The organism is Streptomyces sp. NPDC096176 (assembly GCF_044763255.1).
GTDB lineage: Bacteria > Actinomycetota > Actinomycetes > Streptomycetales > Streptomycetaceae > Streptomyces.
Window position 1 is genome coordinate 505,597 of the sequence record NZ_JBIWFV010000005.1, and the last position, 54,481, is coordinate 560,077.

Below are 54,481 nucleotides of genomic sequence, written 5' to 3' on the forward strand. Positions count from 1 at the left end.
CGGCGCGCCACCGTGGTCTACGATTCCGTCGGCGGCGACGCCGGCCGCGCTGCCGTCGACCTCCTGGGCAGGGGCGGCCTCCACATCGTCTTCGGCTGGTCCAGCCAGGGCATCCTCTCGGACAGCCCTCTCACCTTCACCGAGGAAGAACTCTCCGAACGCGGCATCACCTCGCGGGGCGTCCTCGGCCCCGCCATGCTCGCGAAGGCCGGTGGCCTGCGCACCCTCGAAACCCGGTCCCTCGGCGAAGCCGCCGCCGGCCGGCTCCGCCCTGCCGTCCAGCGGTACGCCCTCGCCGACGCCGCGGACGCCCACCGCGCCCTCGAAACCCGCGGCACGGTCGGCAAGGTCGTCCTGATCCCGTAGGCCCCAATCCCCCGGGCTCCCGGCCCCCGGGGCTACCCCCCGAAGTCCCCTGACGCGCTACGACCCGAGGGTCGTCAACGCCTCGTCGGTCAACCGGTACACCGTCCACTCGTCCTGCGGCCCGGCTCCCAGCGACTTGTAGAAGTTGATCGACGGGGTGTTCCAGTCCAGCACCGACCACTCCAGACGCTCGTAGCCCCGCGCCACACAGATCCGCGCCAGCTCCGTCAGCAGCGCCTTGCCGTGTCCGCCGCCCCGCAGGTGCGGCCGCACGTACAGATCCTCCAGGTGGATCCCGTGCACACCGCGCCACGTCGAGAAGTTCAGGAACCACAGGGCGAATCCGGCGACCCGGCCGTCCGCCGTCTCCGCGATGTGCGCGTACGCGGCAGGGCGTTCGCCGAACAGTGCCTCCCGCAGCTGCTCCTCGGTCGCGTTCGCCTCGTGCAGGGCCTTCTCGTAATCCGCGAGCTCCCGCACCATCTCGTGGATGACGGGAACATCGGCAGGCGTAGCAGTACGAATCATGCGCACAGACTGCCCGTACGGCCGCCTACCGTGCCAGCAGCGTCCGCGCGATGAACACCTGGCTCCCGTCGAGCTCGTCCTCCCCCTCCTCCGCCTCCCAGAGCCCGTTCTGCAGCACCCGTCCGAGCGTCCATGCCCGTGCGCGCTCGCGGTCCAGCCCCAGCACCTCCGTCATCAGGTCGAACCGCCACAGCACCTCGTCCGGGTCGAACCGGTTCCACAGCGCGGGCAGCAGCTCGAAGCCGGGGTCTCCCGCGAGCGGCTTCGGGTCGATCACCAGCCACGGCTCACGCTCCGCCGCCAGCACGTTGTCGAAGTGCAGGTCCCAGTGCAGCAGCCGGTCGCCCGGCTCCCCCGCCACCTCCCGCAGCGCCGCCGCGCAGTCCGCGAGCAGCCGCCGCTCCCCCTCGTCGGCCAACTCTCCCACCACCTCCGGCAGCCTGCGCTGCATCCCCGCCGCGATGTCGCCCAGCCGCCGCATGCCCTCGGGCGCCGCCACCGACGACAACCGCTCCAGCAGCCCCGCCAGTACCCGGGTCGCCTCACGGCTGTCCGCCACCGACGACAGATGACAGCCGTGGTCCAGCCGCTCGAGCAGCAGCGTCCCCGTGCCCGGATCGTGCTCCAGCAGCCGTACGGCCCCGTCCCCGGCCCAGGTCCGCAGGGCCGAACCCTCGCCGGCGTTCTCCTCGTCGACCAGCTGCATCTTCAGCACGACCGGCGCCCTGTCCACCGCCCGTTCGACCGGAACGACCAGCGAAGCCCATCCGTGCAGGGAAGGCCCGGCCACCCGCAGCCCCCACCGCTCGGTGAACTCCTCGGCCCTGCGCGGCAGCTCCGCCAAGAAGGCCCGGCCCGCCTCCCCGTTGAACCTGACCTGCGAAGCCACGAGCTCGTCCGGAATGTCGATCACCCGGCGATCGTACGAAGCACGCATCGCGAAAGCCGCCCCGGAGCAGTAAATTCCCGCCACACAGACGCGCTCATCGACGCGACCACCGGCAGGGAAAGCAGCAACCGACATGAACACCGTCAACGGCGGCATATCGTTCTGGTACGCACAGGACGGCACGCCCGTCCCCCGCGAGCCACTGCCCGGGGACGCCACCGCCGACATCTGCATCGTCGGCGGCGGATACACCGGCCTGTGGACCGCGTACTACCTCAAGAAGGCCGTTCCCTTCCTAAACATCACCGTCCTGGAAGGCAGGTTCTGCGGCTACGGCGCCTCGGGACGCAACGGCGGCTGGCTCTACAACGGCATCGCGGGACGCGACCGCTTCGCCCGGCTCCACGGCCATGACGCCGCCGTCCGCCTCCAGCAGGCCATGAACGACACCGTCGACGAGGTCGTCGGCGTCGCCGAGGACGAGAAGATCGACGCCGACATCCACAAGGGCGGCGTCCTCGAGGTCGCCTACTCTCCCGCCCAACTCGCCCGCCTCAAGGCCTTCCACGCCGTCGAGATCGCCTTCGGCGAGAAGGACCGGGTCCTCGTCGGCGCCCGCGAGACCGCGGAACGCGTCCGCGTCACCGGCGCGGTGGCCTCCAGTTGGACCCCGCACGGCGCCCGTCTGCACCCCGTGAAACTCGTCAAGGGCCTCGCCGCGGCCGTGGAAGCGCTCGGCGTCACCATCCACGAATCCACCCCTGTGACGGAGATCCGGCCCAAACACGCCGTCACCCCGTACGGCACCGTCCGCGCCCCGTACATCCTGCGCTGCACCGAAGGCTTCACCGCGTCCCTCAAGGGTCAGCACCGCACCTGGCTCCCGATGAACTCCTCCATGATCGTCACGGAGCCCCTCCCCGAGCACGTCTGGTCCGAGATCGGCTGGTCCGGCCGCGAAGCCCTCGGCGACATGGCCCACGCCTACATGTACGCCCAGCGCACCGCCGACAACCGCATCGCCATCGGCGGCCGCGGCGTCCCGTACCGCTACGGCTCCAAGACGGACAACAACGGCCGCACCCAGCCCGCCACCATCGACGCGCTGCGGGACATCCTCGTCCGCTTCTTCCCCATCACCGCCGGCGCCCGCATCGACCACGCCTGGTCCGGCGTCCTCGGTGTCCCCCGCGACTGGTGCGCCACCGCCACCCTCGACCGCTCCACCGGCCTCGGCTGGGCCGGCGGCTACGTCGGCTCCGGCGTGGCCACCTCGAACCTGGCCGCCCGCACCCTGCGCGACCTGATCCAGCAGGACTCCGGCCAGTCGGGCCCCACCGACCTGACCGCCCTCCCCTGGGTCAACCACAAGGTCCGCAAATGGGAACCGGAACCCCTGCGCTGGCTCGGCGTCCAGACCCTCTACGCCGCCTACCGCAAGGCCGACCACCGCGAATCCACCACCCACACCCCGACGACCGACCGCATCGCCACCCTGGCCGACAAGATCTCCGGCCGCCACTGACTCCTCCCGGGCGGCCCCCGGCCACAAAGCCGGGAGCCGCCAGGCAGGGACGGGTCATGCCACCTCGATCCCGAAGTCTCCGACCAGTTCCTCCAGCCCGCCGACGTACCCCTTGCCGCCCAGCACGAAGTCCCAGTCCCCAGAAGCCCGCCGCCGGAAGGACCCCAGCACCAGGGCCGTCTCACCAGGCCGTCCGTCCGACACGACCAAGCGGTCCAGCTCCGCTCCGGAGGCGTCGCGCAATCGGATGCCGGCGTCCGTGAAGCTCTCCAGATCGGCGTCCGGATTCACCTCGGGGTCGATGGCGGCCACCAGCACAAGGCGGTCGGCCGCCGTCGGAAGCGCGTCGAACGCCACCCGGACCGCCGCCCGGTCACCGGCGAACGGCCCGAGCATCCGCACCGAGCCCTCCGGTGTCGCGTGATTGTTGAAGAAGACGAAATAGTCATCAGCGAGCACCCGCCCGCCCGAGCAGACGAGGGCGCAGACGTCCAACGCCACCCCGCCGGACCACGACATGCCGAGGACGTTGAAGTCCTCCTCGAAGGTGTCGTCGTCAGCAGGCTCCGGTTCCGTGTCCGCCGCAGGCTCCGGGCTCACCGGCGCGGGAACCGACCTGTCACCGAGCCGACCGCGCAAACCGTGGGTGTGCAGCAGTTCGACCAGTTCCGCGCCCGAGACGAGAGTCAGAGGCTTGCCGTTGGCAAACGTGTACGCCCCGGGGCCGAAACCCGACGTGGTCACCAGCACACCCTTATTGGCCCCGCTGGCCTGCACAGTGCCGAAAAGTTCTCTCACCGCAGCTACCGGAACCGTCCTGCGGTACCGCTTCACCTGCACGACGATCTTCCCGCCGCTGATGGGGTCGGGATCGACGGCGTCCACGTCCACGCCGCCGTCGTTCGATCGCTGCGTGGTCATCGCCTGGAACCCGCGGGCACGGAACAGCTCGGCCACGAGCCCTTCGAACGCGATCGGGTCCATGGCCAGAAGGTCCGGTTCCTCGCCGCCCCCATGGGACACCACCCCGGAGCCGACCTGTGTGGGGATGCGGAGCGGACTCACCGGGGTCCGCTGGTCGGGACGGCCCGACAGGTGCCCTCCGAGTCCGCCCGTCAGACATTCCACCGCGCTGACGAGGGCAAGATTCACCTGCTGGAACTGGGCACGGTCCACGGCCAAAGAGGCAACGACCACCCGACCGGCGCGGCCGGTCGCCGGGTCCACGTCGTCGACGAAGCCGTTGAGGGTGACCCCGTCCAGAACCCCTTGCTCGTCGGCTGCGAACAACTCGCACACCGCCAGCAGCACACTCTGCGCCAGGACGTCGCGGTACAGCGCACGCCGCTGCGCAGCAGGCCGCTGGACCACCTTCTCCTGGTCCGTTCCCACCAGATAGCGCACTCCCTTGGCCTCCGGCACCACCTGGTAGGCCGGCAGCTCCCAGTCGAGCACGAGGTGCCGGGCAGACCGGTCGTACGCGGCAGACACCTGGCGCGGAAACCCGTCCGGCCAAGCGGACGACGCGTAAAGGGCAGCCGAGAAGTACTCCACCACCGTGTCCGGCTCTCCCGCGCGCAGCGCCCGGGACATGTCCTCAATGCCCGCGTTGTGCGTCCTGATCTCCGCCAGGCGGGCCGACGCCCAAGCCTCGTACTGCTGCCGGTACGCCCCGAGGTCCGCCAGCCTCCGTGATTCTGCCGCCTGCGCCGCGTACCAGTCCCGCTCGAAGCGCGCCCGCGCCTGCTGCTCGGCCTGCGCCCTCCCGGCAGCGGTCCACGCGCCACCGTCCGCCCGGTACCGGGCAGGGTCCGGCATCACGACCGGCTGGGCCAGCGCCCCCGGCGCAAACGGTTCGACGCGCTCCTCCTGGCGGAGCACTTCCACCCGGAACGGAGCCGCCCCGCACCCTTCGGCAAGAAGCCCCTCCAGCACCGCGACCTGCGCGTCGATCTCCTGCGAACGGAGCAGGGCCTCCTGCTCCCGCCGACTCCGGTACGCGGCTCGCTGCTCACGGTGCATCCGGGCCATGTCCCGCGCATGCTCACGCTGCCGGCGTTCCTGCTGCCGCTGCTGACGCACCACTGCCATCTGCTGCGCTTCCCGCTGCCGCTGCTGCTGCCGCTGCACCTCCGCCCACGCCGAGATCAACCCACCCGAACGTCGCCCCATCCGACGCACCCCTCCCCAGGTACACACGAACACCCCCGCAACACCCAAGTCTCGCGGACAGAAGGGATTCTGGTCACACTTTCCGCGGAGCTGGTACCGGCTCGAATTCGCACAGGGCGCGGCCCCTGGATGGTGCGCCGACGGCCGCCCGACACCACCTGCGTCCGCCCCGTTGATGTCAGCCGCTGATGTCAAGCGCGCCGAGGGACGATGCTCACCGCGCGGTAGTCGTACCCGTCCTGTTTGAAGCCGGGAGCTTCCCAGACGAGGTCGACCTGCTGTCCGGACGACAGCGTGCGGAACCCGGCCATCTGGATGTTGGAGTAGTGACCCCAGCACCCGCCGGGGGTCTCGGGGGAGTCGAGGACGCCCCACCCCTCCTCGTCGCGCCACTCGCGGACTGTTGCAGTCACCATGAAACGGAACCCTACGGGCGTTCCGGCGTCGGCACGGGCACAAATAACGGGAACTCCGCAGTTGGGATCCAGTGGCCCACGTCGCAGGTCGCTACCCAGCAGCCACAACCGGGCAGGCCGTGACCTGAGGACGGTTGAGGAGCAGCGACGCGAGGTTGTCCCTTACGAAGTCCCCGCCCGCTTGAGGGACTCTTCGGCCCCGGATCGGTATGGATCCCAAGGTCACCTTGCGCGCAACGGCCTACCCCCACCGAGGGGTCCCTCGCTCGGGGGACGTCCGGAAGTGACCCGGATAGGCGCACCGGCCCCACGATGCCCGGCACGGTGCGCAACCACTCAAGCGGCGGCCCGGCCGTGAGTGACCACCCCGTTGAGACGTCAGACGTGGATGTCAAAGACCCCCAGCCATGATCGGCTGGGGGTCTTTCGCTGGAGCCCCCTGTCGGGTTCGAACCGACGACCCCCGCTTTACAAGAGCGGTGCTCTGGCCAGCTGAGCTAAGGAGGCAGCCAGAGCAGTGTAACCAACCATCGGGCCGGCGCGGTCGAAAATTGGTCGGACGTGAACTGCTGACAGATGCCATATGGCCGGGTAGCGTCACCGCAGGTTCACACCGTTGGACTACACCACTCCCTTACTCGGATCGTCCGGCACGTTCCTGCCGGTGAAGGAGACACATCAGCATGGCTACTGTCACGTTCGACAAGGCGACCCGGATCTACCCGGGTTCCGACAAGCCCGCCGTCGACCAGCTCGAGATCGAGACCGAGGACGGCGAATTCCTCGTACTCGTCGGGCCTTCCGGCTGTGGCAAGTCGACCTCCCTGCGCATGCTCGCGGGTCTCGAGGACGTCAACGGCGGATCCATCCGGATCGGCGACCGCGACGTCACGCACCTGCCGCCCAAGGACCGGGACATCGCCATGGTGTTCCAGAACTACGCGCTCTACCCGCACATGACCGTCGCCGACAACATGGGTTTCGCCCTCAAGATCGCCGGCGTCAACAAGAGCGAGATCCGCAAGAAGGTCGAAGAGGCCGCCAAGATCCTCGACCTCAGCGAGTACCTGGACCGCAAGCCGAAGGCGCTCTCCGGTGGTCAGCGGCAGCGTGTCGCGATGGGTCGCGCCATCGTGCGTGAGCCGCAGGTCTTCCTCATGGACGAGCCGCTGTCGAACCTCGACGCCAAGCTCCGTGTCTCGACGCGTACGCAGATCGCCTCCCTCCAGCGCCGTCTCGGCATCACGACCGTGTACGTGACGCACGACCAGGTCGAGGCCATGACCATGGGCGACCGTGTCGCCGTGCTGAAGGACGGCCTGCTTCAGCAGGTCGACTCGCCGCGCAACATGTACGACCGCCCGGCCAACCTCTTCGTCGCCGGCTTCATCGGCTCCCCCGCCATGAACCTGGTCGAGGTGCCGATCACCGACGGTGGCGTGAAGTTCGGCAACAGCGTCGTCCCGGTCTCCCGCGAGGCCCTCTCCGCCGCCGCCGACAAGGGCGACACGACCGTCACGGTCGGCGTCCGCCCCGAGCACTTCGACGTCGTCGAGCACGGCGGCGGCGACGCCAAGACGCTCTCCAAGGACGCCCCGGCCGGCCTCGCCGTGGCCGTGAACGTCGTCGAGGAGCTCGGCGCCGACGGTTACGTCTACGGCTCCGCCCAGGTCGGCGGGGAGCACAAGGACCTCGTCGTCCGCGTCGGCGGCCGCTCCGTCCCGGACAAGGGCAGCGAGCTGCACGTCGTGCCGCGCGCCGGCGAGCTCCACGTCTTCTCGACCTCGACGGGCGAGCGACTCAGCGGCTGAGCGCAGTAGTCGACCGAGCACAGCGGCCAACGAGAGGCCGGGCCCGCACTTCGGCGCGGAGCCCGGCTTTTCAGGTAAGAACAAATACCCCCGACACACAGGGGCATTTGGGACAGTGCGCCACCCGGCGTCAACACGCGATTCGAAAAGAACCCTCGAACCGTCCCTCACGTGGGTGACTAAATGTCGCCCAATCATCACTGACCGCTACGCTCGCTCGCGTGACCCACACAGCCCGCCGAATCGGCCGCACTTTCGCCCTCGTTCTGCCTGTCGTCATGGTGCTCTCCGGAACCCTGGCGGTCACCGCCGTCCCGTGGGCGGGGCAGGCCACCGAGTCGCAGATGCTCACCGCCTCCTCGGAGAACGTCTCCGTGCGCGCGAAGTCCCGTGCTCCGCAGGACATTTTGCGCGACCGGCTGCTGACCGAGCTGCAGGCGAAGGACCCGGGTGCCGCGCTCACCCAGCTCCAGCGCGAGGTCGAGGCACGGCCGTCGCTCGCCGAGCACTGCATGTCCATCGCGCGGGCCCTCGGCCGCGCCGCCGTGGACCTCTACGGGCCGACGCGCGCCCAGACCTTCTCCCGGCCCGTCTGCGACACGTCCTTCGCCACCGGCGTCTCCCAGCAGGCCCAGGGCTCGTAAGGACGGCTCCCGGCCCGGTACGGGGCTCGGAAGGCCCCTGGGGCCGCTGCCAGGCTCGCGAGAGCCGGCAGAGCCCGACCCGGGAGCGTGCGGACCGGCGCCGCTGCCGGGCTCGCGAGAGCCGTAGGAGCCGGCCCCGGAGGGTGTGGGCGCCGGCTCCCGCTCCCTACGCGCGGAGCCGGGACACGCCGCGCCCTGCGGCCCGCATATCGTTCACGGCATGCAAACGCCTACGTTTCCGACGCAGGCCGTGGTCCTGGCGGGCGGCCAGGGCTCGCGGCTGCGCCCGTACACCGACGACCGCCCCAAGCCGATGGTCGAGATCCCCGGCACCGGGACCCCGATCATCGGCCATCAGCTTGCCTGGCTGGCGGAAGAGGGCGTGACCGACGCCGTGGTGTCCTGCGGGCATCTCGCCGACGTCCTCCAGGAGTGGCTGGACAGCGCGGTGCTGCCCCTGCGCGTCACCACCGTCGTGGAGACGGAGCCCCTGGGCCGCGGCGGAGGTCTGAAGTACGCCGCCGCCGGGCTGCCGCACCAGGACCAGCCCTGGTACGCGACCAACGGCGACATCTGGACGCGTTTCTCGCTCCGCGAGATGGCCGCCTTCCACGCCGAGCGCGACGCCACCGCGACCCTCGCGCTCGCGCGGCCCCGCATCCCCTGGGGCGCCGTCGAGACGGACGCCTTCGGGCACATCACGGACTTCATCGAGTCGCCGCCTTCGCCGTACCTCATCAACGCGGGCGTGTACGTCTTCTCCTCGGAGTTCAAGAAGCTGCTGCCCGACGTGGGCGATCACGAGCGAACGACCTTTCCCCGGCTGGCCCGTGAGCGCCGGCTGGCGGGCTTCCCCTTGCCGAACGGCGCCTACTGGCGGGCCATCGACACCGCCAAGGACCTCACCGAGGCGGCCAAGGAGCTGGACGCAAAGCTGCGTTGAGGAAGCCGCCGCTGAAGCCGCAGCCAAGGGCGCGGCCACCGGCGCGGCCACCGGCGCGGCTGAAGAACAGGAGGGGCGGCCACCGGAATCCGGTGGCCGCCCCTCCTCGCGTCGTCGCGGGACCGACTGCTCAGCCCAGCAGGCCGCCGATCACACCGCCGCCCTCGGAGCCGTCGCCTCCGGTGCTGCCGCCGGAGCCTCCTGAGCCGCCCGTCGAGCCGCCGCCGGTGGTGCCGCCGGAGCTGCTGCCGCCCGTCGAGGTCGGGCCCGTGGTGCCGGACGGTGGCGGCGGGGCAGGCTGGGAGCCGGTGGGCGGCTGCTGGCCGGTGCCCTGAGTCTGGCTGGGCGTACCGGCGACCGGCCCGGTCTCCCGGACGGTCTCCTCCGCGGGCTCGGACGCCGCCTCCTTCGGCTTCTGCGAGGCGCGGCTGGCGGACGGGGAGGGCTTGTCCTTCCGCGCACCCGAGGAACCGCGTTCGCCGCCGGCCTCCTTGGGCAGCGGGGCACCCGGCAGGTGGTTCGTCGGATTCCCGTTCGGTCCCGGCACGGTGACCATCTCGGTGGAGCGGACGGCGCCGCCGAGAATCGAGCCCACGAGCATGGCGAGTCCGACGACGACGGCGGCGACGAGACCGCCGCGCCGCAGGACGCGCCTGCGCAGGTCCCACAGGGCGGACCGGGGCCCGAGCGTGCGCCAGGCCTCACCGGCGAGCCGTCCGTCGATCGAGTAGACGGGCGCGCCCGCGATGATCAGCGGGGACCAGGCGGCGAGATAGATGACGTCCGGCGTGTCGTAGACGGGGACGCTCTTCCAGCTCACGGTCAGGATCAGCGCGGCGGACAGCAACGCGCCGACGGCCGCGCCGACGCGCTGCCACAGGCCGAGAACGGTCAGGACACCGACGATGACCTGGAGGAAGGCGACGGTGAGACCCGCGCCGACGGGGTGACCGACCGCGAAGTCGCGCAGCGGCTCCCCGAGGGCCCATGGGTTCAGGGAGTTGAGCCACTTGACCATGGAGCCCCGGTCGCCGCCGTCGAAGTAGACGGGGTCGCAGAGCTTGCCCATGCCGGCGTAGATGGAGGTGAAGCCGAGGAGCAGGCGCAGCGGCAGGAGCACCACGCCGAGGTTCATGCGGCGGCCGGGGTAGTAGGCGTGCCGTACGGAGTCCGCGCCGTGACGCTGCGGTGCGCGCAGCTCCTCACGGGACCGGCCTGGGGTCTCGTCGTCGTACGGCTCCCCGTAGGGGTCCACGTCGTACGTGCCGGCGTCGTACGCCGCCGTGTCGTAGGGCGGGTGGCCGGAGGACGGCCGGCCTGCGGACGGCTGGTCGTACGGCGGACAGGAGTCGTAGGCGCCGACCGCCTGGCGCATGGGCGGCAGCAGCGGCCGGTCCCGGTGGCCGGGGCCGCCCGGTGCGGTGACCGCGGCCCCCTCCACCGTCTCGTCGAGCTCGATGCGCGGGATGACTTGGGTGGCGCCCGCGCTGTAGGTGTCGTGTTCCAGGGTGGAGTTGCGTACGGCCTGGAGCAGTCCGGTCGCGCCCGAGTCCCCGGGGGCCGACCTGCCGCTCCACACGACGGGCGCCCTGCGCCGGCCCGCCGGGCCGGAGTCGGCGAGCGGGGCGAGACGTGCGGAGTTCGCCAGGGCACGTGCGGGGCGCGGGCTCTGGGCGAGCTGCACCCGGAAGCTGGCGTGGCTGACGATGACCTGCGCGGGATCGCAGTCCACCTTGACCATGCTCAGCGCAGGCTGATCATCGAACCCGGACCGGGGCGTTCTGGTGTCCACACTCATCTAACCGAGTGACGTGTGTTTAGGGCACGGCCGTGACGGGCCCGATCTGTCCGAGACCCGTCAAGCGCTCCTTATCGACCGTTTTGCACCCCATGGCCGTCCGAAACGTCCACCAGAAACGGCCGAAATCACGCACCTCGGCCCGGCGCTCGCCGACCGGTCCGGCTGCGCCGTCAGGCGCGCCGCTTGGCCGCCTCGTAGAGCACCACACCCGCCGCGACACCGGCGTTCAGGGACTCCGCGCCGCCCGGCATCGGGATGCGGACGAGGTAGTCGCAGGTCTCGCCGACAAGGCGCGACAGGCCCTTGCCCTCGCTGCCGACCACGATCACCAGCGGCCCGCCGAGCGCCTCGAGGTCACCGACCTCGTGCTCGCCGTCGGCGGCGAGACCCACGACGGTCAGCCCGGCCTTCTGGTACGACTCCAGGGCGCGGGTCAGGTTCGTGGCGCGAGCGACGGGCGTGCGGGCGGCGGTGCCAGCCGATGTCTTCCAGGCGCCGGCCGTCATGCCGGCGGCGCGGCGCTCGGGGACGACAACACCGTGGCCGCCGAAGGCGGAGACGGAACGGACGACCGCACCCAGGTTGCGCGGGTCGGTGACGCCGTCGAGGGCGACGATCAGGGGGTCCTCGCCGTCGTCGAAGGCGGCGGCCGCCAGGTCCTCGGGGTGCGCGTACTCGTACGGCGGGACCTGGAGCACCAGGCCCTGGTGGTTGAGCCCGTTCGTCAGCCGGTCGAGCTCGGGGCGCGGCGCCTCCATGATGTTGATGTTGCCGCGGCCGGTGGCGAGCTGGAGCGCCTCGCGCACCCTCTCGTCGTTGTCGATGAACTGCTGGACGTACAGGGTCGAAGCGGGCACACCGTCACGCAGCGCCTCGAAGACGGGGTTGCGTCCGACGACCATCTCGGACGTCCCCTTGCCGCCGCGGCGGGCGACGGGCCTGCGGGCCGAGTGCTTCGCCTTGGCGTTGGCGACGCGGTTCTTGACGTGCCCCTTGCGCGCGGACGCGGGCGGCGTGGGGCCCTTGCCCTCGAGGCCGCGGCGTCGCTTGCCACCGCTGCCGACCTGCGCGCCCTTCTTGTTGGACGTGCGGCGGTTCCTGCGCTGGCTGTTCCCGGCCATGACTTAGACCTACCTGTTTCCGTGAAGCTCGTTCACTCGATCAAAAGTATGTACGTAGTTACGTCTACGTATGGAAGTGTGCCGCCCGGTCGCCCGGGCGGCACATCGCGCGTGGTGCTCAGCGGGGGCCGAGTGTCCAGCGGGGACCGTCGGGGCTGTCTTCGATGACGAGCCCGGACTGGCCGAGCTGGTCGCGGATGGCGTCCGCGGTCGCCCAGTCCTTGCGGGACCTTGCCGTCTCGCGCTGCTGGAGCACAAGCCGTACGAGTGTGTCGACGACGCCGTGCAGATCCTCGCCGCGGTCGTTCTCGCCCCCCCAGTGTGCATCGAGCGGGTCGAGTCCGAGAACGCCGAGCATGGCGCGCAGCTCGGCGAGGCGGGCGACGGCGGCTTCCTTGTCGTCGGCTGCCAGTGCGCTGTTGCCCTGCCGCACCGTGGTGTGGACGATGGCAAGGGCCTGCGGCACCCCGAAGTCGTCGTCCATGGCCTCGGCGAAGGCGAGCGGCACCTCGGCGGCCGGGGCGACGGGGCCCGCCTTCTCCACGACCCGCTGGATGAAGCCCTCGATACGCGCGAACGCCGACTCGGCCTCGCGCAGCGCGTCCGCGCTGTACTCGATCATCGAGCGGTAGTGCGGGGTGCCGAGGTAGTAGCGCAGGACGATGGGCCGCCAGTTCTTGACCATCTCGCTCACGAGCACCGAGTTGCCGAGCGACTTGGACATCTTCTCGCCGCTCATGGTGACCCAGGCGTTGTGCACCCAGTACGAGGCGAAGTCGTCGCCGTAGGCCTTGGCCTGGGCGATCTCGTTTTCGTGGTGCGGGAAGATCAGGTCGAGGCCGCCGCCGTGGATGTCGAAGGCCGCACCGAGGTACTTGTGCGCCATGGCCGAGCACTCGAGGTGCCAGCCGGGACGGCCGCGGCCCCACGGGGTCTCCCAGGCGGGCTCGCCGGGCTTGGTCGCCTTCCACATGGCGAAGTCGCGCGGGTCGCGCTTGCCGGTGATGCCCTCCTCGGCGGGCTGGCGCAGATCGTCGATGTCCTGGTTGGACAGCGCCAGATAGTCGGGGAAGGAGCGGACGTCGAAGTACACGCTGCCGTCGGCCTCGTAGGCGTGACCACGTTCGATGAGGCCGCGCATCATCTCGACCATCTCGGTGACATGACCGGTCGCGCGCGGTTCGTAGGTGGGCGGGAGGCAGCCGAGGGCCTCGTAGCCGTCGTTGAACGCGCGCTCGTTCTCGTAACCGATCGACCACCAGGGGCGGTTCTGCTCAGCCGACTTGGCGATGATCTTGTCGTCGATGTCCGTCACGTTGCGGATGAACGTGACGTCGTAGCCGCGGTATTCGAACCAGCGGCGCATGATGTCGAAGTTCAGGCCGGACCGGATGTGCCCGATGTGCGGGGCTGCCTGCACGGTCGCACCGCACAGGTAGATCGAGACACAACCCGGCACGAGAGGGGCGAAGTCACGGATCTGCCGGGCGCTGGTGTCGTACAGGCGAATAGTCACGCAACAAGGGTAGTGGGCGCGTGGTAGTGCCCCGCGACCGTTTCCTGCCAGGGCCTGGCACGAAGGTGACGAAGGCCACGGGGGGACGCGACACCGGCCGCTGTCAGTGAGGCCACTGTCAGTGAGGCCGCTGTCAGTCGGTCCTGACGACAAGCGCCGTCGCGAGGGCGGCAAGTCCTTCTGCCCGTCCGGTCAGGCCGAGGCCGTCCGTCGTCGTGCCGGAAACGGCCACCGGCGCGCCGACAGCGGCGGAGAGGGTCTTCTGCGCCTCCTCGCGGCGTTTGCCGATCTTCGGGCGGACACCGATCACCTGAATGGAGACATTGCCGATCTCGAAACCGGCGGCCCGTACGATCCGCGCGGCCTCGGCGAGCAGGGTGACGCCGGACGCGCCGGACCACTCGGGCCGCGACGTCCCGAAGTGGGCGCCGAGGTCACCGACACCGGCGGCGGAGAAGAGCGCGTCGCAGGCCGCGTGCGCGGCGACGTCACCGTCGGAGTGGCCGGCGAGGCCGTACCCGTCGCTGTCGGGGCCGTCCCACAGCAGCCCGGCGCACCACAGCTCGCGCCCCTCCTCGAAGGCGTGGACGTCGGTACCGATGCCGACCAGCGGCAGGCGGAACTGCTCAGAAGCCATCGTTGGCCCTCCTCCGGGCGAGTACCGCCTCGGCCAGTACGAGATCCAGCGGCCGGGTCACCTTGAAGGCCTCCTCGTGGCCTGGGACGAGGACGACCGGCAGCCCGAGCTGCTCGACCATGCTCGCGTCGTCGGTGACATTCTCGGTGACCGTCTCATGAGCCCGTACGAGGGTGTCGCGGTCGAAGCCCTGTGGTGTCTGCACGGCCCGCAGCGTGGCGCGCTCGGGGGTGGCGACGACGGGCTCGGGCGCGCCCTTCGCCGCCGCTTCGACCTGCTTGACGGTGTCCGCGAGGGGCAGCCCGGGCACCACGGCTACCGCTCCGTCCCGTACGGCCTCGATGACGGCGTCCACCGTGTCGACGGGCACCAGCGGGCGCGCCGCGTCGTGGACGAGGACGGTGTCGATGCCCTCGGGCAGCGCCCCGAGTCCGAGCCGTACGGACTCCTGGCGCGAGTGGCCCCCGGGCACCACGAGGTAGTCGGTCCTCTCCGGCAGGGCGTGCGCGTCGAGCAGCCGCTTCACCTCGGGCGCACCGTCGGGCGGGGCGACCACAACGACGAGCGAGACCGCGCGGGAGGCCGCCATGGCGCGCACGGCATGGACGAGCATGGGCGTGCCGTTCAGCGCGCGGAGCGCCTTGGGGGCGCCGGGGCCGAGCCGTACTCCCCGGCCGGCTGCCGGGATCACGACGGCGGTGCGGTGGTGGCGCGATTCGTCTGACATCGGTTGCACTCCGGCAGGTTTGTTTCCTCGGCCGACTTGGGTATGGCCACAGCGTGCCGGGCGCGACGCCTTGACCGGACCCTTCCGTGAGACTGGTCTGCGCCAGCCGCCCGGGCCCGGCACAGCAAAGCATCAGCAGCAGGTTTCGGACACACCCGCCCGGGCAGGCACGACCAAGCAGGGGCGACACACAACGCCAGCAGCCACGGCGACGAACATGCCGCAGCGCCCGGCGACAGGCTGGACCTCACGCGAGTGAATTCACAGCATGCCAGCGGGCACCGCGGCATTAATCATGATCAATCGTGGTGATCAATCGCGCGTCAGGACGCGAGGACCTCGTCGAGCAGAGCCTCGGCCTTGTCCTCGTTGGTGTTCTCCGCGAGGGCGAGCTCGCTGACGAGGATCTGGCGCGCCTTTGCGAGCATCCGCTTCTCACCGGCGGACAGCCCGCGCTCTCGCTCACGACGCCACAGGTCACGCACCACTTCGGCGACCTTGATGACATCGCCGGAGGCGAGCTTCTCGAGATTTGCCTTGTAGCGACGGGACCAGTTCGTCGGCTCTTCGGCATACGGTGCACGAAGCACCTCGAAGACCCGGTCCAGTCCGTCCTGGCCGACCACATCGCGTACGCCGACGAACTCCGCATTGTCCGCTGGCACGCGAACCGTCAGGTCGCCCTGGGCGACCTTGAGCACCAAGTAGGTCTTGTCCACGCCTTTGATCTGGCGAGTTTCGATGGCCTCGATCAGCGCGGCCCCGTGATGGGGATAGACCACGGTGTCGCCAACCTTGAACGTCATGTGACAGGTACCCCTTCCGTGGCTATCCAGGGTAACACGGATACAGCGTGTTCTGAATGGCGTTTTCGCAGGTCAGGGCATATCTCGGGGCTTGACAACAGCAACAGGAACGTGCTGCGAAAGGCGTGCGGAGTGCGGTATTCGCAGGTCGGAGCGGCTGCGCGGGCGGACGGAAACGCGTACGTTACGCCCCGCACAACGCCCTCCAGGGAGGGTGAAAGTCCCGATTTGCCGGATTCCCGACGGTGAACTTCCCGTACTCCGTTCGGCCGCCGATCACCCGTACGGACGGACACGGCCACGAATCCCGAATTGATCACCGCCGGGTATTCGCAAGGAATGTCTGGCCACCCCGGAAATTGATCACTGCGGTTATGTGAACGGCGCGCGCTGAAGGCGGAGCAGAAGACCCGAGCGGAGGCGCGAACGGTCCGGCCGCAGAGTTCGCACCAGCCGCACGGGCAAAGGGGCGGGTCGGGTGCGGGGCGTGATCGACGGCTCGGTAACCTGAGCGCGGGCCGTCAGGCCCTTGGCCGACGACAGCCGCCGGCCCGCCCCTCCCGTACCAGTCCGTACACAGAAGGAGAAGCCGCCGCCGTGAGCAGCAGCCTTCGACGCGGTGCCCTCGCGGGCTCTGCCGTCGTCTTCTCGATCGCCTCGCTCTCCGCCTGCGGTGCGGGCAACGACGCGCAGACACTCGGCGTGAAGCCGGACAACGCCGCGACGTCGGTGGACAGCCTCAAGCTGCAGAACGTCAACGTCGTCACCCAGCCCGAGGCGAACGCCAAGGGTCCGGCGGCAGTCGTGCTGACGATCTTCAACGACGGCGCGAAGGCCCAGACCCTCGAGTCGATCACGCTGCCGGACTACGACGCCAAGGTGAAGCTCAGCCCCGCCAAGGGCTCCGGGGCCGTCACCGTCCCCGCGCAGGGCCGGCTGATCATCGGCGGGAAGGGCAACGCGTCCGCCGTCGTCGAGGGCGGCAACCAGAGTCTGAGCAACGGCGCTGTGCGCGAGGTCGTCTTCCGCTTCAGCGAGACCGGCGACGTGAAGGTGCAGGCGCTGGTCGTCCCGGCGACGAACTACTTCAAGGACTTCGGCCCGAGCGCGCTGCCGACGCCGTCCGCGACGGCGACGCCGTCGGGCTCTGCGACCGGCACGCCCGCCGGCACCCCGTCGGGCAGCCCGGCCGGCGAGGCGACCGGGCCTGGCGACACGGAGGCGGCAGGCAGTGAGGCCGACGAACCGTCCGACGAGGCCTCCGCCTCGCACGAGGCGGATCACTGACCTCTCCCAAGCAGCGAAAAGGGCGCCCGCCGGTATCCGGCGGGCGCCCTCTTGTTTCTCGCGCTTATCGTGCGTGGCAGGCCTACGGCTCGAACTTGTAGCCCAGGCCGCGAACCGTCACCAGGTAACGCGGCGCACCCGGGTCGGGCTCGATCTTGGCGCGCAGGCGCTTCACGTGGACGTCAAGGGTCTTGGTGTCGCCCACGTAGTCGGCGCCCCAGACCCGGTCGATCAACTGCATACGGGTCAGGACCCGGCCCGCATTGCGCAGCAGCATCTCCAGCAGGTCGAACTCCTTCAACGGAAGGTCGACCTTGCCACCGGAGACGGTGACGACATGGCGGTCCACGTCCATCCGCACCGGCCCGGCCTCCAGGGCCGCCGGCGTGACCTCCTCCGGTTCGCCGCGGCGGCGCAGGACCGCACGGATGCGGGCAACCAGCTCCCGCGAGGAGAACGGCTTGGTGACGTAGTCGTCGGCTCCTATCTCCAACCCGACGACCTTGTCGATCTCGCTGTCCTTCGCGGTCACCATGATGACCGGCACGTTCGAGCGGCCCCGCAGCTGGCGGCACACCTCGGTGCCGGGCAGGCCCGGCAGCATCAGGTCCAGGAGAACGAGGTCGGCGCCGTTGCGCTCGAACTCGTCGAGTCCGTCGGGGCCGGTGGTCGCGATCGCGACCTCGAAGCCCTCCTTGCGGAGCATGTATGACAGGGCGTCGCTGAAGGATTCCTCATCCTCGACGACGAGCACTCGGGTCACGGAAGGACCTCCGGGGCAGGAATTTCGATGTTCGGATCGGTGTCGTAAGGCCGGTCGTCGTCCTCGTCGACGCGATCCGGACCGGTGGTGGCGCGTTCTTTCGCGGCGCCCGCTTCGGGCAGCCGCAGCGTGAAGGTGGAGCCCTGGCCCTCTGAGCTCCACACCGTGACCTCCCCGCCGTGCGAAGCGGCCACGTGTTTGACGATGGCGAGTCCCAGGCCGGTGCCGCCGGTGGCGCGGGAGCGGGCGGGGTCGACCCGGTAGAAGCGTTCGAAGATGCGCTCGCGGTCCCTCTCGGAGATGCCGATGCCCTGGTCGGTCACGGCGATCTCGATCAGGTCCCCGCCCGGGGCGTTGACGCGGCGGGCGGAGATGCCGACGCGGGTGCGGGCCGGGGAGTAGTTGACGGCGTTCTCGACGAGATTGCCGAGTGCGGCGGCGAGCTTGCCGCGGTTGCCCCAGATGTTCAGATCGGAGGCGGCTCCGGCCGCCATGGTGATCTGCTTTGCGGACGCGGTCTGGCGGGAGCGGTCGATGGCCTCTGCGACCAGCTCCTCCACTTTCACGGGCTCGGAGTCCTCCAGCGGGTCGTCGTTCTGCACCCGGGAGAGGTCGATGAGCTCCTGTACGAGGTTGGTGAGCCGGGTCGCCTCGATCTGCATACGGCCGGCGAAGCGGGTGACCGCCTCAGGGTCGTCGGAGGCGTCCATGACCGCCTCCGACAGCAGGGAGAGCGCGCCCACCGGGGTCTTGAGCTCGTGGCTGACGTTGGCGACGAAGTCGCGCCGCACCGCCTCTATGCGGCGCGCCTCTGTCAGGTCCTCGACGAGGAGCAGGACGAGGCGAGAGCCGAGCGGGGCGACCCGGGCGGAGACGGCGAGGGCTTCGCCACGCCCGGTGCCGCGGCGCGGGAGGTCCAGTTCGACCTGCCGTATCTCGCCGTCGCGCCGGGTGTCGCGGGCCATGTGCAGCATCGGTTCGACGGCGAGCTTGCCGCCCCGGACCAGGCCGAGGGCGTACGCCGCGGAGCTGGCCTTGACGACGGAATCGGACTCGTCGAGGACCACCGCGGAGGAGCGGAGCACGGACAGGACCGTGTCGACTCCCGGCGGGAGCACGGCGTCGGTGTGGAGCGATGTCCTGGTGGGTCGTTTCTGTTCGCGCTCGCTCCAGCGGAACGCCAGCACGGCGATGACACCGGTACAGAGTCCGGCGATCGCTGCCGCTGCGGCAACCGCCGCGTTCACGTCCATGCATTCAGGTTATGCGTCGCCCAGGGCACTCTCCCAGCCAAACGGGTGGCACCTCGAACAGTCGTCGCTCAGAGTTCACCAAGGGGAAAGTGCCGGTTCATTTGGGATGGAGCCGACGGACTTCTGCTGACCTGAACGTGGGAGCGTGGGGTTCGAGCCCCACCCGGACTCGGTCGCATCAAGAGAGGGACACCCATGCGTGACGCGTACCACGAGGAACTGGACTCGATCGGCGAGGGCCTGGTCGAGATGGCCCGGCTGGTCGGGTCGGCAATCGGGCGCGCCACCACGGCCATGCTCGACGCGGACCTCAAGCTCGCCGAGAACGTGATCGCCGGCGACCAGAAGGTCGATGATCTGCAGCACGACCTGGAGGCCAGGGCGATCGCCCTGCTGGCCCGGCAGCAGCCGGTCGCCACGGATCTGCGGATCGTGGTCACCTCGCTGCGAATGAGCGCCGACCTGGAGCGCTCGGGAGACCTGGCCCAGCACGTGGCCAAGCTGGCCCGGCTGCGCTTCCCCGACCGCGCCGTCCCGAACGACCTGCACGCCACGATCCTGCAGATGGGGCAGCTGGCGCAGCGGCTGATGGCCAAGGCCGCGGAGGTCATCATCACCAAGGACGTCGACCTGGCGCTCCAGCTGGAGCAGGACGACGACGAGATGGACCTGCTGCACCGGACGCTCTTCCAGCACCTGATGGACGACCGCTGGAAGCACGGCATCGAGACGGCCGTCGACGTGACGCTGCTCGGCCGCTACTACGAGCGGTTCGCGGACCACGCGGTATCGGTCGCGAAGCGCGTGGTGTACCTGGTGACGGGTGAGCACGCGGACGAGCTCCAGCAGCAGACCGCGGTGGAGGGCGCATAGAGGCGCCCAGGCGCGTACAGGGGGCGCTTGCGCGTGTGCGCCGTTGATGCGCCCGGCCGGGTGGGCATGCAATGGGCGAGGCGGCACTCCCGTACTCCCTTGAGGAGGGACCCATGGCCGAATCCCCCACGACCGAGCCTCGACAGGAAACCTCACCCGAAGTGGTCTTCCTGCCCGTCCTCGGCGCCTGCGGCTGCGGCTCCGGCTGCGGCTGCGGCTGCCAGTCCGGCGCACCCTGCCAGTGCGGGGGCTGCTGCGGCTGACGTCCCACCCTCCCGCCGAAGACCCCGTCTTTGCAGGACGGGGCCCTCGCTGCGTGCGGTTCCCGGGGATCGGGCTCTAGACCGTCTCGCCCGTGGCGGGATTCAGCGGTGCACGGGCGCTGGACCGCACGAAGGCCCCTGACCTGCACCGTATGTGCAGATCAGGGGCCTGATCGCTGCTCTTACTTCCTCTTGCCCTGGGTCTTGCCGAGGATCTTGGCGACCTACGTTTTCGCTGGTGCGGGGCTGGCGCGACGACCCATGACCGGTCGTCATTGGTCATCGTTGACTGGTCTCGATCGGCCTCGGACGGCCCAGAGACGGCCCTGCCAGGATCCTGGGCCCCGGATCAGGTCGAGGTGAGGGTTCCGCACTCATAGGCGATCTTCGAGGCGGGTTGCCGAAGCTGAGTTGTCGGTCAGCCGCCCTGGTAGATCGTGGTGCACAGCAGCGTGGCGCCGTCGTCCACCAGGTAGGCCCAGTAGCGCGTCTGGTCGCCTGCCACCCGGCGGCAGTTGTTCGCGTCGGCGCCCGCCGGGGCGCGGTAGACGCCTGTGATGTGCATGATCTGGTTGTACGGGGCGGGCACCGGCTCGCGTCGGCAGTCCACGGCCGTCATCATGCCGAGGGAGATCGAGGAGCCGGACTGCCGGCCGAGCATGCAGTAGCCGGCGTGGTGGATGCGGGTGAGGCAGAGCTTCGTGGTGGTGCCGGTGGTGGCGGACTGGTAGCTCCAGTACGACTTCCCGTGGCTGGTGGGGCAGGCCGTGTCGGTGGCGGTCACCTGGACCTGCGCCTGCGCGCCGGCGCAGGACACGGGGTCCGGCGGAACATCGACGCTCCAGTCGATGCTGGTGGTGCCCCCGCGGCCCGTGTCGTAGACCGCCAGGCAGTCGCCGGCCGAGATGGCTTTGAACGCCTCTTCGGTGGGATCCGGAGTGGGTGTCGACGGCTCGGGGTCGGCCTCCTCGGCGTCCCCCTCACTGATGTCAGGGTCATCGGGGATGTCGACGGTCGGCGAAGGCGTGTACGGGGCTGGGCTGGAACTGGATGGGGGCGAGTCGGCCAACAGGCCCTTCAGCTCCGTCGCGTTGCTCACGCCCAGCCAGGTCAGGATCGACAGGACGGATGCGATTCCGCCGATAAGCGCCCATAACTTGGCAGTGGAATGATCATCGGATGCGCCAGCCACAATGCCCTCCCCCGCCGAAGCTCAGGCGATATTAACTTTTCCGGCGCCGCTGAGAGTGGAACTCCCGTTGTCCCGCCCCTGTTGGCCACCCCCGCACAGATCCAGCACCCCGCGGATCGTCGCCCGGCCAGATCATCCATTCCTCTGCGTCGGTCATGTGCGGAGGATCGGTCTCGCCGCGCGGCGAGCGGAGCGAGCCACTCACCATGGGCCTCCGGCGGGGTGAGATAGTCGGTCTCCGCCGGGTCGACGTCGACCTGGACAAGCGCGTGCTCTACGTCCGCCGGCAGATCACACGCTGCACGTGGTCCAGCAGCTCGAGCTGAGCCGGAGCAAGCCAGTGTTCGCTCCGCCCAAGGGCGGCAAGCTGCGGGACGTCCCGCTGCCCGGCCCTGTTGCCGACGCCTTCCGCGTCCACATCAAGCGGTTCCCGCCCGTCGAGATCACCCTGCCCTGGAAGGCGGCGGGCGGGCCGATGGTCACCACACTGTGAGGCCCCAGGCCACGGTTCACGCTGAGCTCCGTCTCGGCGTGAGGCGACCGCAACCGCCGTCTCCTGCCCCGTAGAGCGTTACGGCCCAGCGACGGCACAGAAGCAGCAATAAGCCCCCTCCCGGCGGAGGACCCGCAGGCAGGGGGCTTGTGCAGGTGGTGCTACTTCTTCTTGCCCTGGTTCTTGACCGCCTCGATCGCCGCGGCGGCCGCTGCCGGGTCGAGGTAGGTGCCGCCCGGCTTGACCGGGTGGAAGTCGGCGTCGAGCTCGTAGACGAGCGGGATGCCGGTGGGGATGTTCAGGCCGGCGATGTCCGCGTCGGAGATGCCGTCCAGGTGCTTGACCAGGGCGCGCAGGCTGTTGCCGTGGGCGGCGATCAGGACCGTGCGGCCGGCGAGCAGGTCGGGGACGATGCCGTCGTACCAGTACGGCATCATGCGCTCGACGACGTCCTTGAGGCACTCGGTGCGCGGGCGCAGCTCGCTGGGGATGGTCTGGTAGCGCGCGTCGTCGGACTGGGAGAATTCCGAGCCGTCCTCGAGGGGCGGCGGCGGGGTGTCGTACGAGCGGCGCCAGAGCATGAACTGCTCCTCGCCGAACTCGGCCAGCGTCTGGGCCTTGTCCTTGCCCTGCAGCGCGCCGTAGTGGCGCTCGTTCAGCCGCCACGAGCGGTGGACCGGGATCCAGTGGCGGTCCGCCGCCTCCAGGGCGAGCTGCGCCGTGCGGATGGCGCGCTTCTGGAGCGAGGTGTGGAGCACGTCGGGGAGCAGGCCGGCGTCCTTGAGCAGCTCACCGCCGCGGACTGCCTCCTTCTCGCCCTTCTCCGTGAGGTTGACGTCCACCCAGCCGGTGAACAGGTTCTTTGCGTTCCATTCGCTCTCGCCGTGGCGGAGGAGGATCAGCTTGTACGGTGCGTCGGCCATGCGGACGAGCCTAATCGACGCCTCCCGGGCGCCGCGCGACTGCCCGAGGAGCGGAATCGGTTGACGGTCCCCGTCAATTCAGTGGCGGTCGGGAGACCCGGTTAAGTAAGTTGCGGTTGCCGATAAGGGTCGTTACATCCGTGGGGGCTCCCGTATGTCCATCGCTTCGCTCAGACGCGCAGCCCTCCAGACCGTCTCGGGGCTGCCCAAGGGCTTCTGGTGGTTGTGGACATCGACGCTGGTGAACCGTACCGGCGCGTTCGTCCTCACCTTCCTGTCGCTCTATCTCACGCAGGAGCTCGGATACTCGGCCTGGTACGCGGGCCTTGTCATCGCGCTCCACGGGCTCGGCGGCGTGGCCGGCTCGCCGCTGGGCGGGATGCTCACCGACCGGTGGGGGCGGCGACCGACGATGATCTCGATGCACCTGGCCGGAGCGGCGTGCGCCGCCGCCCTGGCCGTGGTGAGCAGCGCCTGGGGGATCGCGGTCGTCGTCCTGCTGATGGGTGTCGCGATGCAGGCCGTGCGACCGGCGATCAGCGCGATGATCGCGGACATGGTGCCCGAGGCGGAGCACGGCCGGGCCTACGCGCTGAACTACTGGGCGCTCAATCTCGGCTTCGCTGTCGCCGCTCTGGGCGGTGGTGCGGCGATCTTCCTCGGTTACCGGACGCTGTTCGTCGTCGACGCGCTGGCGACGGCGCTCTGTGCGCTGATCGTCTTCCTTCGGCTGGCCGAGACCCGGCCGAAGGCACGGGTGGACGCCGCCACGGGGGCGCTGGCCGACCAGCAGGTGACCGTGCTCGACGTGTTGAAGGACGCTCCGTTCCGGACCCTGGTCCTGCTCAACCTGCTGGTGTGCCTCATCTTCACCGCTCCCTGGGTGGGGCTGCCGCTGACCATGGCCGGTGAGGGGCTGTCGGCCGACTCGTACGGCATGGTCATCGCCGTGAACGGCGTGGTGATCGTCGCGCTGCAGCTCCTGGTCAACCGGATCACGGACAAGCGCTCGCCGGCCGCTCTACTCACCGTGTCCTCGCTGCTCTTCGCCGTCGGCACCGGCGCGACGGCGCTGGCGGGCACCCCTCTGGTGTTCGCGGCGACGGTGGTCGTCTGGACGCTCGGCGAGATGGTGCACGTGCCGACGAACGCCGCGGCCACCGCTCGTCTCGCTCCGGCACACGCACGTGGCCGGTACCAGGGCGTCATGGGCATGTCCTGGGCCGTCGCCGGCTTCGTCGCCCCGATCCTGGCCGGCTGGGTGGTGGACGGCCCCGGCCCGGACGTCCTGTGGATGGGCTGCGCGGTGATCGGCGGCGTGGCGGCGGCGGGGTACGCCTTCCTGCTACGGCGCGCACTGGCCGAGCACGGCGGACAGGCGGAGGCGGAGGCTGTCACGGACGCCGCGGAGGCTGCCGCCAAGGCCATGCCGGAGAGCACACAGACCACGGCACCGACCACGGCACCCGCGAACACCTGACGGGCGGCCGGACGGGCGGCGTCACACGCGTCCCGTCCGTTCGTCACCCGCCTCCGCCCCGTCGTCCGTCACCCGCGTCCCCGGGTGGCGCAGCGCGCACAGGTAGGCGACGGCCAAGGCGATGGCCATCCCGTAGAAGACCCACTGGTTGGCCTCCGCGAAGTCCATCCGGATCGCGTCCATCGAGTCGCGCATGATGTTCGCGACGGGACCGTCACCGGTGGGCGCCTTGTCGTCCGGGTGACCGCTGACGGCCTCCGCGATCGAGCGGCCCGCCTCCCGTGCGGCGTCGTCAGGGACTCCCCTGCCGGCCAGGGTCTCCGCGACCCTTTCGGTGGTGATGTGCGTGAGGACCGTGCCGAACACCGCCATGCCGACCGCCGCGGCGAAGTTGCGCACGGTCTGGGTGATGCCGGTGACCTCGCCGTAGGAGGCGTCGATGGCGCGGTTGGCCGCGTCCGTCGACGCGGGGGCGAGCAGGAAACCGATGCCGGCGCCGGCGAGGGCCGCGTACGGCCACTGGTCGTGCATCGACAGGTCCGTCAGCTTCCCCGCCCACAGGGCGAATCCCACCGCACCGAGCGCTGTGCCGATTTTGATCGCGGGCCGCGCGCCGCGTTTGTCGAGTATCCGGCCGCCCCACTGGGCCGCGATGGCGAACCCGATGAAGAAGTACAGCAGGAACAGCGCGGCCTGGTTCGGCGACGCACTCAGCGAGACCTGTGCGTAGACCGAGACGAAGAAGAACAGCGGGACGAACGCCAGCATCGCGAAGAACAGCACCAGGTTGTCGACGGCGAACGCCTTGTCCTTGAACACCTGGAGCTTGATGAGCGGCTCCGCCACGGTCAGTTCGTAGCGGCAGAAGAGGGCCAGCACCGCGACGCCTCCCACGATGCACCCCCAGGTGGCGGCGCTGCTCCAGCCCCACGCCGACGCCTGCTGGAGCCCCAGCACGCACAGCCCCATACCGACGGCGACCAGCGCCGCGCCTGGGAGATCGAGCTTCTCGGCCCGCCGCTGGTCCGGGACGCGGGCCACGGCGATGAGCACGAGCGCGATGACGGCGACGGGGACGTTGACCCAGAAGATGGCGCGCCAGGTCCAGGCGGTCAGCCAGCCGCCGAGCAGCGGCCCGACGGCCGTCAGCGCGCCCGAGATCCCGAAGAACAGTGCCAGAGCACGTCCGCGTTTCTCCACAGGGAAGACGGCGATGACAACGGCGAGCGCGGCCGGGAACATCAGCGCGGCGCCGATGCCTTGGGTGGCGCGGAAGACGATCAGCCAGGTCTGCGCGAAGTCGCCCGCAGGCACGCAGCCGCACAGCACGGAGGAGACGACGAAGGTCAGGGTGCCGATCACCACGACGCGGCGGTGTCCGACGATGTCGGACAGCCGCCCGCCCAAGGCGAAGAACGCCGCCAGCGTGAGCAGGTAGGCGTTGACCACCCACTGCATCCCGGATGCGGAGAGGCCGAGCTGGTCGGTGATGCTTGGCGCCGCGATCGAAACGATCGTCTGGTCGATGAAGGTCATCGACACCGCGAAGAGCATCGCGGCGAGAGCGAGCGTCTGGTTCGGCGCACCCCGTGCGGTGACAGGGGCGCCTGCGGCAGTGCTGGAGCCCGAAGGGGCCCTTCTGATGCCCATGATCCGAGTCTGAACCCGGCGGCCACGGTGCGCACATCCGGCTGGACGCGCGCACCGCGCCGCAGGTCACACACGCAGGGCGCGCTGGGCCTCGTACAGGTTGGCAGGGCGGACGGCGCCCGGGGAGCCGTACGCCTCCAGCCGGGAGTTGAGGGCGCCGGTGAAGTCCGGCACGTCGGTCTGGTCGAATTCGCGGACCGTGCTGATGGCGACGGTCGCGCTGTACGGCGCGACCTCGTCGATCCTGATCAGGCCGGCGCGTTCGTTGGTGACGGTGACGTTCCAGTGGGTGAAGCGGGCTCCGTAGAGCGGACCGGCGCTCGCGTCGCCGCCGTGGCGGCCGTTGTTGTTCACGGTGATCTGTGTACGGACGCATGCGAACGGCATTCCGCGGTGGGTGTCGAAGGTGCCCATCTCCATCACGCCGCGCGACCAGACGTTGTAGCTGGACAGACCCTCGACGTTGATGCCGTGGAGCTGGGTCCCTTCGGGCGCGGGCCGGGTCCGCTCCGCGACGGTGAAGTCCTCGACGAGGTTGTCGTGCGACCCCTCGCGGCAGAAGTACGGGTGGTGGGAGCCGCGTCCCTCGACACGGGTTCGGCGCAGCGTGCAGGCGGATGCGGCGACGAGGCCGAAGCCGTTGTCGACGTGGCGCACGGTGATGTCGTCGGCCCAGCAGTCGTACGAGCACTGGAAGATGACGCCGTTGTAGCCCTTGTCGAGCAGGTGTTTCGACTGGGGTGTCTCGACGGCTTCCAGGGTGAGGCCTTCGACGCCGGAGCCGGTGAGCGGGGTGACGAGGGTGGTGATCCGGGGGTCCCAGGCGGGGCGCACGTCGAGCGGGAGCGGCCGTTCGAGGGTGACCCGGTCTCGTTTGACGGCCGTGACGCGCACGGGCCATTCGTAGGGAACGTAGGACGTCAGCTTGGTCTTGTCGTCCCAGACGTACGAGATCGTGCCCTCGCCGTCACCCGCCATGTACGCGAGCAGGGTGTGGTCGGCGTCGTCGGCGAGGCGGAGCATGACGAGCTGTCCGCGGCGCAGCTTCGAGGTGTCGGACACGGTGACGGACCAGTCGCCGCGGCGGGCGGGTCCGACGGTGGCGATAGTGGTCCATTCGTCACGCTTGTTGCCGGTCCAGCCCTCGAAGGGCCACGCCCTGTTCCTGATGGCGTCGGTGAGCGAGGCATAACGGTCCTTGGGGCAGAGCCAGATGAGGCCGCCGGCCCAGGACCAGGAGGACTTGTCGCCGCCGTAGCGGGAGCCGTAGGCGCCGATGAGTTCGGTGAGGTTCCTGGTGGCGAGCAGGGTGGTGCGGCCACTGCCGGCGCCGCGCAGGACGACGTTGCTGTGTCCGATGCGGATCACGTCGTCGACGCGGTACGTACCGGCGGGGATGAGGACCGTGCCGCCGCCGCGTTCTCCGACAGCGGCGACGGCACGGTTGATCGCCGGCGCGGAGTCGGCTGAGCCGTCGCTTCTGGCCCCGTACGCAAGGACGTTGGCCTTGACGGGCCGGCGCGGAAAGCTGCGCGCTCCGGCGCGTTGCCCGGCTCTTCCCACGTACGGGATCTGGGCGTGACTGCGGGGAGCGCGGCGGTACTCGTCCCAGAGCGCGGGCGTGGTGGCGCCGGTGCGGTGGGCCGCGCGCGGGGCAGCTGCCGCGGGTACTGCGGGGCCGCCCGTCGCCAGGGCCGCCGCGACGACCGTGGCGCTGCCGAGCAGGGTGCGTCTGCTGATGGCACGGTAATCGGTCCCCATGAGCCCACCTTCCACGGATGTGAATGACGTTCATGTCGGCGTCGGCGGTGAGCATGCCACGCCACCCCGGCCCACGGAAGGGGTCGCGTGGCACTGGTGCAGGGAGAAACGGAGTTTGTCAGACGGTCACTTGGCGGGCCGCTGGGTCAGATGCGTGAACGCATCCAGATTGCGCGTCGATTCGCCGCGCGACACCCGCCACTCGTACTCCCTGCGGATCGCGCTTGCGAAACCGAGCTCCAGCAGGGTGTTGAAGGAACCGTCCGCCGCCTCGAGGATCGTGCCGAGCAGCCGGTCCAGCTCATCCGGCGTGACCACGGAGAGCGGAAGCTTGCCGACGAGGTAGATGTCGCCGAGACGGTCGATCGCGTAACTGACGCCGTACAGCTTGAGGTTGCGCTCCAGCAACCAGCGGTGGACGGCGGCGTCGTTCTCGTCGGGATGGCGGATGACGAAGGCGTTGATCGAGAGCGAGTGCCGGCCCACGAGCAGCGAACATGTCGTGGACAGCTTGCGCGTGCCGGGGAGTTTGACGACGAACGAGCCCGCGGCAGGGCTCTCCCACTCGAGGTCCGCGTCCTTGAGGGCCTGTTCGACGACCCGCGTCACCTGCTGCACGTCAGCCATGGGGCGAGCGTACGTCAGGCGGCACCGCGGGCCGCGTGCGGCACCGTCGCCCGACAGCCTGCGGCACCGTCCCCGTTGGTACGGGTGGCCCGTCAGTGGTGGGTGGCCCGCACACGGCGGCGGTGGTCGTGCATGGCGGCCTGGTAGACGTCCGCCGTCGCGGACGCCGACGCGTCCCAGCCGAACGACTGCGCGTGCCGGGCGGCGGCCGCGCCCATCCGGTCCGTCAGCGACGCGTCCCGTACGAAGCTGCCCAGCACGTCCGCGTAGTGCGCCGGATCGTGTCCCGGAACGAGGAAACCGGTCCGCTCGTCGCGGACCGCGACCGGCAGCCCGCCCACCGCAGCCGCCACCACCGGCGTACCCGCGGCCTGCGCCTCTATGGCGACGAGCCCGAAGGACTCGCTGTAGGAGGGCATGACCAGCACGGAGGCGGCACGGAACCAGTCGGCGAGCTGATCCTGGCCCACCGGCGGCCTGAAGTGGACGACGTCGGCGATACCGAGCTTGGCGGCCAGCTTCTGCAGGCCTTCAGGCTTGGCGAGCCCGCTGCCGCTGGGGCCCCCGACGACGGGGACGAAGATACGGCTGCGCAGGGACGGGTCCCGCTCCAGCAGGACCGCGACGGAGCGCAGCAGGATGTCGGGCGCCTTCAGGGGCTGTATCCGGCCCGCGAAGAGGGGGATGAACGCCTCCTGCGGCAGCCCGAGGCGGGCGCGCGCGGCAGCCCGGCCGTCGGCGGGACGGAAGAGATCCAGATTCACGCCCGGGTGGACGACGGCGACCTTCGCCGGGTCGGCCTCGTAGAAGCGGACGAGCTCGTCGGCCTCCTCCGCGGTGTTGGCGATCAGCCGGTCCGCGGCGTTCACGATCTGGGTCTCGCCGATCACGCGCGTGGCCGGCTCCGGGGTGTCGCCCTCCGCCAGCGCGGCGTTCTTGACCTTGGCCATGGTGTGCATGGCGTGCACGAGTGGGACACCCCATCGTTCGGCCGCGAGCCAGCCGACGTGGCCGGAGAGCCAGTAGTGGGAGTGGACGAGGTCGTAGTGGCCGGGGCGGCGGGCGGCCCACGCCTGCATCACGCCGTGGGTGAAGGCACACAGCTGGGGCGGCAGGTCCTCCTTGGCGAGGCCCTCGTAGGGTCCGGCGTCGACGTGCCGCACCAGGACGCCAGGGGCCAGCTCGACGGCGGGCGGCAGCCCGCCGGAGGACGACCGGGTGAATATCTCGACCTCGACGTTGATGGCGGCGAGGCGCTTGGCGAGTTCGACGATGTAGACGTTCATGCCGCCCGCGTCACCCGTCCCCGGCTGATGCAGCGGGGAGGTGTGGACGCTGAGCATCGCGACCCGGCGCGGTTTGCGGTTGCCGCCGGGAAACCGGATACGCGGTGCCATCCGACTGCTGCCGAGGCGGGACACGTACTGGCTCACGTCGGCGGTCCTCTCGCTGCGGGCACGACGAAGTGCGGGGCAAGCGTTCCCGCACAGCCTCACAACAGCGGATTGCGCGCTTCCATTTCCCTGTCGGAGCCACTTTGCCAAATCATTGCCGTCCATCGCCGCCGCGACGCTTGCGCCCGCCGCGCACCCGGGCGATCAGCACCCGATACACCACGGTCCGTGACGCCCCGGCCCACCGCATACCCTCACTCCCATGAACCGCCCCGTCGGGACCGCGACCCGCGGGACGACCAACCCCAACCGGCTGCGCCGCATGGACCGCTGGATCGCCGCGACGCACGGCCCCGCCCTGCGCAGCAGCGCCACCGCCCCCGTCGCCGTCGACCTCGGGTACGGGGCGGCCCCCTGGACCGCCGTGGAGCTGCTGGAGCGGCTGCGCACCGCCGACCCCCGGTGCGAGGTCGTGGGCATCGAGATCGACCCCGCACGGGTCACCGCCGCGACGCCGTACGAACGTGAGGGCCTCACCTTCCGCCACGGCGGCTTCGAGGTGCCGACGCCGGACCGGCCGGCAATCATCCGGGCCGCCAATGTGCTGCGCCAGTACGACGAGGTCGAGGTCGCCGCCGTGTGGCGGAGACTGTGCGGCCGGCTTGCTCCCGGCGGGCTGCTGGTGGAGGGGACCTGCGACGAGATCGGGCGGCGCCATGTGTGGGTGGCGCTCGGACCCGACGGCCCCCGGACGGTGACGTTCGCGACCCGGCTCGGGTCGCTGGAGCGCCCGTCCGACCTGGCCGAGCGGCTGCCCAAGGCGCTGATCCACCGCAATGTGCCCGGTGAGCCGGTGCACGCCTTCCTGCGGGACTTCGACCGGGCGTGGGCGGCAGCCGCGCCGTACGCCTCGCTGGGCGCCCGGCAGCGCTGGATCAAGGCCGTGGGGGACCTGAAGGCCGACTGGCCGCTGACCGACGACCGGAGGCGGTGGCGGCAGGGCGAGGTCACGCTGAAGTGGGCGGCACTCGACCCCAATTCGGGATGAACGTCACCACGAACGAGTGAACGAAACGAACACGGGAACGCACGGGGCGTGTTGCTCGTCAGTTCAGTGGAATGGGGATGAGCGGCAGGCGCGCTGCGGGGCGGGGTGAGCTACGGGGGTGATCTGCGCGCCGATCTGCCGGTCGACACTGTCGTTTTCGCGTGTGCCATGGCACCATCACGACGTCACACACAAGTTACTGACGGTTAATCACATTCAGGTGCTCCAGGCGCCCTGTATGCCAGGCGTTATGCCATGCGTTCGTCCGAAGGGGGAGTCGTGAACCGACGCCACTGTGCCACTGCCGCGATCACATTGGTCTGCGCTCTGACTCTGCTGGCGTTTCCCGGACCCGCCTTCGCGGCCCCGGAGCCGGCCCCGACGACCCCGGCGTCCGTCACCAAGCCGGGCGCGCCCGCCCCGCCGGCCCCGGGCCAGTCGCTCGAGCAGGTGCGCATGGAGATAGACGCCCTCTACCGCAAGGCCGCGTCCGCCACCGATGCGTACAACCTCGCGGAGGAGCGGACGGAGAAGCAGTCCGCCGAGATCGTGAAGCTGGCGCAGGAGATGGCCAAGGGCCGGGCCCGGATCGAAGAGCTGAAGAACCGCGCGGGCGCCGCCGCCCGTGCCCAGTACCGCGGGGGCGGCCTGCCGCCCGAGGCACAGCTGGCGCTCGTCGACGACCCGCAGCTCTTCCTGGACGGAGTGGGCCGCATCGAGCAGGGTCAGAAGGCCACCAAGGACCTCCTCACCGAACTGACACGGGCACAGGCCGACTTGGCGACGTACACCAAGGACGCCAGCGCCCAGTGGGAGAAGCTCGAGGCCAACCGCCTCAAGAAGGAAAAGGCCAAGAAGGAGCTCAAGGAGCGGATCGCCGCGGCCCAGAAGCTCGAGGACCGGCTCGAGGAGCAGGAGCTGGCGAGACTGCTGGAGCTGGAGAAGCAGGCGCAGTACCAGGCGCAGACGGCCTGGCTGAACTCCGGCGCGCTGAAGGGCATCAGCGGCAAGGCGAGCGAACAGGGGCTGAAGGCGGTCCGGTTCGCGACGCAGCAGCTCGGCAAGCCGTACGTGTGGGGAGCGGAAGGTCCGGGTTCGTACGACTGCTCGGGGCTCACCTCGCAGGCCTGGGCGGCTGCGGGGCGCGGTATCCCCCGCACCTCACAGGAGCAGTGGCGACTGCTGCCCCGCATCGACATCAAGAACATGCGGCCCGGCGACCTGATCATCTACCACTCGGACGCCAGCCACGTGGGCATGTACATCGGCGACGGGGCGATCATCCACGCCCCCCGCCCTGGGCGGAACGTGACCATCGCGGGCGCGGGCTCGATGTCGATCCTCGGGGTCGTACGACCGGACAAGTGAGGCCTTTCGACATGTCGGCCGGGCCACAGGGCGGCCTGGCCGGCATCCCCGGGGGCGCCGCGCGAGGCCCGTGAAGGCGACACCCGTGCTCGGCGCGCACCCTTGCACGCGCGTGTTACGCGCGCGTGGCGCGGGCGCCTTCGCAAGTGACGTGCGCCACGCAGTGGCAAGTGACGTGTGCCACGCAGGGAAGGGGACGAAACGGTCGGTCGGGGTGACGTTCGTCATGGGCCAGGTGCCAACTACGCCCCTATGCGCGGCATATGCCAGCCGCTCTTCCCTGATCGCCATTCCGTTCGGCCGCCGCATACCGCTATGGTCCCCGTCTGGTGGGACGTCGATCGTCGTCCTGCCGTGCCCTCGGGGGGAGGGAAGGAACAACACCGATGCCCGTACCCGTACCGCGACAGAGGAACGTCCCCGTCGCGGAGACCGCCCCCGGCGGAGCCGGCGGCGGCGACCTCACCCTGCTGGTCATCGAGGACGACCCGACGGGCACTTTCAGCGTCCCCGAAATGCTCGACGCCTCCGGAACACGCGTCCGTATCCGCACCGCCCGGAATCTCACCGAGGCGGAGCGGCTGCTCACGGACGACGTCCACTGCGTCCTCGTCGACCTCGCGCTGCCCGGCCGCGCCCAGGACGACGCCCTGGGACCGCTCGAGCACGTCCTGCGCCTGGCGCCCCGCCACGCCGTGCTGGCGCTGACCGCGTCCGGCGACGCGGAGCTGGCCGCGGAGGCGGTACGCGTCGGCGCCCAGGACCACCTCGTGCGCGAGGAGCTCGACGGACGCCTGCTGACCCGCGCCGTGCGCTACGCCGTGGAGCGCAAGCGGGCCGACACCGCCCAGGTGAAGCTCGCCGAGTCCCGGCTGCGCGCGCAGGAGAACGCACGGCTGGAGCGCGGCCTGCTGCCCACGCCCCTGCTGGAGGGCTCGGATCTCCGCTTCGCGGCGCGCTACCGTCCCGGGCGCTCGCGCGCGCTGCTCGGCGGCGACTTCTACGACACCGTCCGCACCCCGGACGGCACGGTCCACGCGATGATCGGCGACGTCTGCGGCCACGGGCCGGACGAGGCAGCGCTCGGCGTGGAACTGCGTATCGCCTGGCGAGCGTTGACCTTCGCCGGCCTGTGCGGCGACGACCTGCTCTCCACCCTGCAGCAGGTACTGGAGCACGAGCGGGAGAGCGAGGAGATCTTCGCGACGCTCTGCACCGTCGACATAGCGCCCGACGGGCGGCGGGCGGGGCTGTGCCTGGCGGGCCACCCCACCCCGCTGATCACCCGGCACGGCCGGGCGGCGCAGCTGCTCCCCTACGACGATGGCGGTCCGGCGCTGGGCCTGCTGCCGCGCGCTCGCTGGCCGCGCCGGCAGGTGGAGCTCGGCGGCTCCTGGAGCCTGATGATGTACACGGACGGGCTCATCGAGGGCCGCCAGGGCCCCGGCACCAAGCAGCGACTGGGCCAGGACGGCATGGTCTCCATGATCAACCGGCAGCTCGCCAGCGGCCTGGACGGCGAGGACCTGCTGGAGGCGGCTGTCGGCGAGGTGCGCGAGCTGAACGGCGGGGAGCTGACGGACGACGTGGCAGTGCTGCTGCTGAGCCGGGACGGCACCCGCCCCTGAGTTGCGGCGGGTGCCAAGTCCCTAGCGGGTCACCAAGCCGGTCGCAAAACCGGTCGCGACCGCTCCGACGGGCGTCACCGGCCGCCGTTGTAGGGCCCGTACGGTCCGTCGCTGCTCGAGCCGCCGCGGCGGCCGCCACCCCCCGAGACCTGCTGGAGCGCGGGGCGGACGTCGACGAAGAACACGATCGAGGCGATCAGGCCGGCGATCGACAGGAACAGCATCGGGACGAAGAGGTTCACCGCCACGGCGACACCGAGGATGACCAGCCAGAACGGCTTGGTCTTCTTGTCGGCGGCACGGTAGGCGTCCTCACGGGCCATGGCTGCCATGACCAGGGCGGCCACCGACGTGACGAGGAAGACCAGGTTGACGATCATCCAGAGCCCGAAGTCGAACTTGTCAGCCAGCATCCTCAGCACCGCCTAGTGAGTGGTTTGTGTCGCCTCGCGGTCAAGGTACCTCCGAGTCCGCCCCCGGCGCGATGAACGTGCGGGGCGCCGCGTCTCCGCGGCGCCCGCGCATTCGCTCACTTCGAGGCAGGCGGAGTGCTCTTCTTGGGGGCCGGCTTACGCGCGGTGGTCCTGCGCGCGGACGACTTCTCGTCCTTCGGCTCTGCGGCGACCGCAGCCGCGGGCTGCGCCTTCTTGTCCGCCGCTGCCTTGTCGGACGCCGGCTCGGGCTCGACGGCGACGGCGATCTCGGTGAGCTCCTCCGCCGCCTCGCCGCGCCAGCCACGCACGGTCTGCTCGCCGTGCTCGGCGACCTTCTCGTACGTCTCACGGGCCTTGACGGCGTACTCAGCGGCCACGCCGACGCCGCGCAGCGCGAAGTCCTGGGCGGTCTCGCCGAACTTCTTCAGGTCGGTGTCCAGGCTCCCGAACACCTCGGCCACCTTGGCCTGCACGGTGGCCTGCGCCTCCTTGGCCTGCGTGGTCACCTTCTCCTGCACGGCCTTGGGGTCGGTCTTGCGCACGGCCTCGATACGGCTCGGCGCCTCGGCTGCCAACTGCTCGATCAGCGCGGGCACCTTGCGGGCCTGCTGCACGGCGAGATCGGCGGTGCCGGCAGCGAAGTAGAGGGGGGTCGGGTCGGTGAGGGTCTTACGCAGGTCATCGGTGATGGCCATGACTGTGGTCCTCCCGGAACGCAGATCAGTTCGTCTATCGGTCGGCATCGCCCGAGTCGGCCGTGCGGGGGCCGTCAGCGGCGATGTCCTTCGAGTCGGTCTCGTTCGACGTGGTGTCCGTCGAGGCGGTGTCCTTCGACACGTCGTCGTCGGCGACACCCGCGGCAGCGGCGGTCTCGAGCCCGTTCTCCTTGCGGAAGGACTCGTAGATCTGCAGAAGCACCTGCTTCTGCCGCTCGTTGATGGAGGGGTCGGCGAGTATGACGGCACGCGTCTCCAGCTCGTCCCGTTCCTGCTCGTCGAGAATCCCGGCCCGCACGTACAGCGTCTCCGCGGAGATCCGCAGGGCTTTGGCGACCTGCTGGAGAACATCCGCGCTCGGCTTGCGCAGCCCGCGCTCGATCTGGCTCAGATACGGGTTGGACACCCCGGCGGCGTCGGCGAGCTGCCTCAGCGACAGCTGCGCGTTGCGCCGCTGCTCGCGGAGGTACTCGCCGAGATTGCCGACGTTGAGCGATGCCATATGTCGATGGTGCACCGCGAGCGCTAACTTTTGCAAGCACCTGCTTGCAAAAGTGTCGCAGGCAACAGACCGCCGCATTGTGACTTCTCAGCGGCTTTGGTGAAGTTGGCTGCTGATCCCTTGATGTGTGCGCGTTGTCGATTCAGGGCTTGATCGACTGCGGTGCCGACCGCTTCGGCGGTGGTGTGGACGCGCTCTGGGCAGTCTTCGTACTTCGCCGAGCGCCACACCCGCTCGATGTCGTTCAGCTCGGGGCTGCGAGGGGGAGGTAGAAGAGTTCGACGCCGATGGCGGCCAGTGCCTCGCGGCGCCCGTTGAAGACCCGGGCCACGTGCGCGGAGGCGTTGTCCAGAACGACGGTGCACGGCCGGACCCGGGTGAAGCCCGCGGGAGGTGCCCTGCCTCATACCCGGACCACAGCCCCCATCACCGAGACCGCTGAGCTGGGGCGCGGGGGAGCTGCTGGCGGCTCGGATCAGCCCTGCGGGCACCTCTGCTGTATCTCTCCGGGGCTGTCGCTACGCGGCGCCCGCCACTGTCAGGACCGCGACCGGCATGAGCAGAATCCACTGCGGCAGCCGGAGCAGTGGATTCGGCCAGCCGACCGACAGCGTGACGACCAGGAAAGCGACTGCGTACGCGACGAAGTGCGCAGCCACGAACCACGCCACCAGGCCGGTCGCTGACGTATCGTCCGCCAGCGCGAGGTAGACCAAGGCGGCTGCGGAGAGCACCAGGTCGACGCTCACCATGTGCCACACGGCATGAAGGACGCGTTTGGGTTCGTCTGCGAGTCCGCAGGACAGCAGCGGGCGGACCACATCCCGGTGTCCGCCGACGATGTGTACTGCGGCCACACCGAACGCCGTGATGCCCGCTGCGAGAAGCCAGCCGTTCATCGGGTCTCGATTCCTTTGGCTATGACAGCAGCCAGCCGGCCGGCCAGCTGAGGGTCGGGGTGTACCCCGACGAGGCCGACGTGGAAGAACACGGCTCCGGCCAGCGTGTCCAGGACCAGATCCACGGGCGTGTCGGCCGCGATCTCTCCGCGCGTCACGGCGCGCTCGAAGACGATCAGCAGCCGCTCCTTCGACCGGGCCAGGAAGTCGCTGCGGATGCGCGCCTTCAGTACCGGATCGGCGGCGAAGTCGGCGAGCAGCCCCGGGAGCGCCGCCGCGGCGGCAGGTGCGCGGAACTCGTCGACCAGGCTCTGCAGCAGTGCGGTCAGGTCCCCGGCCAGCGTTCCGGTGTCTGGGACCGCAGCATTGTCGGTGGTCGCGAACACGGCCTCGAAGACCAACTCCGGCTTGCCCCGCCACCGCCGGTAGACCGTGTCCTTGCCGACGCCGGCACGGGCAGCCACCGCCCCGATCGATGTCGCGGCGTAGCCGACCTCGATCACCAGCTCTGAGGCCGCGCTGACGATCGCCTCGTGCGAGCGGGGATCCCTGGGACGTCCCCTGGAGGACGGAAAGGAACTCATGATAATTTACCATACGGGTCGACCCGTTTGATAAGCAACCCCCGTCAGCATGCCGAGGGACATCACCGCTGCAGAGCTTGCACACGCGCCATGAGACGAACCGCGGCAGTAGCGCCAACCACAACGCACTTGCTCAAGACCGCTTGAGCGATAGGTGCCACCTTCCAGGGCTTGTTGTCACCGGCGGCCGCATGGGCGGCATGGGTTCGACATAGGTGATGGCCTGTCTGGCTGGAGGCCGCCGGAGGCAAGAACCTCGAGGTCTTCTCACCCACAGTCGGCCGACAGCTCCTCGCGGCCGGACTGATCGACGAGGTCGGCCTGCACATCGCGCCGGTGCTGCTCGCGACGGGATCCGGCTGTTCGACAACCCCGGCGGCTCCCCCGTCCGACGCGAACTTCTCAACGGCGACGACCGTACCGCCACAGTGAACGCGCGGTACCGCCCGGTCGCGGCTGGGTGATCGATCCCGAGGTCGGCGTTGGGTCCGGCGTCACGTGCTTCGGTCGGCTTCCTTGGCCGCGCGCTCCAGGCGGCTGCGGTGGTTCTCCCACCATGCCGCGTCGCCCGGCGGGACGCTGGTGTTGTCCTTGCTCATCCCGACGGCGCCGTCCACGAGTTCCCGGACGATGTCGGCGTGGCCGGCGTGCCGGTGCGTGTCGGCGATCACGCGCACGACGGCATGGTGCAGCGTCACCTCGTCCCTGCCGCTCGGCCACCAGGGCACCCTGCCGACCGTGTCCAGCGGCAGCGCGTCGATCGTCGTGTCCGCGTGCGCCCATGCCCGGCGGTACAGATCCACGATGAACGCGCGTGACTCGTCGGCGGTGGCCCACATGTCCGCGTTGGGCTCGGCGCCGTCCTCGACCCAGGGCAGCGGCTCGCCGGACGGCCGGCCGAACGTGTCACCGAGGTAGCCCAACTCCACACTGGCCGCGTGTTTCACCAGACCCAGGAGGTTCGTGCCGGTCGGCGTCAGCGGGCGGCGGGCGTCGTACTCCGAGAGCCCTTCGAGCTTCCACAACAGGGCATCGCGGGCGGACTGGAGGTAGAAGTGCAGGTCGGTCTTCGGATCCGTTGCGTTCATGCGGACAGTCTGCCGCTCGCGCGATCTTCCCGGCGCGGGAACGCTTGACCTCAAGTCCGGTTGAGTTTCTACGGTCGTGTGCGTCGAACCATCCGCAGCGCGAACAAAGGAACCCGCCATGGAGTACTCGCACAACGACGCGGAGCTGCTCCGGCAGCCCATCGGTTACTGGAGCTGGGCCGCCTCCAAGGCGGTGGTCACCCGGATACGGGCAGCCCTCGCCGGAATCGGCACCACACAGCCCCAGTTCTGGATCCTCGGGCAGGTCGCAGGGGCCGGTCGCACGAAGACCCGCGACGAAGTCATCGCCGTGCTCAGCGGCTACCTCGACGCGGGCGACCGTGCGATCGACGAGGAGATCGACACCGTCGTGGCCCGCGGCTGGATCGCGGAGGATGCCGGCAGCAGGCTCGAACTGACGTCGGACGGCGAGGAGTTCTTCGCCAAGGGATCGGCCCTTCAGAAGGAGCTGTGGGACGAGCGTCACGCCGGGATATCCGACGAGGAGTACCTGACCACCCTCAAGGTGCTGCAGCGGTTCATCCACAACACCGGCGGCCGGGCCTGGCACCACTAGGGGGCCGGCGGCGGCCGGGCCGAACCACCACGGCAGGCACGGCGAGATCGATAGCGTGTACGGCATGGACGGGGACACGGGCAAAGGGCAGGAGCAACAGGACAGGGACGAGGGACAGGACTGGGCGGCGACACGCGCCTGGGTCGAGAAGCAGCTGGGTGCGGGTGAGCGGATCGAGGCCGTCGAGCGGCTTCGCGGCGGATGGACCTCGTCGATGCGGCGGCTGCGTGTCGCCGGTCCCGGCGGCAACGGACGTGACCTGGTGCTGCGTTCGTTCGCCAAACCCTTCTACGTCCGGCACGCCCCCGCGATGCTCGCCCGCGAGGCGGACATCCTGACGATGCTCGGCCCGACCGGCGTACCGGCGGCGGAGTTCCACGCCCTCGACGCGAGCGGGGAGCACTGCGATCACCCCTCCCTGCTGATGACCCTGCTGCCCGGCAGCGTCCGGCTCGGCGAAGACGGCGCCGATCGTCGGGCGGGTCTTCTCGCCCGCCAGCTCGTCCGCATCCACCAGGTGCAGGTGCCGGAAGGGGGCCGGCCGCGCGCCTACCAGGCGTGGGCGTCACCCGACCACGTCCGGCTGCCCGCAGACACGGATCGTCCGGAGGTCTGGCGACGCGCCGTCGACGTCATCCGCCGGGATCCGCCCGGCCACCAGGGGTGCTTCCTGCACCGGGACTTCCACCCGGGGAACGTGCTCTTCACCAACGACGCCGACGCGACACGGATCAGCGGCGTCGTCGACTGGGTGGAAACCTCCTGGGGGCCGGCGGACCTGGACGTGGCCCACTGCTGCACGGCGCTGGCGTTGCTGCACGGCCCCGAGGCGGGCATGCGCTTCGCCGACCGCTACACCGCCGCGGGCGGCCGGTTGTCACAGGACCCGGCCGCCCATCTGTACTGGCGGATGCTCGACGCCCTCGCGTTCGCCCCCGACGCGGAGAAGGTCGGGGTGCCGTGGCGGGAGCTGGGGCGTACGGACCTCACCGGCGCCGTGCTCGCCCGGCGGCTGGAGGTCTATCTGCTGGCGCTCCTGCACCGCTACGGCTGAGGGGCCGGGTCCGGTCCCACCGCGTTCAGCCGGGCCATCTCGTCGTCGGAGAGCCGCAGCGCGCCCGCGGCCACGTTGTCGGCCAGGTGGTCCGGGTTGCCGGTGCCCGGGATCGCCAGCACATGCGACCCCTGCCGCAGCGTCCAGGCGAGCCGGATCTGCGCGGGGCTCACGCCGTGGGCGCGGGCCACGGCGAGCACCTCGGCGTTGTCCGTGCCGCTCACCCCCGACTCCCGCCCGTCGCCGGCGATCGCGAAGAACGGCACGAACGCCACCCCCTGCTCTCCGCAGGCGTCCAGGAACGCCCGGTCTTCGGGTGAGGCGCCGCCGACTCCGTACGGGTTCTGCACGCACACCACCGGCGCGACGGCCTGGGCCTCTGCAAGATGTTCGGGCCTGACGTTGGAGACGCCGAGGTGCCGGATGAGCCCGGCGTCCCGCAGCTCGGCCAGCACACCGAAGTGCTCGGCGAGGGATTCCGTCTGAGCGCTGCGCGGAATGCGCAGGTTCACGACGTCCAGGTGGTCACGGCCGAGCTGCCGCAGGTTCTCCTCGACCTGGCCCCGTAGCTGCGCCGGTTCCGCCCACCACCACTCCCCCGACGGATCACGGCCGGGCCAGACCTTGGTGGTGATGACGAGGTCGTCCGGATACGGCGAAAGGGCCCGGTTGATCAGCTCGTTGGCGGAGCGTGTCGGGGAGAAGTAGAACGCCGCGGTGTCGATGTGGTTCACCCCGAGCTCCACGGCCTTGCGCAGCACGGCGATCGCCCGGTTTCGGTCACTGGGCCTGCCGTCCGCGTCGGCCGTCAGCCGCATGGCCCCGAACCCGACCCGGTTGACTGTCAGGTCGCCCAGCTTCCAACTCCCGGCGGCCGCCGCGGTGATCGTCTGTGAAGTCATGCGCGGAGTCTGACACGCGACGACCCGGCGGTCGCCGGGGCCGAGGGGGGTGGGCGCGCCTGCCGTGAAAGGTCAGGCAGGTACGCCCAGTTCCGGCGGAAGCGGACGGCTGTGCAGGATGTCGAGGCGGGAGACGGCCCGGGTGAGCGCCACGTAGAGCCGGTGCAGTCCGCGAGCCTCCGCCTCGACGATCGCCGCCGGCTCCACGACGACGACATGGTCGTACTCGAGGCCCTTGGCGAGCGTCGCCGGCAGGACGCTGACCCGTGCGCGCTCCTTCTCGGACAGATGGGGTGCGAGCACGTCGCGCAGGTGTTCCGTGGCCTCGCCGGCCGCCGCGATGACACCGACCGAACCCTCGCGCGCCAGGGCGTCGCGTACGGCGGGGACCACGGCGGCGCCCGTGTCGTCGACGCCGTGGACCGCGAGTTCGCCGTCCCGGCGCAGCGACCGGGCCTGCGGCACGTCGACGTCCAAGGCGCCGACGAGACGGTTGGCGAGGTCGACGATCGCCGCCGGCACACGGAAGCCCACGGTCAGGGCGACCACGGTGGCACGTTCCTTGCCCAGGTGGGCGAGCTGCCGCGGCCAGTCGCGGGCGGCCCATGGCGTGGTGCCCTGGGCGAGGTCGCCGAGCACGGTGAGGGAGCCGAACCCCGCCCGGCGGGCGACGGCTCGGCACTGCATCGGCGACAGGTCCTGTGCCTCGTCGACGACGATGTGCCCGTAGCCTTCGGGGCGTTCGATGAGACCGGCGAGTTCGTCGAGCAGGACGAGATCGGCGGCGGACCACTGCGCGGACCGGTAAGAGCGCGGGGGTTTCGCCCACCGGAGGGCATCACGCTCGGCCGCCGTCAGGAGCGGGTCGCGGGGATCGGTGAGCACCTCGGCCAGCACCTCCTCGGGCAGCGTCTTCGGCCAGACCGCGTCCACGAACGCGCCGACCGCCGGCGCCCTGGCGATCTTGCGCACCCATGCGGCACTCATGGGCCCCGCCCGCCGCTCCGCCTGGAGCTGTACGGCACGTACGACGCGGCTGCGCACCCGTTCACGGCCCACGGCGTACGGCGGCGCCTCCTCGCGGACATCCGCGACGATGCGCTCCAGCGCGCCGAGCGGCACCCGCCAGCGGTGCGAGCCGTCGGGAATGGCGAGCGGCTCGACCGGCGGTACGACCCGTGCGTACAGGGCGCGACGCAGTACGGCCGCCATCCGGATGTCGTGTTTGACGGCCGCGGCGGCGTGCGGGTCCTCCCGCCGCGCCTCGTGCCGTGCGATCTCGTCGTCGACGGTCGACTGGCGGATGTCGATCTCGCCGAGCGCGGGCAGCACCTCGGAGATGTAGGACAGGAAGGTCCGGTTGGGGCCGAGGAACAGCAGGCCGCTGCGCTTGATGCGCTGCGGATACGTGTAGAGCAGATACGCGGCGCGGTGCAGGCCGACCGCGGTCTTGCCGGTGCCGGGGGCGCCCTGGACGCAGACGGTGCCGGCCAGTTCGGCGCGCACGAGATCGTCCTGTTCGGGCTGGATGGTGGCGGCGATGTCGCGCATCGGACCGACGCGCGGCCGTTCGATCTCGTCGGCGACGATCGCGCTCGCGCGTGCGGACGCACTGGTGACGTCCGGCCCGCCGAGGTGCTCGTCCTCCAGGCCGGTCAGAGCGGCGGAGTCGCCGTCGCTGCCCGGCGCCCAGCCGAACCGGCGTCGCACGGCGACGCCCTGGGGGTCGCCGGCGCTCGCCTGGTAGAAGGCGCGCGAGACGGGAGCGCGCCAGTCGATGACAAGCGGCGGGTCGGCGGGGCGGCGGCTGATGCGGCGGCGGCCGATGTGGTGGCTCCGGCCGTCCTCGTGGTCGAGACGGCCGAAGAACAGCGGCCCCGGCGGCTGTTCACGCAGTTCCCGTGCGTGACCGCGGAACTGGCGGCCGAGAACTTCGGCGTCGGTGCCGGACGCGGACACGTCGGCGCCGGTGGCGACCCGGTGATCCGCCCCGTCGACCATGGCGGTCATGGCGGTGCGGCAGGTGTCGTGGAAGGCCCGCTCCCGGGCCAGGTCATGATCGAGTGACGTCATTCCCACGAGAATAACGCAACCGAGTAACATTTTTAACTGAAACTCATTCCAGACCGTCGCGCAGCAATGCAAACGCCAGGTCCACCGCCGCCACCGCGTCCGGAGCGACCTCCTCCGCACGCTCGCCCGCCGCGATCCGCCGCCAGTTCTCCAGCGCGAGGATGCGCTGCACGGCCGCGATCTGCCCCGCCGCAAGCCGGGCGCCGAGCTCCTCCGCACCGGCCGCCCGCAACGCGTCCGCCAAGGCCGCCTCGGACCTGGCCTGGTAAGCAGGCAGCCGCGCGACCAGGCTGGGAGTCCCGTAGAGCAGGCGGTGAAAGGCGAGCACCCGCTCGTCGTCGTTCAGCCCGGTCACGGGGTCGCGCCGCTCCAGGCCGTCGAGGAAGTGCCGATGGAGCGCCGCGAGCGGCGAGAGTCCGGCGGGCCGTGCCGCCACCACGCGCGCCGCCTCGTCCTCGTGGTCGGCGAACCGGTGCAGTACCAGATCCTCCTTGGCCGGGAAGTACCGGAAAAGGGTCGGCTTGGAGACGTCCGCCGCGGCCGCCACCTCGGCGACGGACACGGCATCGAAGCCCCGCTCGAGGAACAGCGCGATCGCGGCCTCCGAAATCGCGCGATACGTCAGCAGCTTCTTGCGCTCCCGCAGCCCCATCTCACCGTTCACGCCTCGACGCCCCCTTCGCACGGGCCGGCGCCCCCGCCGTTCCTGCTGGCGCTCCCCCGGCCGCTCGCCCGGCCGCGCCTGTCGACCAGCACCTGAACCCCGTCCATCAAGCGCTCCAGACCGAAGACGAACTCGAAGTCCGCGCTGTCGGGTTCGTACAGCACCCTCGACTCCAGCAGTTTGGCGAGCGCCGGATAGCGCTCGGGGTCGGCGAAACGCTCCAGGGTCTCGGCGTAACGGCCCATGACCACCTCGGCGGATTCCCCGCTCGCCGCGATCGCGGCGCCCAGGTCCGCCATGAGCAGGGCCTCGTTGCGCACGAAGCCGGCGATCAGCAGGATGACCGAGATCTTCTCGCCTTCGTCGAGACCCGTGTCCGCGAGGGCGGCGAGCCCCCGGTCCCACCAGGCGACCGAGTGGGGCGTGGCCGGCGGGCCGGAGATGGGGATGCGCAGCATCCACAGGTTCCGGTGGAACACCTCGCGCTGCGCCCATGCCCAGGCCTCCAGCGCCTCGCGCCAGCCGGTGCCGGGCGGTGGGGGCGCGGGCGGCAGGCCGACGGCAGCCTCCTGCATCAGGATGTAGAGCTCGTCCTTGGCGGCCACGTACCGGTACAGGGACATCGTCGAGACCCCGAGCTCCTTGGCGACCCGCCCCATGGAGACGGCCGCAAGCCCCTCGGACGACGCCACGGTGACGGCCGCCGCGACGATCCGCTCGACGCCGATGCCCGGCTTGGGTCCCTTGCCGGGGCGCTCCCGCAGGCCCCACGCGGCCTCGATGCTCGCGGGCAGCCCGGTGCTGGTTCGCGCACCGCCCGGTCCGCGCCTACGTCCGTCGCCCGCCATCGCTCCGCCGCCTCCGCCGCTTCCGCCACCGGGTTCGGGTCCCGCCCCGGACTTTCTCGCGCTTGACGCCCATCCTAGTAATGCGTAACCCTTACGCAGTAACGCGTATGGCATACGCAGAAGCATGCCGAAGCGTGCGCAGGCGCATGCGACGAAGGGGGTTCGCAGAGATGAGCACAGACCGACCACCGGCCACCACCTTTGGGCCGGCCATCGAGGCCACAGGGCTGCGCAAGGCGTACGGGAAACTGACGGTGCTCGACGGCGTCGACCTCCAGGTCGAACAGGGCACCGTCTTCTCCCTGCTCGGGCCCAACGGCGCCGGCAAGACGACAACCGTGCGGATCCTCGCCACGCTCACCACGCCGGACGCGGGGCGCGCCCGCGTGGCCGGCCACGACGTGATGAACGAGCGGAGCCGCGTACGGCGGGCCATCAGCCTCACCGGCCAGTTCGCGGCGGTGGACGAGAAGCAGACCGGCGAGGAGAACCTCCGCATGATGGCCCGCCTCAGCGGCCGGTCCCGCACCGCGGCCCGCCGCCGGGCCGCCGAGCTGCTGGAACGCTTCGACCTCACCGGCGCCGCCCACCGCCTCGCGGCGACCTACTCGGGAGGCATGCGCCGCCGACTCGACCTCGCCGCCGGGCTCGTCGGCGACCCCGGCATCGTCTTCCTGGACGAGCCGACGACCGGCCTCGACCCGCGCAGCCGACAGGAGCTCTGGCAGGTGGTGCGCGACCTCTCCGACCGGGGCACCACCGTCTTCCTCACCACCCAGTACCTGGAGGAGGCCGACCGGCTGGCCGACCGCATCGCCGTCATGGACGGCGGCCGCGTGATCGCCGAAGGCACCGCCGCAGAGCTGAAGGCCCGGGTCGGCGGCCATCGCCTGGACCTGGTCTTCACCGACTCGGCGGCGTACCGGCGGCACGAGCCGCGTGCCGTGCACCGCTCCCCCGAAACCCTGACGCTCGGCCTGCCGACCAGCGGCACAGCGGCCGAGGTGCGGGCCCTCCTCGACGAGATCGACCCGGCCCGGAGCGACGTGACCCGCTTCTCGCTGCACACGACGACGCTCGACGACGTGTTCCTGTCCCTCACCCGGCCCGGCGCCCTCACCGAAGAGGAGCCCGCCCATGTCTGAAGCACCCGGCACCACCGGCCTGCTGACCCCGGCCCTGACCATGACCGGCCGCTGCATCCGCCTCAGCCGCAGGGACGTCGACGCGGTCATCACCTCGATGGTGCTGCCGCTCATGCTGATGCTCGTCTTCGTCTACTTCTTCGGCGGCGCCATCAACACCGGTACGCAGTACGTCAACTACGTCGCGCCCGGCATCCTCGTCCTGTGCGCCGCGTTCGGCTCTTCCGGCACGGCGGTGCGCGTCAGCGAGGACATGAAGGGCGGCATCATCGACCGCTTCCGCTCCCTCGACGTCGGCGGCACGTCGATCCTCGCCGGCCATGTGGTGGCCAGCACCGTGCGCAATCTCTTCTCGACCGCACTCGTCCTCGCCGTCGGCATACTGATCGGTTTCCGTCCCTCGGCCACCCCGATGGGCTGGCTCGCCGCCGCGGGCATCCTGATCGTGTTCCTGGTGGCCCTGTCCTGGCTCTCGGCGGCGGTCGGCCTGCTCGCGAAAACGCCGGAGGCGGCGGCGGGCTTCACCTTCTTCATGATGTTCCTGCCCTACCCGAGCAGCGCATTCGTCCCCATCCACACGATGCCGACCTGGCTCCACGGCTTCGCCGACCACCAGCCCGTGACCCCGCTCATCGAGTCCCTCCGCGGCCTCCTCCACGCCCAACCGGTCGGCTCGGCACCATGGTTGGCCCTGGCTTGGTGCGGCGGGATCCTGGCCTTGGCGGTGGGGGTGTCGGGAATGCTGTTCAAGGCGCGGACGTCATGAAGTGGCGGAGAGCCCTAGGCGGCGGGAGCGGCGTGTGCCAGCGCCTGCGCTATCCGCCGCCGGCTCGGCACACGACGCATACCGAGCGGCCTGCGCGCCGCCCGCAGTACGGCCTCGATGCCGGCGACGCATTGCTCACGACCGGCCGGGTCCGGGCAGGTCGCGAAGCCGAGCGCCAGCCTGATCACATCGATGTGCACCGACTGCAGCCGCTCGAAGTCCAGGTAGATCCTCAGCGCCCTGCGGTGGCCCGCCAGCGCCGCGGGGTGGCTGTGACGCAGTGCCGCCCGCCAGATCCCGCCCACCGCCCGTCGCTCTGCCGGCTTCGCGTACCTCATACGGGAGAGATGCGAGGCGATCTCGTACACCGGGTCGCCGAAGAGTGCGAGCTCCCAGTCGATCAGTGACAGCCGCCCGTCGGGACCGACGATGAGATTGCCGCGATGGATGTCCGTGTGCAGGAGCACGAACGGACGCTCCCCGAGCGAGCCGGCGCGTTCCAGCAGCCGTGCGAAGGCGTCGTCGGGCACCTGGAGCGCCGAGAACAGGGCCTTGTGGTCCTTGCCGTGCCGCCTTTTCACCTCGGTCTCGGTGAAATCGACAAGGGTGCGCAGAAAGCCGGCGCAGTCGCCGTCGCGTGGCCAGTCGTCCGGGCACGCCGGGAGCAGCGCGGGGGGCACCGCGGCCATCTGCCGGAACAGTTCTCCCAGGGACTCGATGTACGCACCGCCCACCGCACCGCTGTCTCCCACCAGGTCCGCCAGCGTCCGCCCCGCGGCGAAGGAATGAACGGTGAAGCCGGGCCGGTCGGCGAGCACCCGGGGAGCGTCCGCCACCCGGCCCTTGATGGCGCCCAGCACCTCATCCTCCGGCCATATCCGCAGATTGAGCTGGACGGCGTCCGTGATCGGGGCCCTCAGCTTCACGATCGCGCCGGACGGCAAGGCGACGGACCGAGCCAGCGCGGGAGGAAGCCGCGCGCAGTAGTTGCGGTGGTAGTAGCCGGTGAGCGGGGTGCCCTCGGCTGCCGTCCGGTACAGCGACTCCCAACTGTCCACGACACGGCCGGAGTCGCTGCGCGCTACATCGGGCATGCGGCTCCTGCGCTCTCGAGGCCGAAGTCACGGACGGGTCGTCACCTACCGCCGATCGACTTCATACCCAAGTGCAGCCGGAGCCTCAAACCCCTTGCGATGCAACAAAGTCGGGGAGCAGTGCCTCGATGTCGGGGACGGCGTGCACCACGTCGCCCGGCTCCGTGTCCTGCCATCTGCCCGGATCGGCGTGCACTCCGACGAAGTGGACACCTGCCACACGCGCCGCTCGCGCGTCGGCCCGCGAGTCACCGATCATCACGGCGTCCGCGGCCCGCGTCCGGCTCGCTCGGAGCACCCGGAGCAGCCCGTCGGGGTGCGGTTTCATCAAGGACGGATCCTCGGGCCGGCCGACGAGCCCGGCGGTGAAGAACCCGGAGAGCTCATGTCGGTCGAGATAGGCGCGCACGGCCGCCTCGCAGTTGTTGGAGACGATGGCCATCCGCGCGCCACCACGCCTGAGCCGGACCATGGCCTCCCGCGCGCCCGGGGTCGGGGTGGCTGTCTCCGCCGCCTCTGTCTCTTCCTCGTCCAGCCGTTTGCGTACGGCCCTGATCACGTCGGGGGCATGGCACTGATGGGTGGCGTCCACCCGCCGCAGCACTTCCAGCGGGTCGCGCTCACCGGTGATTCCGGCTGTGGCGCAGGCGTCCGCTCCTACCAGCGCGCACAGCCTCTCGGCGATGGCCGAGGCTGCGTTGCCGGCGAACAGATCGCACACGGGGCCGTCGAAGTCCCACACGACGAGGGACGCACTGGACAGCAGACCCCATGGCGGGGTGGAGGTGGAGGTTTCTGTGGTCACGGTTGGTTGACGAAGTCCGCATCCTGGGCCAGCAGGTCCCAATAGGAGTCGAAGAAGGACTGCGCTGTCTCCACCTTCAGTGCCTGGTCAGGCTTGGAGTACGGAAAAAGCGTGGCGCCGAGTCCGAGCGAGTTGAGGGTTGTGCCCTCCTGCTCCTCGCCCTCGACCTGATCCGGATCCGTGCCCTCCAGGGTGTAGTAGCCCTCGAGCAGCAGGTCCTTGTTCAGCAGGTACATCTTGTCGGTCGGCGTCAGGGGCACGGTCCTGATCCGCACCGACACCTCCGCGACGAGCCGCTGTCGCTTGAGACTACGCAACTCGTTCCGCAACGACCGGGAACACTGGATCAACGTGTCACGGTGTCGCTGGCGCGGCCGCTCGTCCTCGGGATCGTCCAGGGACGTGGGGAACGCCAGCCTGATCTTCGGGTCGGGAAGCATCAGGCGCAGCGAGATGCTCTGTGGCTGGATTTCGCCGTCGTGGATTCGGGTGATCTGCGCCCCCAGGTGCCGATTCATCGTCTCCGACGTCAGGGAGAACACATCCATAGTGATGTGCTCGGCCTCGAAAGCGGCTTGAAGGTGGGGGTGGAGCGTCTCCAGCGCCGGACGTGCGATCGCGGGCAGGCCCGGCGCCGAGGCGCCGGCGGAGCCCGTCCGAGCAGGTAGCACGCGGGCGCCACTGCCCTGGCGGGACTCGATCAGACCCTCGTCCCGCAGGAGCCGCAGAGCGGTGGTGACCGTCGCGCGTGACACGTCGAAGTCGTCCACCAACTCCCGTTGTGTGGGCAGCAGCTTGCCGACTCCGTACGCGCCGTTCCGGATGCGGGTCCTCAACTGCTCCGCGACGTACTCGTACTTCCTGCCGTCGTCACCTGCTTGTCCGCGTGTTGGCACCGCTACACCGTACAACTAGGGCGAGGCCAGGCGTAATTGCCTTGTCGAATCAGCCAGGACCGGCCCACTTCGGCAAGACCGGGCAATTTCCAGTCAACCGCCCCAGACAATAGTCATACAAGTTTACCGGCATACATCCAGCGGGAAGACAAATGCTAGGTCAACCGGCCTTATTTGTCCGGTACTTGACTGCTCGAGCGACCATCCACGGGGCGCCCTGGCCGGTTACAACGGCGTGCGGGCAGGGGGCGCTCCCCGCCGTTTGAAGGAGGGGACCCCCATGCCCTTGCTCGCCCTTGTACTCGCAACCTTCGCCCTCGGCTTCGAGCAGCTCGTCCAGTGGCAGTTCGGCGCCATGGGCGTGGTGGGTCTGGCCATGCTGACCATCGGGGTGAAGGCCAGGAGCGCGACCTGCACCGCCATCGGCTCCATCATTCTTGTCCTGCTGCTGACCCAGCCGGGCCAGTGACCTCTCACTGGCCTGCATCGTTTGACCACACCCTGGGCCGTGCCCGCAAAGGCCCGGTCCAGGGCGCCCTCAGAACACGTCCGGGCACCAGGGCCGCCGCCCCGTACGGAAGAGGCCGTCCGCGCGTACCGCCGCCCCGGCGTGGTGCTCGTCCATTCGGCCGAGGGCCGACAGGCGCGTCGCGGACTCGTCCCCCAGGTAGAGCGTGGCCAGCTCACCGACACCCAGGGTGAGGTCCGGGGACTCGGCGGAGGGCGTGCAGGTCGCGCCGTCCGGGGAGGCGTCCAGGCGGAAGCGGCCGCCGGCCAGGCCGGCCGCGTCGGGGACCTCGAGAACGAGCGTGGCCGACGTCGGGTAGGTGCGGGCCTCGAGCGCACGCGGCACGTCGAGGAGACGCAGCCACAGGAAGTCCGCGTGCGTGAGGACGCGCGCCGCGCGCGGGTCGGGCAGGAGGTGGGGCAGCAGATCGTCGGCGGCGCGGTAGCCGGAGCGGACCGTGGTGATCCAGTCGATCGAGCAGACGAAACGCCACAGCGCGCGCTCGGCGGCCGGGGTGAAGGCGATCAGATCACGCACGGTGGCCGTGTTGAGGGGTTGCTTGGCGTCTCCCCACTCGTCGTCCGCGGCGTACGTCAGCAGCCCCTCGACCGTGCCGTCCGCCAAGCGGTAGACGGCGTGGAACGGCTCCGTCCACGGGTGCGAGGCGAGCCGCGTCAGGCCCGTGGCCTGGTGCCACCAGCGCTCGTCCCGGTCGACCAGGCCGTGCTGCGCGGCCTCGAGCCGCCCGTGGAGCTCCGGGCCGAGCTTGCGGACGTCCATGCCGTCGACCAGGTCGATCCGGCCGCCGTCGTCGGGGCCCGACCAGCGCGGGTCCAGACCGGCACGGGGGACGTCGACGGACCACTGGGTGGTCGTGGTGGCCGGGCCGTAGCCGTACCGGCCGTAGATCGGGTACTCGGCGGCGATCAGCGTCGAGACCGTCTCGCCGCGCTCCTTGGCCTCGGACAGCTCGGCGTCCATCATCCGGCTGAGCAGGCCGCGCCGACGGTGGGTCGGGGAGACGGTGACGTTCGAGACGGCGCTCGCGGCGAGCCGGGCTCCGCCCACCGTGGTGAGCTGCTGGGCGAAGGACCGGAGCGTCGCCACGCACCGGCCCTCGTCGAACGCGCCCCTGACCCGGCCCAGATCCGTACCGGCCCGGCGCTCGGCGGCCTCCTCGTCCGTGATCACCGGCGGCCGGAGGAAACCGGTGGCCAGTGCCCTCAGCCAGTCGGGGTACTCGGACTCGGCGATCAGGCGCGTTTCGACGGTCATGGCGACACGCTAGGCGCACCCGCCCAGGCCCCGCACCCGGATTTCTCCCGGCCCCGCCCATCGGCCCCGGGGAGCGTCAGAACGCCGCCCGGATCGATCCCACCTCGACGCCCCCACCGAGCAGCGGCATGCTTCCGATCCGGTCCAGCTCGGGCGCCTCGACGCCCATCAGCCGCAGCGTCCGCGCCAGCACCGGCCCCAGCGCCCGCGTCGCCCCGTCCTCGACCTTGAAGGCGAGCGCCCTGCCGTCCGCCAGCGCCACCGCCTGCACCGCCTCCGCGCCCATCTTGGAGAGCACACCTGGCACCCCGCGCATCAGCCAGGTGTCGGGGCGGCGCATACCGGCCACGTACTCGGGGTGCGCGCGCATCGCGTCGGCGACACGGCGCTCCGCCGAGCCGGGGGCGGCGAGCACGAAGTGCCGGAAGGCGCGGGCCAGGCCGGTCAGGCTGATCGCCATGAGCGGCGCGCCGCAGCCGTCCGTGCCGACGGCCGTCACCGCTTCGCCGGCCGCCTCCTCGACCACCGTGTGGACCAGCTGCTGCAGCGGGTGCGCCGGGTCGAGGTAGCTCGCGCGGTCCCAGCCGTTGGCAGCGCAGGCGGCGAGCATCGCGGCGTGCTTGCCCGAGCAGTTCATGGCGACCTTGTCGCGTACGTGCCCCGACGCCAGGTACGTCTCCGCCTCGGCCGGGTCCAGCGGCAGGTCGGGCGGGGTCTGCAGCTCGTCCGCGGAAAGCCGGTGCTCGGCGAGCATCTTGCGCACAAGATCGAGGTGGAAGCTCTCGCCGGAGTGGCTGGCCGCGGCCAGCGCGAGGCGCTCCCCGTCCAGGTCGAGCCCGGCACGCAGCACTGCCGCGGCCTGCATGGGCTTGTTGGAGGAGCGGGGGAACACGGGCAGGGACGGGTCGCCGAGCGCCAGCTCCACACTGCCGTCCGCCGCCAGGACGACGAGCGAGCCCCGGTGGCGGCCCTCCACAAAACCGGAGCGGACGACCTCCGCGAGAACCGGGGGTATCGCGGGGGTGCTGGAGGAGGACGAGGCGGACATGGGCGGCCTTCCGGGGCAGGGGACCCGCGCCGGAAGGATCGCTTCACGTGAGCAGGTCGTCTACTTGTGCTTCGCCTTCACGGTACCTGCGGGCGATCTCCGCGCTGCAATCGTCGGCGGTCCGCTGGAGCAGCCGGCGGCGGTGCGAGACCTGCTGCTCATAGCCGAGCAGCCGTCCCATCGCCGCGTGGAGCTCCTCGTCCGTGCGGGCGTCGAGGTCGGACAGCTCCACCTCGTCGAGCATGTCGGAGGCGAGCCGCCGGTACTCCTCGCCGTGTGGCGTGGAGAGCGTGACGTGGCGGGCGGAGGAGCCCCGCCGGGAGGGCGCGTCGGCGAGGATCTCCGACAGCCGGTCGACGAGCTGCCGGTCGACCGTCGGTTCGTCCGCGACCGGCGTGCCGGGGGTCGTACGGCGGGCCAGCTCGGCGCGGAGGATGTCGATGCGGCCCTGGACGAGCCGCCGCACATAGCTGAGATCGGCCTCGTCGCGCTGGGAGTCGCGGCGGAGCGTGCGCAGCTCGGGCAGGCGCAGCGCGCCGAGGTCGTGCTCCGGGTGCTCCGGCAACTCGGCGCCGCTGCGCTGCCGCGGTGGCCGGTTCGCCGGAACGGGTCGCTGCTGCTGGATCGGTACGGGACCGAGCGACTGCCCGGCGCCAGAAGTGCTCATCTGCGTAGTCCGTCCCCTCGACCGGTGCATGGGCCTCCCCAGGCCCGGAGGGCCGAGGGGTTGCACCGCCTTGGTGCATGGTGCCACTCCGATACGTCCCGTCGCAGGCGCTCTGCACCCGTTCGGCCCTGAATGGCGGTGCGGACGGCCCCGATAGGTTGGCCTGTATGCGTGCAGTGGTGCAGAGGGTGGACGGCGCGAGCGTCGTGGTGCCCGGTGAATCGGGACCGGAGACCGTCGGCGAGATCGTCGGGGAAGGGCTGTGTGTGCTGGTGGGGGTGACCCACGAGGACACCACGGAGAAAGCGGCCCAACTGGCCAGGAAACTATGGTCGGTTCGTATGCTCGAGGACGAGAAGTCCTGCTCGGACGTGGGCGCGCCCCTGCTGGTGATCTCGCAGTTCACCCTCTACGGGGACGCCCGCAAGGGCCGCCGCCCCACCTGGAACGCGGCGGCGCCCGGCCCGGTGGCCGAGCCGCTCGTGGACGAGGTGGTGGCGCAGCTGCGGGCACTCGGCGCGAATGTGGAGACGGGCCGGTTCGGAGCGCGGATGAGCGTCTCGCTCACGAACAACGGCCCGTTCACCGTGCTGATCGAGATCTGATCACCGTGCTGATCGAGATCTGAGCCGGGGACCAGGACCTCGAGCCCGCCGGGGCCGAGGTCCGGGCCCTTTCGCTCGCGGCCCTACGGCTCGACGATCGTCTCCTGGGCGGCCGGAGTCGAGCCCGCCAGCAGCTCGGCGTCCACCGGCACATTGCGCTTCACCAGCGCGAGTGCGATCGGACCCAGCTCGTAGTGGCGGGCGGACGTCGTGACGAAGCCCAGCTGACGGCCCTCGTCCCCGTCGGACGCGAGCCGCACCGGTGTTCCGGGCGGCGGCAGGTGCACCTCGCTGCCGTCCAGGTGGAGGAAGACGAGACGGCGCGGCGGCTTCCCCAGGTTGTGGACACGGGCGACGGTCTCCTGGCCGCGGTAGCAGCCCTTCTGGAGGTGGACCGCGCTGCCGATCCAGCCCAGCTCGTGCGGGATGGTGCGGTGGTCGGTCTCGAAGCCCAGCCGCGGACGCCTGTTCTCCACCCGCAGCGCCTCGTACGCGAGGATGCCCACGGCCGGACCGGCCTTCTCCGCGTACGACTCGAGGTCGGACCGCGGCAGGAACAGGTCCCGGCCGTGCGCCGTCTCCCGTACGACGACGCCCTCCGGCACCTCCGCGATGGACCCGGCCGGCAGATGGACGACCGCGAACTCGTCGGTGCGGTCGGCGACTTCGGCCCTGTAGAAGAACTTCATCGACTCGAGATAGCCGACCAGCGCCTCGCGCGTGCCCGGCTCGACGTGCGCCCAGACCGTCTTACCGTCGTCGACGAGATACAGGGCGTGCTCGATGTGGCCGTTGGCGGAGAGGATCAGCGCCTCCGTGGCCTGGCCGGCGGGGAGGTCGCTCACATGCTGGGTGAGCAGCAGATGCAGCCAGACAAGCCGTTCCTCGCCGGTCACGGTGACGACGCCGCGGTTCGAGAGGTCGACGAATCCCTTGCCGTCGGCGAGGGCACGCTGCTCGCGGAACAGGTCGCCGTAGTGCGCGGCGACTCCTTCGTCACGCCCCTCGGCGGGGACCGCGCCGGGCAGGGACAACAGAGGGCTGGTCGATGACATGGCCCCAGCCTACGACTCGGCTTCCGCTGCCTTCACTGTGCAGTCCCGGCAGCGGCCGAAGATCGCGAAGTGCTTCATGTCGGTCTCGAAGCCGAAAGTGTCGCGCAGATTCGCGGTGAAGTCGGCGGCGATCGTGACGTCCGCCTCGATCACGTCCGTGCAGTCCCGGCACACCAGGTGGAGATGGTGGTGCCGGTCGGCCAGATGGTAGGTCGGTGCGCCGTGCCCGAGATGGGCGTGGGAGACCAGTCCCAACTCCTCGAGCAACTCCAGCGTCCGGTAGACGGTGGAGATGTTCACCCCCGACGCGGTCTTGCGCACCTCGACGAGGATGTCGTCCGGGGTGGCGTGCTCGAGGGTGTCGACGGCTT

53 protein-coding genes, 1 tRNA gene and 1 pseudogene (2 of these 55 running past the window's edge) are annotated in these 54,481 nt (G+C 70.4%); 18 read left to right on the plus strand and 37 right to left on the minus strand.

Annotated elements, in window-relative coordinates; genetic code table 11:
* Positions 1-366, plus strand: the end of a protein-coding gene (locus ACIQ7Q_RS17090) for a zinc-binding dehydrogenase (protein ID WP_403861819.1). 630 nt of this gene lie to the left of the window's left edge; only the last 366 of its 996 coding nucleotides appear in the window; the start codon falls outside the window, past its left edge; it ends in the stop codon at positions 364-366.
* Positions 367-423: 57 nt separating this feature from the next.
* Here ACIQ7Q_RS17090 and ACIQ7Q_RS17095 read toward each other — a convergent pair whose 3' ends face one another.
* Both ACIQ7Q_RS17095 and ACIQ7Q_RS17100 read right to left on the minus strand, forming a co-directional pair.
* Entirely contained in the window at positions 424-894 is a 471-nt protein-coding gene (locus tag ACIQ7Q_RS17095) for a GNAT family N-acetyltransferase (RefSeq protein ID WP_403861822.1), read from the minus strand.
* Positions 895-919: 25 nt separating this feature from the next.
* Positions 920-1,831 (minus strand): aminoglycoside phosphotransferase family protein, encoded by a 912-nt coding sequence (locus tag ACIQ7Q_RS17100; protein ID WP_403861825.1) that lies wholly within the window; start codon positions 1,829-1,831, stop codon positions 920-922.
* An 85-nt stretch (positions 1,832-1,916) separates the two neighbouring features.
* Between ACIQ7Q_RS17100 and ACIQ7Q_RS17105 the strand changes: the two genes are divergently transcribed.
* On the plus strand, positions 1,917-3,308 hold the full coding sequence (locus tag ACIQ7Q_RS17105) for an NAD(P)/FAD-dependent oxidoreductase (protein WP_403861827.1): 1,392 nt from the start codon (positions 1,917-1,919) through the stop codon (positions 3,306-3,308).
* 54 nt (positions 3,309-3,362) lie between these two features.
* On the opposite strand, the gene ACIQ7Q_RS17110 is transcribed toward ACIQ7Q_RS17105, so the two are convergent.
* The 3 genes from ACIQ7Q_RS17110 to ACIQ7Q_RS17120 all read right to left on the minus strand — a co-directional run bounded on the left by ACIQ7Q_RS17110 (position 3,363) and on the right by ACIQ7Q_RS17120 (position 6,403).
* Positions 3,363-5,480 carry a restriction endonuclease gene (locus tag ACIQ7Q_RS17110; protein ID WP_403861830.1) on the minus strand — a complete coding sequence of 706 codons (2,118 nt, stop codon included), beginning with the start codon at positions 5,478-5,480 and terminating at the stop codon, positions 3,363-3,365.
* Between the two features lie 191 nt (positions 5,481-5,671).
* Entirely contained in the window at positions 5,672-5,896 is a 225-nt protein-coding gene (locus tag ACIQ7Q_RS17115) for a cold-shock protein (protein ID WP_403861833.1), read from the minus strand.
* 430 nt (positions 5,897-6,326) lie between these two features.
* Positions 6,327-6,403: transfer RNA gene (locus ACIQ7Q_RS17120), tRNA-Thr, on the minus strand.
* A gap of 176 nt (positions 6,404-6,579) precedes the next feature.
* Here ACIQ7Q_RS17120 and ACIQ7Q_RS17125 point away from each other — a divergent pair.
* The 3 genes from ACIQ7Q_RS17125 to ACIQ7Q_RS17135 all read left to right on the plus strand — a co-directional run bounded on the left by ACIQ7Q_RS17125 (position 6,580) and on the right by ACIQ7Q_RS17135 (position 9,294).
* Entirely contained in the window at positions 6,580-7,707 is a 1,128-nt protein-coding gene (locus ACIQ7Q_RS17125) for an ABC transporter ATP-binding protein (RefSeq protein ID WP_403861836.1), read from the plus strand.
* A gap of 221 nt (positions 7,708-7,928) precedes the next feature.
* The gene (locus tag ACIQ7Q_RS17130) at positions 7,929-8,351 is read left to right on the plus strand and encodes a hypothetical protein (RefSeq protein ID WP_403861839.1); all 423 of its coding nucleotides are present in this window, start codon (positions 7,929-7,931) and stop codon (positions 8,349-8,351) included.
* A gap of 220 nt (positions 8,352-8,571) precedes the next feature.
* Positions 8,572-9,294: an NDP-sugar synthase gene (locus ACIQ7Q_RS17135; RefSeq protein ID WP_403861842.1), complete on the plus strand. Its 723-nt coding sequence runs from the start codon at positions 8,572-8,574 to the stop codon at positions 9,292-9,294.
* Positions 9,295-9,424: 130 nt separating this feature from the next.
* On the opposite strand, the gene ACIQ7Q_RS17140 is transcribed toward ACIQ7Q_RS17135, so the two are convergent.
* From ACIQ7Q_RS17140 to ACIQ7Q_RS17165, 6 genes are all read right to left on the minus strand, one after another.
* Positions 9,425-11,092 (minus strand): DoxX family protein, encoded by a 1,668-nt coding sequence (locus ACIQ7Q_RS17140; protein WP_403861845.1) that lies wholly within the window; start codon positions 11,090-11,092, stop codon positions 9,425-9,427.
* 173 nt (positions 11,093-11,265) lie between these two features.
* Positions 11,266-12,216, minus strand: a complete 951-nt coding sequence (gene rlmB, locus ACIQ7Q_RS17145) for a 23S rRNA (guanosine(2251)-2'-O)-methyltransferase RlmB (RefSeq protein ID WP_356631530.1) — start codon at positions 12,214-12,216, stop codon at positions 11,266-11,268.
* A 118-nt stretch (positions 12,217-12,334) separates the two neighbouring features.
* A complete protein-coding gene (gene cysS / locus ACIQ7Q_RS17150; RefSeq protein ID WP_403861848.1) occupies positions 12,335-13,732 on the minus strand; it encodes a cysteine--tRNA ligase in 1,398 nt (465 codons plus the stop codon).
* Positions 13,733-13,865: 133 nt separating this feature from the next.
* Positions 13,866-14,369: a 2-C-methyl-D-erythritol 2,4-cyclodiphosphate synthase gene (ispF, locus tag ACIQ7Q_RS17155; RefSeq protein WP_403861851.1), complete on the minus strand. Its 504-nt coding sequence runs from the start codon at positions 14,367-14,369 to the stop codon at positions 13,866-13,868.
* Positions 14,359-15,096, minus strand: coding sequence for a 2-C-methyl-D-erythritol 4-phosphate cytidylyltransferase (gene ispD, locus ACIQ7Q_RS17160; RefSeq protein ID WP_403861853.1), 738 nt, complete (start codon positions 15,094-15,096; stop codon positions 14,359-14,361). The genes ispF and ispD overlap by 11 nt, the downstream gene beginning before the upstream one ends.
* Positions 15,097-15,419: 323 nt before the next feature.
* The gene (locus ACIQ7Q_RS17165; RefSeq protein WP_003953493.1) at positions 15,420-15,902 is read right to left on the minus strand and encodes a CarD family transcriptional regulator; all 483 of its coding nucleotides are present in this window, start codon (positions 15,900-15,902) and stop codon (positions 15,420-15,422) included.
* 597 nt (positions 15,903-16,499) lie between these two features.
* On the opposite strand from ACIQ7Q_RS17165, the gene ACIQ7Q_RS17170 reads away from it, so the two are divergent.
* Entirely contained in the window at positions 16,500-17,189 is a 690-nt protein-coding gene (locus ACIQ7Q_RS17170; RefSeq protein ID WP_403861856.1) for a DUF461 domain-containing protein, read from the plus strand.
* A gap of 82 nt (positions 17,190-17,271) precedes the next feature.
* Here ACIQ7Q_RS17170 and ACIQ7Q_RS17175 read toward each other — a convergent pair whose 3' ends face one another.
* Positions 17,272-17,952 (minus strand): response regulator transcription factor, encoded by a 681-nt coding sequence (locus ACIQ7Q_RS17175; protein ID WP_071965810.1) that lies wholly within the window; start codon positions 17,950-17,952, stop codon positions 17,272-17,274.
* A complete protein-coding gene (locus ACIQ7Q_RS17180) occupies positions 17,949-19,205 on the minus strand; it encodes a sensor histidine kinase (protein ID WP_403861860.1) in 1,257 nt (418 codons plus the stop codon). The genes ACIQ7Q_RS17175 and ACIQ7Q_RS17180 overlap by 4 nt, the downstream gene beginning before the upstream one ends.
* A gap of 195 nt (positions 19,206-19,400) precedes the next feature.
* On the opposite strand from ACIQ7Q_RS17180, the gene phoU reads away from it, so the two are divergent.
* On the plus strand, positions 19,401-20,078 hold the full coding sequence (gene phoU, locus ACIQ7Q_RS17185; RefSeq protein ID WP_403861863.1) for a phosphate signaling complex protein PhoU: 678 nt from the start codon (positions 19,401-19,403) through the stop codon (positions 20,076-20,078).
* Positions 20,079-20,759: 681 nt separating this feature from the next.
* Here phoU and ACIQ7Q_RS17190 read toward each other — a convergent pair.
* The gene (locus ACIQ7Q_RS17190) at positions 20,760-21,440 is read right to left on the minus strand and encodes a hypothetical protein (protein ID WP_403861866.1); all 681 of its coding nucleotides are present in this window, start codon (positions 21,438-21,440) and stop codon (positions 20,760-20,762) included.
* Positions 21,441-21,742: 302 nt separating this feature from the next.
* Here ACIQ7Q_RS17190 and ACIQ7Q_RS17195 point away from each other — a divergent pair.
* Positions 21,743-22,017, plus strand: a pseudogene (locus ACIQ7Q_RS17195) (site-specific integrase); the annotation flags it as partial.
* A gap of 170 nt (positions 22,018-22,187) precedes the next feature.
* Here the strand turns inward: ACIQ7Q_RS17195 and ACIQ7Q_RS17200 are convergent.
* Positions 22,188-22,949: a phosphoglyceromutase gene (locus ACIQ7Q_RS17200; RefSeq protein WP_403861869.1), complete on the minus strand. Its 762-nt coding sequence runs from the start codon at positions 22,947-22,949 to the stop codon at positions 22,188-22,190.
* 154 nt (positions 22,950-23,103) lie between these two features.
* On the opposite strand from ACIQ7Q_RS17200, the gene ACIQ7Q_RS17205 reads away from it, so the two are divergent.
* Entirely contained in the window at positions 23,104-24,429 is a 1,326-nt protein-coding gene (locus tag ACIQ7Q_RS17205) for an MDR family MFS transporter (RefSeq protein WP_403861872.1), read from the plus strand.
* A 21-nt stretch (positions 24,430-24,450) separates the two neighbouring features.
* Here the strand turns inward: ACIQ7Q_RS17205 and ACIQ7Q_RS17210 are convergent, their stop codons facing one another.
* The 4 genes from ACIQ7Q_RS17210 to mshA form a co-directional block, all read right to left on the minus strand.
* Positions 24,451-25,983 (minus strand): MFS transporter, encoded by a 1,533-nt coding sequence (locus tag ACIQ7Q_RS17210; protein WP_403862183.1) that lies wholly within the window; start codon positions 25,981-25,983, stop codon positions 24,451-24,453.
* Positions 25,984-26,145: 162 nt separating this feature from the next.
* Complete coding sequence (locus ACIQ7Q_RS17215) at positions 26,146-27,840, minus strand: glycosyl hydrolase family 28-related protein (RefSeq protein ID WP_403861875.1); 1,695 nt, start codon at positions 27,838-27,840, stop codon at positions 26,146-26,148.
* A 126-nt stretch (positions 27,841-27,966) separates the two neighbouring features.
* Positions 27,967-28,467, minus strand: coding sequence for a YbjN domain-containing protein (locus ACIQ7Q_RS17220; protein ID WP_403861878.1), 501 nt, complete (start codon positions 28,465-28,467; stop codon positions 27,967-27,969).
* A gap of 92 nt (positions 28,468-28,559) precedes the next feature.
* Complete coding sequence (mshA, locus tag ACIQ7Q_RS17225; protein WP_403861881.1) at positions 28,560-29,900, minus strand: D-inositol-3-phosphate glycosyltransferase; 1,341 nt, start codon at positions 29,898-29,900, stop codon at positions 28,560-28,562.
* A gap of 223 nt (positions 29,901-30,123) precedes the next feature.
* Here mshA and ACIQ7Q_RS17230 point away from each other — a divergent pair, with 223 nt between their 5' ends.
* The 3 genes from ACIQ7Q_RS17230 (at position 30,124) to ACIQ7Q_RS17240 (ending at position 33,905) form a co-directional block, all read left to right on the plus strand.
* Positions 30,124-30,909, plus strand: a complete 786-nt coding sequence (locus ACIQ7Q_RS17230) for a class I SAM-dependent methyltransferase (RefSeq protein WP_403861884.1) — start codon at positions 30,124-30,126, stop codon at positions 30,907-30,909.
* Positions 30,910-31,188: 279 nt separating this feature from the next.
* Positions 31,189-32,277: an NlpC/P60 family protein gene (locus ACIQ7Q_RS17235; RefSeq protein ID WP_403861886.1), complete on the plus strand. Its 1,089-nt coding sequence runs from the start codon at positions 31,189-31,191 to the stop codon at positions 32,275-32,277.
* A 386-nt stretch (positions 32,278-32,663) separates the two neighbouring features.
* Positions 32,664-33,905, plus strand: a complete 1,242-nt coding sequence (locus ACIQ7Q_RS17240; protein ID WP_403861889.1) for a PP2C family protein-serine/threonine phosphatase — start codon at positions 32,664-32,666, stop codon at positions 33,903-33,905.
* 74 nt (positions 33,906-33,979) lie between these two features.
* Here ACIQ7Q_RS17240 and ACIQ7Q_RS17245 read toward each other — a convergent pair whose 3' ends face one another.
* From ACIQ7Q_RS17245 to ACIQ7Q_RS17270, 6 genes are all read right to left on the minus strand, one after another.
* A complete protein-coding gene (locus tag ACIQ7Q_RS17245) occupies positions 33,980-34,318 on the minus strand; it encodes a DUF2516 family protein (RefSeq protein ID WP_356631562.1) in 339 nt (112 codons plus the stop codon).
* Between the two features lie 116 nt (positions 34,319-34,434).
* Positions 34,435-35,034, minus strand: a complete 600-nt coding sequence (locus tag ACIQ7Q_RS17250) for a hypothetical protein (protein ID WP_403861893.1) — start codon at positions 35,032-35,034, stop codon at positions 34,435-34,437.
* Positions 35,035-35,068: 34 nt separating this feature from the next.
* The gene (locus ACIQ7Q_RS17255; RefSeq protein WP_403861896.1) at positions 35,069-35,557 is read right to left on the minus strand and encodes a helix-turn-helix domain-containing protein; all 489 of its coding nucleotides are present in this window, start codon (positions 35,555-35,557) and stop codon (positions 35,069-35,071) included.
* Between the two features lie 518 nt (positions 35,558-36,075).
* Positions 36,076-36,456, minus strand: coding sequence for a hypothetical protein (locus ACIQ7Q_RS17260; RefSeq protein WP_403861899.1), 381 nt, complete (start codon positions 36,454-36,456; stop codon positions 36,076-36,078).
* On the minus strand, positions 36,453-37,040 hold the full coding sequence (locus ACIQ7Q_RS17265; protein WP_403861902.1) for a TetR/AcrR family transcriptional regulator: 588 nt from the start codon (positions 37,038-37,040) through the stop codon (positions 36,453-36,455). The genes ACIQ7Q_RS17260 and ACIQ7Q_RS17265 overlap by 4 nt, the downstream gene beginning before the upstream one ends.
* Positions 37,041-37,534: 494 nt before the next feature.
* Positions 37,535-38,128, minus strand: a complete 594-nt coding sequence (locus ACIQ7Q_RS17270) for a DinB family protein (RefSeq protein WP_403861905.1) — start codon at positions 38,126-38,128, stop codon at positions 37,535-37,537.
* A gap of 118 nt (positions 38,129-38,246) precedes the next feature.
* On the opposite strand from ACIQ7Q_RS17270, the gene ACIQ7Q_RS17275 reads away from it, so the two are divergent.
* On the plus strand, positions 38,247-38,705 hold the full coding sequence (locus tag ACIQ7Q_RS17275; RefSeq protein WP_403861908.1) for a MarR family winged helix-turn-helix transcriptional regulator: 459 nt from the start codon (positions 38,247-38,249) through the stop codon (positions 38,703-38,705).
* Between the two features lie 64 nt (positions 38,706-38,769).
* Entirely contained in the window at positions 38,770-39,759 is a 990-nt protein-coding gene (locus ACIQ7Q_RS17280; RefSeq protein WP_403861910.1) for a phosphotransferase family protein, read from the plus strand.
* Here ACIQ7Q_RS17280 and ACIQ7Q_RS17285 read toward each other — a convergent pair.
* The 4 genes from ACIQ7Q_RS17285 to ACIQ7Q_RS17300 all read right to left on the minus strand — a co-directional run bounded on the left by ACIQ7Q_RS17285 (position 39,750) and on the right by ACIQ7Q_RS17300 (position 44,246).
* Positions 39,750-40,661 (minus strand): aldo/keto reductase, encoded by a 912-nt coding sequence (locus ACIQ7Q_RS17285; protein ID WP_403861915.1) that lies wholly within the window; start codon positions 40,659-40,661, stop codon positions 39,750-39,752. The genes ACIQ7Q_RS17280 and ACIQ7Q_RS17285 overlap by 10 nt on opposite strands.
* Positions 40,662-40,733: 72 nt before the next feature.
* Positions 40,734-42,734 (minus strand): HelD family protein, encoded by a 2,001-nt coding sequence (locus ACIQ7Q_RS17290; RefSeq protein ID WP_403861918.1) that lies wholly within the window; start codon positions 42,732-42,734, stop codon positions 40,734-40,736.
* Between the two features lie 43 nt (positions 42,735-42,777).
* Positions 42,778-43,386 (minus strand): TetR family transcriptional regulator, encoded by a 609-nt coding sequence (locus ACIQ7Q_RS17295; protein ID WP_403862186.1) that lies wholly within the window; start codon positions 43,384-43,386, stop codon positions 42,778-42,780.
* 8 nt (positions 43,387-43,394) lie between these two features.
* On the minus strand, positions 43,395-44,246 hold the full coding sequence (locus tag ACIQ7Q_RS17300) for a TetR/AcrR family transcriptional regulator (RefSeq protein WP_403861921.1): 852 nt from the start codon (positions 44,244-44,246) through the stop codon (positions 43,395-43,397).
* Positions 44,247-44,416: 170 nt separating this feature from the next.
* Between ACIQ7Q_RS17300 and ACIQ7Q_RS17305 the strand changes: the two genes are divergently transcribed.
* Both ACIQ7Q_RS17305 and ACIQ7Q_RS17310 read left to right on the plus strand, forming a co-directional pair.
* The gene (locus ACIQ7Q_RS17305) at positions 44,417-45,391 is read left to right on the plus strand and encodes an ATP-binding cassette domain-containing protein (RefSeq protein ID WP_403861924.1); all 975 of its coding nucleotides are present in this window, start codon (positions 44,417-44,419) and stop codon (positions 45,389-45,391) included.
* Entirely contained in the window at positions 45,384-46,157 is a 774-nt protein-coding gene (locus tag ACIQ7Q_RS17310; protein ID WP_403861927.1) for an ABC transporter permease, read from the plus strand. Before ACIQ7Q_RS17305 ends, ACIQ7Q_RS17310 begins: the two co-directional genes overlap by 8 nt.
* A 14-nt stretch (positions 46,158-46,171) precedes the next feature.
* On the opposite strand, the gene ACIQ7Q_RS17315 is transcribed toward ACIQ7Q_RS17310, so the two are convergent.
* From ACIQ7Q_RS17315 to ACIQ7Q_RS17325, 3 genes are all read right to left on the minus strand, one after another.
* On the minus strand, positions 46,172-47,251 hold the full coding sequence (locus ACIQ7Q_RS17315; RefSeq protein WP_403861930.1) for an aminoglycoside phosphotransferase family protein: 1,080 nt from the start codon (positions 47,249-47,251) through the stop codon (positions 46,172-46,174).
* An 85-nt stretch (positions 47,252-47,336) separates the two neighbouring features.
* Complete coding sequence (locus tag ACIQ7Q_RS17320; protein WP_403861932.1) at positions 47,337-48,056, minus strand: HAD family hydrolase; 720 nt, start codon at positions 48,054-48,056, stop codon at positions 47,337-47,339.
* The gene (locus tag ACIQ7Q_RS17325; protein ID WP_403861935.1) at positions 48,053-48,952 is read right to left on the minus strand and encodes a winged helix-turn-helix domain-containing protein; all 900 of its coding nucleotides are present in this window, start codon (positions 48,950-48,952) and stop codon (positions 48,053-48,055) included. Before ACIQ7Q_RS17325 ends, ACIQ7Q_RS17320 begins: the two co-directional genes overlap by 4 nt.
* A 280-nt stretch (positions 48,953-49,232) precedes the next feature.
* On the opposite strand from ACIQ7Q_RS17325, the gene ACIQ7Q_RS17330 reads away from it, so the two are divergent.
* Positions 49,233-49,421: a hypothetical protein gene (locus tag ACIQ7Q_RS17330; protein WP_403861938.1), complete on the plus strand. Its 189-nt coding sequence runs from the start codon at positions 49,233-49,235 to the stop codon at positions 49,419-49,421.
* A gap of 69 nt (positions 49,422-49,490) precedes the next feature.
* Here ACIQ7Q_RS17330 and ACIQ7Q_RS17335 read toward each other — a convergent pair whose 3' ends face one another.
* From ACIQ7Q_RS17335 to ACIQ7Q_RS17345, 3 genes are all read right to left on the minus strand, one after another.
* Positions 49,491-50,735: a GNAT family N-acetyltransferase gene (locus tag ACIQ7Q_RS17335; protein ID WP_403861941.1), complete on the minus strand. Its 1,245-nt coding sequence runs from the start codon at positions 50,733-50,735 to the stop codon at positions 49,491-49,493.
* Positions 50,736-50,811: 76 nt separating this feature from the next.
* On the minus strand, positions 50,812-51,783 hold the full coding sequence (locus ACIQ7Q_RS17340; protein WP_403861944.1) for an asparaginase: 972 nt from the start codon (positions 51,781-51,783) through the stop codon (positions 50,812-50,814).
* 43 nt (positions 51,784-51,826) lie between these two features.
* On the minus strand, positions 51,827-52,450 hold the full coding sequence (locus ACIQ7Q_RS17345) for an AmfC protein (RefSeq protein ID WP_403861947.1): 624 nt from the start codon (positions 52,448-52,450) through the stop codon (positions 51,827-51,829).
* 167 nt (positions 52,451-52,617) lie between these two features.
* Here ACIQ7Q_RS17345 and dtd point away from each other — a divergent pair, with 167 nt between their 5' ends.
* On the plus strand, positions 52,618-53,055 hold the full coding sequence (gene dtd, locus ACIQ7Q_RS17350; protein ID WP_403861950.1) for a D-aminoacyl-tRNA deacylase: 438 nt from the start codon (positions 52,618-52,620) through the stop codon (positions 53,053-53,055).
* An 83-nt stretch (positions 53,056-53,138) separates the two neighbouring features.
* Here the strand turns inward: dtd and ACIQ7Q_RS17355 are convergent, their stop codons facing one another.
* Both ACIQ7Q_RS17355 and ACIQ7Q_RS17360 read right to left on the minus strand, forming a co-directional pair.
* Positions 53,139-54,110 (minus strand): YgfZ/GcvT domain-containing protein, encoded by a 972-nt coding sequence (locus tag ACIQ7Q_RS17355; protein ID WP_403861953.1) that lies wholly within the window; start codon positions 54,108-54,110, stop codon positions 53,139-53,141.
* A gap of 9 nt (positions 54,111-54,119) precedes the next feature.
* Positions 54,120-54,481, minus strand: partial view of a Fur family transcriptional regulator gene (locus ACIQ7Q_RS17360; RefSeq protein WP_403861956.1) — the 3' portion only. 76 nt of this gene lie beyond the right edge of the window; 362 of the gene's 438 nt are visible here — the last part of the coding sequence; its start codon lies beyond the right edge, outside the window; the stop codon is at positions 54,120-54,122.

What these genes read in the sequence shown, in the direction of transcription:
- ACIQ7Q_RS17095 (WP_403861822.1), bottom strand. Translation starts at nt 894, where the DNA reads ATGATTCGTACTGCTACGCCTGCCGATGTTCCCGTCATCCACGAGATG.
- ACIQ7Q_RS17100 (WP_403861825.1), bottom strand. Translation starts at nt 1,831, where the DNA reads ATGCGTGCTTCGTACGATCGCCGGGTGATCGACATTCCGGACGAGCTC.
- ACIQ7Q_RS17105 (WP_403861827.1), top strand. Translation starts at nt 1,917, where the DNA reads ATGAACACCGTCAACGGCGGCATATCGTTCTGGTACGCACAGGACGGC.
- ACIQ7Q_RS17110 (WP_403861830.1), bottom strand. Translation starts at nt 5,480, where the DNA reads ATGGGGCGACGTTCGGGTGGGTTGATCTCGGCGTGGGCGGAGGTGCAG.
- ACIQ7Q_RS17115 (WP_403861833.1), bottom strand. Translation starts at nt 5,896, where the DNA reads ATGGTGACTGCAACAGTCCGCGAGTGGCGCGACGAGGAGGGGTGGGGC.
- ACIQ7Q_RS17125 (WP_403861836.1), top strand. Translation starts at nt 6,580, where the DNA reads ATGGCTACTGTCACGTTCGACAAGGCGACCCGGATCTACCCGGGTTCC.
- ACIQ7Q_RS17135 (WP_403861842.1), top strand. Translation starts at nt 8,572, where the DNA reads ATGCAAACGCCTACGTTTCCGACGCAGGCCGTGGTCCTGGCGGGCGGC.
- ACIQ7Q_RS17140 (WP_403861845.1), bottom strand. Translation starts at nt 11,092, where the DNA reads ATGAGTGTGGACACCAGAACGCCCCGGTCCGGGTTCGATGATCAGCCT.
- rlmB (WP_356631530.1), bottom strand. Translation starts at nt 12,216, where the DNA reads ATGGCCGGGAACAGCCAGCGCAGGAACCGCCGCACGTCCAACAAGAAG.
- ispF (WP_403861851.1), bottom strand. Translation starts at nt 14,369, where the DNA reads ATGGCTTCTGAGCAGTTCCGCCTGCCGCTGGTCGGCATCGGTACCGAC.
- ispD (WP_403861853.1), bottom strand. Translation starts at nt 15,096, where the DNA reads ATGTCAGACGAATCGCGCCACCACCGCACCGCCGTCGTGATCCCGGCA.
- ACIQ7Q_RS17165 (WP_003953493.1), bottom strand. Translation starts at nt 15,902, where the DNA reads ATGACGTTCAAGGTTGGCGACACCGTGGTCTATCCCCATCACGGGGCC.
- ACIQ7Q_RS17180 (WP_403861860.1), bottom strand. Translation starts at nt 19,205, where the DNA reads ATGGACGTGAACGCGGCGGTTGCCGCAGCGGCAGCGATCGCCGGACTC.
- phoU (WP_403861863.1), top strand. Translation starts at nt 19,401, where the DNA reads ATGCGTGACGCGTACCACGAGGAACTGGACTCGATCGGCGAGGGCCTG.
- ACIQ7Q_RS17200 (WP_403861869.1), bottom strand. Translation starts at nt 22,949, where the DNA reads ATGGCCGACGCACCGTACAAGCTGATCCTCCTCCGCCACGGCGAGAGC.
- ACIQ7Q_RS17205 (WP_403861872.1), top strand. Translation starts at nt 23,104, where the DNA reads ATGTCCATCGCTTCGCTCAGACGCGCAGCCCTCCAGACCGTCTCGGGG.
- ACIQ7Q_RS17210 (WP_403862183.1), bottom strand. Translation starts at nt 25,983, where the DNA reads ATGCTCTTCGCGGTGTCGATGACCTTCATCGACCAGACGATCGTTTCG.
- ACIQ7Q_RS17215 (WP_403861875.1), bottom strand. Translation starts at nt 27,840, where the DNA reads ATGGGGACCGATTACCGTGCCATCAGCAGACGCACCCTGCTCGGCAGC.
- ACIQ7Q_RS17220 (WP_403861878.1), bottom strand. Translation starts at nt 28,467, where the DNA reads ATGGCTGACGTGCAGCAGGTGACGCGGGTCGTCGAACAGGCCCTCAAG.
- ACIQ7Q_RS17230 (WP_403861884.1), top strand. Translation starts at nt 30,124, where the DNA reads ATGAACCGCCCCGTCGGGACCGCGACCCGCGGGACGACCAACCCCAAC.
- ACIQ7Q_RS17240 (WP_403861889.1), top strand. Translation starts at nt 32,664, where the DNA reads ATGCCCGTACCCGTACCGCGACAGAGGAACGTCCCCGTCGCGGAGACC.
- ACIQ7Q_RS17245 (WP_356631562.1), bottom strand. Translation starts at nt 34,318, where the DNA reads ATGCTGGCTGACAAGTTCGACTTCGGGCTCTGGATGATCGTCAACCTG.
- ACIQ7Q_RS17250 (WP_403861893.1), bottom strand. Translation starts at nt 35,034, where the DNA reads ATGGCCATCACCGATGACCTGCGTAAGACCCTCACCGACCCGACCCCC.
- ACIQ7Q_RS17255 (WP_403861896.1), bottom strand. Translation starts at nt 35,557, where the DNA reads ATGGCATCGCTCAACGTCGGCAATCTCGGCGAGTACCTCCGCGAGCAG.
- ACIQ7Q_RS17260 (WP_403861899.1), bottom strand. Translation starts at nt 36,456, where the DNA reads ATGAACGGCTGGCTTCTCGCAGCGGGCATCACGGCGTTCGGTGTGGCC.
- ACIQ7Q_RS17265 (WP_403861902.1), bottom strand. Translation starts at nt 37,040, where the DNA reads ATGAGTTCCTTTCCGTCCTCCAGGGGACGTCCCAGGGATCCCCGCTCG.
- ACIQ7Q_RS17270 (WP_403861905.1), bottom strand. Translation starts at nt 38,128, where the DNA reads ATGAACGCAACGGATCCGAAGACCGACCTGCACTTCTACCTCCAGTCC.
- ACIQ7Q_RS17275 (WP_403861908.1), top strand. Translation starts at nt 38,247, where the DNA reads ATGGAGTACTCGCACAACGACGCGGAGCTGCTCCGGCAGCCCATCGGT.
- ACIQ7Q_RS17280 (WP_403861910.1), top strand. Translation starts at nt 38,770, where the DNA reads ATGGACGGGGACACGGGCAAAGGGCAGGAGCAACAGGACAGGGACGAG.
- ACIQ7Q_RS17285 (WP_403861915.1), bottom strand. Translation starts at nt 40,661, where the DNA reads ATGACTTCACAGACGATCACCGCGGCGGCCGCCGGGAGTTGGAAGCTG.
- ACIQ7Q_RS17290 (WP_403861918.1), bottom strand. Translation starts at nt 42,734, where the DNA reads ATGACGTCACTCGATCATGACCTGGCCCGGGAGCGGGCCTTCCACGAC.
- ACIQ7Q_RS17295 (WP_403862186.1), bottom strand. Translation starts at nt 43,386, where the DNA reads ATGGGGCTGCGGGAGCGCAAGAAGCTGCTGACGTATCGCGCGATTTCG.
- ACIQ7Q_RS17300 (WP_403861921.1), bottom strand. Translation starts at nt 44,246, where the DNA reads ATGGCGGGCGACGGACGTAGGCGCGGACCGGGCGGTGCGCGAACCAGC.
- ACIQ7Q_RS17305 (WP_403861924.1), top strand. Translation starts at nt 44,417, where the DNA reads ATGAGCACAGACCGACCACCGGCCACCACCTTTGGGCCGGCCATCGAG.
- ACIQ7Q_RS17310 (WP_403861927.1), top strand. Translation starts at nt 45,384, where the DNA reads ATGTCTGAAGCACCCGGCACCACCGGCCTGCTGACCCCGGCCCTGACC.
- ACIQ7Q_RS17315 (WP_403861930.1), bottom strand. Translation starts at nt 47,251, where the DNA reads ATGCCCGATGTAGCGCGCAGCGACTCCGGCCGTGTCGTGGACAGTTGG.
- ACIQ7Q_RS17330 (WP_403861938.1), top strand. Translation starts at nt 49,233, where the DNA reads ATGCCCTTGCTCGCCCTTGTACTCGCAACCTTCGCCCTCGGCTTCGAG.
- ACIQ7Q_RS17335 (WP_403861941.1), bottom strand. Translation starts at nt 50,735, where the DNA reads ATGACCGTCGAAACGCGCCTGATCGCCGAGTCCGAGTACCCCGACTGG.
- ACIQ7Q_RS17340 (WP_403861944.1), bottom strand. Translation starts at nt 51,783, where the DNA reads ATGTCCGCCTCGTCCTCCTCCAGCACCCCCGCGATACCCCCGGTTCTC.
- ACIQ7Q_RS17345 (WP_403861947.1), bottom strand. Translation starts at nt 52,450, where the DNA reads ATGAGCACTTCTGGCGCCGGGCAGTCGCTCGGTCCCGTACCGATCCAG.
- dtd (WP_403861950.1), top strand. Translation starts at nt 52,618, where the DNA reads ATGCGTGCAGTGGTGCAGAGGGTGGACGGCGCGAGCGTCGTGGTGCCC.
- ACIQ7Q_RS17355 (WP_403861953.1), bottom strand. Translation starts at nt 54,110, where the DNA reads ATGTCATCGACCAGCCCTCTGTTGTCCCTGCCCGGCGCGGTCCCCGCC.